Source organism: Agarivorans sp. D1326, from assembly GCF_056958115.1.
Genome location: NZ_JBTWEN010000013.1, coordinates 57,672 through 115,342 on the forward strand (window position 1 = coordinate 57,672; position 57,671 = coordinate 115,342).

Annotated in this window: 51 protein-coding genes and 8 tRNA genes (1 of these 59 only partly in view); 31 read left to right on the top strand and 28 right to left on the bottom strand. The window is 44.7% G+C overall.

Going from position 1 to position 57,671, the window contains the following annotated elements; translation table 11 throughout:
* The first annotated feature begins 15 nt into the window (after nt 1-15).
* Together pnp and tadA are read left to right on the top strand one after the other, a co-directional pair.
* A complete protein-coding gene (pnp, locus tag ACYFDN_RS19525; RefSeq protein WP_016402371.1) occupies nt 16-2,130 on the top strand; it encodes a polyribonucleotide nucleotidyltransferase in 2,115 nt (704 codons plus the stop codon).
* Between the two features lie 137 nt (nt 2,131-2,267).
* Nucleotides 2,268-2,777: a tRNA adenosine(34) deaminase TadA gene (tadA, locus tag ACYFDN_RS19530; protein ID WP_483512406.1), complete on the top strand. Its 510-nt coding sequence runs from the start codon at nt 2,268-2,270 to the stop codon at nt 2,775-2,777.
* On the opposite strand, the gene ACYFDN_RS19535 is transcribed toward tadA, so the two are convergent.
* Nucleotides 2,757-2,891, bottom strand: coding sequence for a hypothetical protein (locus ACYFDN_RS19535; protein ID WP_255494555.1), 135 nt, complete (start codon nt 2,889-2,891; stop codon nt 2,757-2,759). The two genes, tadA and ACYFDN_RS19535, sit on opposite strands and share 21 nt — an antisense overlap.
* 105 nt (nt 2,892-2,996) lie before the next feature.
* Nucleotides 2,997-4,466 carry a membrane-bound lytic murein transglycosylase MltF gene (mltF, locus tag ACYFDN_RS19540; RefSeq protein ID WP_483512407.1) on the bottom strand — a complete coding sequence of 490 codons (1,470 nt, stop codon included), beginning with the start codon at nt 4,464-4,466 and terminating at the stop codon, nt 2,997-2,999.
* 180 nt (nt 4,467-4,646) lie between these two features.
* Between mltF and purL the strand changes: the two genes are divergently transcribed.
* The gene (gene purL, locus ACYFDN_RS19545) at nt 4,647-8,540 is read left to right on the top strand and encodes a phosphoribosylformylglycinamidine synthase (protein ID WP_483512408.1); all 3,894 of its coding nucleotides are present in this window, start codon (nt 4,647-4,649) and stop codon (nt 8,538-8,540) included.
* Between the two features lie 63 nt (nt 8,541-8,603).
* Here the strand turns inward: purL and ACYFDN_RS19550 are convergent, their stop codons facing one another.
* The 3 genes from ACYFDN_RS19550 to ACYFDN_RS19560 form a co-directional block, all read right to left on the bottom strand.
* Nucleotides 8,604-10,265: a methyl-accepting chemotaxis protein gene (locus ACYFDN_RS19550; RefSeq protein WP_406609178.1), complete on the bottom strand. Its 1,662-nt coding sequence runs from the start codon at nt 10,263-10,265 to the stop codon at nt 8,604-8,606.
* 156 nt (nt 10,266-10,421) lie between these two features.
* A complete protein-coding gene (locus tag ACYFDN_RS19555; protein ID WP_152779733.1) occupies nt 10,422-12,083 on the bottom strand; it encodes a methyl-accepting chemotaxis protein in 1,662 nt (553 codons plus the stop codon).
* A gap of 112 nt (nt 12,084-12,195) precedes the next feature.
* Nucleotides 12,196-13,065, bottom strand: coding sequence for a patatin-like phospholipase family protein (locus ACYFDN_RS19560; protein ID WP_152779731.1), 870 nt, complete (start codon nt 13,063-13,065; stop codon nt 12,196-12,198).
* 147 nt (nt 13,066-13,212) lie between these two features.
* On the opposite strand from ACYFDN_RS19560, the gene ACYFDN_RS19565 reads away from it, so the two are divergent.
* A complete protein-coding gene (locus ACYFDN_RS19565; protein ID WP_483512409.1) occupies nt 13,213-14,025 on the top strand; it encodes an endonuclease/exonuclease/phosphatase family protein in 813 nt (270 codons plus the stop codon).
* On the opposite strand, the gene ACYFDN_RS19570 is transcribed toward ACYFDN_RS19565, so the two are convergent.
* Together ACYFDN_RS19570 and gloB are read right to left on the bottom strand one after the other, a co-directional pair.
* A complete protein-coding gene (locus ACYFDN_RS19570; protein ID WP_483512410.1) occupies nt 14,015-15,604 on the bottom strand; it encodes a lytic transglycosylase in 1,590 nt (529 codons plus the stop codon). The two genes, ACYFDN_RS19565 and ACYFDN_RS19570, sit on opposite strands and share 11 nt — an antisense overlap.
* A 62-nt stretch (nt 15,605-15,666) precedes the next feature.
* Nucleotides 15,667-16,437, bottom strand: coding sequence for a hydroxyacylglutathione hydrolase (gene gloB / locus ACYFDN_RS19575; protein WP_483512411.1), 771 nt, complete (start codon nt 16,435-16,437; stop codon nt 15,667-15,669).
* A gap of 71 nt (nt 16,438-16,508) precedes the next feature.
* On the opposite strand from gloB, the gene ACYFDN_RS19580 reads away from it, so the two are divergent.
* Complete coding sequence (locus ACYFDN_RS19580; protein ID WP_016402360.1) at nt 16,509-17,225, top strand: methyltransferase domain-containing protein; 717 nt, start codon at nt 16,509-16,511, stop codon at nt 17,223-17,225.
* Here ACYFDN_RS19580 and rnhA read toward each other — a convergent pair.
* A complete protein-coding gene (rnhA, locus tag ACYFDN_RS19585) occupies nt 17,222-17,692 on the bottom strand; it encodes a ribonuclease HI (protein WP_483512412.1) in 471 nt (156 codons plus the stop codon). The two genes, ACYFDN_RS19580 and rnhA, sit on opposite strands and share 4 nt — an antisense overlap.
* Nucleotides 17,693-17,743: 51 nt before the next feature.
* On the opposite strand from rnhA, the gene dnaQ reads away from it, so the two are divergent.
* The 10 genes from dnaQ (at nt 17,744) to ACYFDN_RS19635 (ending at nt 20,783) form a co-directional block, all read left to right on the top strand.
* On the top strand, nt 17,744-18,520 hold the full coding sequence (gene dnaQ / locus ACYFDN_RS19590; RefSeq protein WP_256471378.1) for a DNA polymerase III subunit epsilon: 777 nt from the start codon (nt 17,744-17,746) through the stop codon (nt 18,518-18,520).
* A 5-nt stretch (nt 18,521-18,525) separates the two neighbouring features.
* Nucleotides 18,526-19,779, top strand: a complete 1,254-nt coding sequence (locus ACYFDN_RS19595) for a TIGR03503 family protein (protein WP_040307326.1) — start codon at nt 18,526-18,528, stop codon at nt 19,777-19,779.
* 146 nt (nt 19,780-19,925) lie between these two features.
* Nucleotides 19,926-20,002, top strand: a tRNA-Asp gene (locus tag ACYFDN_RS19600).
* Between the two features lie 36 nt (nt 20,003-20,038).
* Nucleotides 20,039-20,115: transfer RNA gene (locus tag ACYFDN_RS19605), tRNA-Asp, on the top strand.
* A 36-nt stretch (nt 20,116-20,151) separates the two neighbouring features.
* A tRNA-Asp gene (locus ACYFDN_RS19610) sits at nt 20,152-20,228 on the top strand.
* A 36-nt stretch (nt 20,229-20,264) separates the two neighbouring features.
* Nucleotides 20,265-20,341 (top strand) — tRNA-Asp (locus ACYFDN_RS19615).
* Between the two features lie 36 nt (nt 20,342-20,377).
* Nucleotides 20,378-20,454 (top strand) — tRNA-Asp (locus tag ACYFDN_RS19620).
* 36 nt (nt 20,455-20,490) lie between these two features.
* A tRNA-Asp gene (locus ACYFDN_RS19625) sits at nt 20,491-20,567 on the top strand.
* A 23-nt stretch (nt 20,568-20,590) separates the two neighbouring features.
* Nucleotides 20,591-20,667: transfer RNA gene (locus ACYFDN_RS19630), tRNA-Asp, on the top strand.
* A gap of 39 nt (nt 20,668-20,706) precedes the next feature.
* Nucleotides 20,707-20,783: transfer RNA gene (locus tag ACYFDN_RS19635), tRNA-Asp, on the top strand.
* A 94-nt stretch (nt 20,784-20,877) separates the two neighbouring features.
* Here ACYFDN_RS19635 and ACYFDN_RS19640 read toward each other — a convergent pair.
* On the bottom strand, nt 20,878-22,404 hold the full coding sequence (locus tag ACYFDN_RS19640) for an HD domain-containing phosphohydrolase (RefSeq protein WP_016403662.1): 1,527 nt from the start codon (nt 22,402-22,404) through the stop codon (nt 20,878-20,880).
* Nucleotides 22,405-22,535: 131 nt separating this feature from the next.
* Nucleotides 22,536-25,007 carry an acyl-CoA dehydrogenase FadE gene (gene fadE / locus ACYFDN_RS19645; protein WP_483512413.1) on the bottom strand — a complete coding sequence of 824 codons (2,472 nt, stop codon included), beginning with the start codon at nt 25,005-25,007 and terminating at the stop codon, nt 22,536-22,538.
* A gap of 215 nt (nt 25,008-25,222) precedes the next feature.
* On the opposite strand from fadE, the gene lpcA reads away from it, so the two are divergent.
* Together lpcA and ACYFDN_RS19655 are read left to right on the top strand one after the other, a co-directional pair.
* Nucleotides 25,223-25,798 (top strand): D-sedoheptulose 7-phosphate isomerase, encoded by a 576-nt coding sequence (gene lpcA / locus ACYFDN_RS19650; protein ID WP_152779719.1) that lies wholly within the window; start codon nt 25,223-25,225, stop codon nt 25,796-25,798.
* 37 nt (nt 25,799-25,835) lie between these two features.
* Entirely contained in the window at nt 25,836-26,600 is a 765-nt protein-coding gene (locus ACYFDN_RS19655; RefSeq protein WP_152779717.1) for a class II glutamine amidotransferase, read from the top strand.
* Nucleotides 26,601-26,665: 65 nt separating this feature from the next.
* On the opposite strand, the gene purN is transcribed toward ACYFDN_RS19655, so the two are convergent.
* Together purN and purM are read right to left on the bottom strand one after the other, a co-directional pair.
* Nucleotides 26,666-27,307, bottom strand: coding sequence for a phosphoribosylglycinamide formyltransferase (purN, locus tag ACYFDN_RS19660; RefSeq protein ID WP_483512414.1), 642 nt, complete (start codon nt 27,305-27,307; stop codon nt 26,666-26,668).
* Between the two features lie 8 nt (nt 27,308-27,315).
* Entirely contained in the window at nt 27,316-28,356 is a 1,041-nt protein-coding gene (gene purM, locus ACYFDN_RS19665) for a phosphoribosylformylglycinamidine cyclo-ligase (RefSeq protein WP_483512415.1), read from the bottom strand.
* A gap of 173 nt (nt 28,357-28,529) precedes the next feature.
* Here purM and upp point away from each other — a divergent pair, with 173 nt between their 5' ends.
* From upp to hda, 3 genes are all read left to right on the top strand, one after another.
* Complete coding sequence (gene upp / locus ACYFDN_RS19670) at nt 28,530-29,156, top strand: uracil phosphoribosyltransferase (protein WP_016403656.1); 627 nt, start codon at nt 28,530-28,532, stop codon at nt 29,154-29,156.
* A gap of 38 nt (nt 29,157-29,194) precedes the next feature.
* On the top strand, nt 29,195-30,190 hold the full coding sequence (locus tag ACYFDN_RS19675) for a DUF2066 domain-containing protein (RefSeq protein WP_016403655.1): 996 nt from the start codon (nt 29,195-29,197) through the stop codon (nt 30,188-30,190).
* Nucleotides 30,191-30,260: 70 nt separating this feature from the next.
* A complete protein-coding gene (hda, locus tag ACYFDN_RS19680) occupies nt 30,261-30,965 on the top strand; it encodes a DnaA inactivator Hda (protein ID WP_016403654.1) in 705 nt (234 codons plus the stop codon).
* On the opposite strand, the gene ACYFDN_RS19685 is transcribed toward hda, so the two are convergent.
* The 3 genes from ACYFDN_RS19685 to bepA are packed head-to-tail and all read right to left on the bottom strand — an operon-like array spanning nt 30,962 to nt 33,159.
* The gene (locus ACYFDN_RS19685; protein WP_483512416.1) at nt 30,962-31,357 is read right to left on the bottom strand and encodes a DUF2069 domain-containing protein; all 396 of its coding nucleotides are present in this window, start codon (nt 31,355-31,357) and stop codon (nt 30,962-30,964) included. The two genes, hda and ACYFDN_RS19685, sit on opposite strands and share 4 nt — an antisense overlap.
* Nucleotides 31,350-31,700, bottom strand: a complete 351-nt coding sequence (gene arsC / locus ACYFDN_RS19690) for an arsenate reductase (glutaredoxin) (protein WP_483512417.1) — start codon at nt 31,698-31,700, stop codon at nt 31,350-31,352. Before arsC ends, ACYFDN_RS19685 begins: the two co-directional genes overlap by 8 nt.
* Nucleotides 31,701-31,719: 19 nt before the next feature.
* A complete protein-coding gene (gene bepA / locus ACYFDN_RS19695; RefSeq protein ID WP_016403651.1) occupies nt 31,720-33,159 on the bottom strand; it encodes a beta-barrel assembly-enhancing protease in 1,440 nt (479 codons plus the stop codon).
* 129 nt (nt 33,160-33,288) lie between these two features.
* On the opposite strand from bepA, the gene ACYFDN_RS19700 reads away from it, so the two are divergent.
* Complete coding sequence (locus tag ACYFDN_RS19700) at nt 33,289-33,516, top strand: sulfurtransferase TusA family protein (RefSeq protein ID WP_016403650.1); 228 nt, start codon at nt 33,289-33,291, stop codon at nt 33,514-33,516.
* Between the two features lie 10 nt (nt 33,517-33,526).
* On the top strand, nt 33,527-34,615 hold the full coding sequence (locus tag ACYFDN_RS19705; protein WP_152779707.1) for an AI-2E family transporter: 1,089 nt from the start codon (nt 33,527-33,529) through the stop codon (nt 34,613-34,615).
* On the opposite strand, the gene bcp is transcribed toward ACYFDN_RS19705, so the two are convergent.
* Both bcp and ACYFDN_RS19715 read right to left on the bottom strand, forming a co-directional pair.
* On the bottom strand, nt 34,616-35,080 hold the full coding sequence (gene bcp, locus ACYFDN_RS19710; RefSeq protein ID WP_016403648.1) for a thioredoxin-dependent thiol peroxidase: 465 nt from the start codon (nt 35,078-35,080) through the stop codon (nt 34,616-34,618).
* Nucleotides 35,081-35,104: 24 nt separating this feature from the next.
* Nucleotides 35,105-35,632, bottom strand: a complete 528-nt coding sequence (locus tag ACYFDN_RS19715; RefSeq protein WP_338621882.1) for a glycine cleavage system transcriptional repressor — start codon at nt 35,630-35,632, stop codon at nt 35,105-35,107.
* Between the two features lie 234 nt (nt 35,633-35,866).
* Between ACYFDN_RS19715 and bamC the strand changes: the two genes are divergently transcribed.
* Both bamC and ACYFDN_RS19725 read left to right on the top strand, forming a co-directional pair.
* On the top strand, nt 35,867-37,054 hold the full coding sequence (gene bamC / locus ACYFDN_RS19720) for an outer membrane protein assembly factor BamC (protein ID WP_406609162.1): 1,188 nt from the start codon (nt 35,867-35,869) through the stop codon (nt 37,052-37,054).
* 243 nt (nt 37,055-37,297) lie between these two features.
* A complete protein-coding gene (locus ACYFDN_RS19725; RefSeq protein WP_483512418.1) occupies nt 37,298-37,702 on the top strand; it encodes a hypothetical protein in 405 nt (134 codons plus the stop codon).
* 30 nt (nt 37,703-37,732) lie between these two features.
* Here ACYFDN_RS19725 and ACYFDN_RS19730 read toward each other — a convergent pair whose 3' ends face one another.
* The 9 genes from ACYFDN_RS19730 to cysK all read right to left on the bottom strand — a co-directional run bounded on the left by ACYFDN_RS19730 (nt 37,733) and on the right by cysK (nt 45,131).
* Complete coding sequence (locus ACYFDN_RS19730; protein ID WP_483512419.1) at nt 37,733-37,879, bottom strand: DUF2897 family protein; 147 nt, start codon at nt 37,877-37,879, stop codon at nt 37,733-37,735.
* A gap of 64 nt (nt 37,880-37,943) precedes the next feature.
* Nucleotides 37,944-38,645, bottom strand: coding sequence for a hypothetical protein (locus ACYFDN_RS19735; RefSeq protein WP_483512420.1), 702 nt, complete (start codon nt 38,643-38,645; stop codon nt 37,944-37,946).
* Nucleotides 38,645-39,334 (bottom strand): M15 family metallopeptidase, encoded by a 690-nt coding sequence (locus ACYFDN_RS19740; protein WP_483512421.1) that lies wholly within the window; start codon nt 39,332-39,334, stop codon nt 38,645-38,647. The genes ACYFDN_RS19735 and ACYFDN_RS19740 overlap by 1 nt, the downstream gene beginning before the upstream one ends.
* The gene (gene dapE / locus ACYFDN_RS19745; RefSeq protein ID WP_483512422.1) at nt 39,327-40,469 is read right to left on the bottom strand and encodes a succinyl-diaminopimelate desuccinylase; all 1,143 of its coding nucleotides are present in this window, start codon (nt 40,467-40,469) and stop codon (nt 39,327-39,329) included. The genes ACYFDN_RS19740 and dapE overlap by 8 nt, the downstream gene beginning before the upstream one ends.
* A 4-nt stretch (nt 40,470-40,473) precedes the next feature.
* Complete coding sequence (locus ACYFDN_RS19750) at nt 40,474-40,839, bottom strand: ArsC family reductase (RefSeq protein WP_152779656.1); 366 nt, start codon at nt 40,837-40,839, stop codon at nt 40,474-40,476.
* A 319-nt stretch (nt 40,840-41,158) separates the two neighbouring features.
* Nucleotides 41,159-41,668 (bottom strand): PTS glucose transporter subunit IIA, encoded by a 510-nt coding sequence (crr, locus tag ACYFDN_RS19755; protein WP_016403639.1) that lies wholly within the window; start codon nt 41,666-41,668, stop codon nt 41,159-41,161.
* Between the two features lie 44 nt (nt 41,669-41,712).
* The gene (ptsI, locus tag ACYFDN_RS19760) at nt 41,713-43,440 is read right to left on the bottom strand and encodes a phosphoenolpyruvate-protein phosphotransferase PtsI (RefSeq protein ID WP_483512423.1); all 1,728 of its coding nucleotides are present in this window, start codon (nt 43,438-43,440) and stop codon (nt 41,713-41,715) included.
* Between the two features lie 51 nt (nt 43,441-43,491).
* Entirely contained in the window at nt 43,492-43,749 is a 258-nt protein-coding gene (locus ACYFDN_RS19765) for an HPr family phosphocarrier protein (RefSeq protein WP_016403637.1), read from the bottom strand.
* 413 nt (nt 43,750-44,162) lie between these two features.
* Nucleotides 44,163-45,131 (bottom strand): cysteine synthase A, encoded by a 969-nt coding sequence (gene cysK / locus ACYFDN_RS19770; protein ID WP_016403636.1) that lies wholly within the window; start codon nt 45,129-45,131, stop codon nt 44,163-44,165.
* Between the two features lie 334 nt (nt 45,132-45,465).
* Between cysK and ACYFDN_RS19775 the strand changes: the two genes are divergently transcribed.
* Complete coding sequence (locus ACYFDN_RS19775; RefSeq protein ID WP_483512424.1) at nt 45,466-46,677, top strand: alpha/beta fold hydrolase; 1,212 nt, start codon at nt 45,466-45,468, stop codon at nt 46,675-46,677.
* A 187-nt stretch (nt 46,678-46,864) separates the two neighbouring features.
* Nucleotides 46,865-48,340, top strand: a complete 1,476-nt coding sequence (locus tag ACYFDN_RS19780) for an HD-GYP domain-containing protein (protein ID WP_483512425.1) — start codon at nt 46,865-46,867, stop codon at nt 48,338-48,340.
* Here the strand turns inward: ACYFDN_RS19780 and ACYFDN_RS19785 are convergent.
* Together ACYFDN_RS19785 and cysZ are read right to left on the bottom strand one after the other, a co-directional pair.
* Nucleotides 48,337-48,633 (bottom strand): hypothetical protein, encoded by a 297-nt coding sequence (locus tag ACYFDN_RS19785; protein WP_483512426.1) that lies wholly within the window; start codon nt 48,631-48,633, stop codon nt 48,337-48,339. The two genes, ACYFDN_RS19780 and ACYFDN_RS19785, sit on opposite strands and share 4 nt — an antisense overlap.
* Entirely contained in the window at nt 48,633-49,394 is a 762-nt protein-coding gene (gene cysZ, locus ACYFDN_RS19790; protein ID WP_483512427.1) for a sulfate transporter CysZ, read from the bottom strand. The genes ACYFDN_RS19785 and cysZ overlap by 1 nt, the downstream gene beginning before the upstream one ends.
* Nucleotides 49,395-49,496: 102 nt before the next feature.
* Here cysZ and smc point away from each other — a divergent pair, with 102 nt between their 5' ends.
* From smc to ACYFDN_RS19815, 5 genes are all read left to right on the top strand, one after another.
* Nucleotides 49,497-52,922, top strand: a complete 3,426-nt coding sequence (smc, locus tag ACYFDN_RS19795; protein ID WP_483512428.1) for a chromosome segregation protein SMC — start codon at nt 49,497-49,499, stop codon at nt 52,920-52,922.
* A gap of 20 nt (nt 52,923-52,942) precedes the next feature.
* A complete protein-coding gene (gene zipA / locus ACYFDN_RS19800) occupies nt 52,943-53,929 on the top strand; it encodes a cell division protein ZipA (protein WP_016403631.1) in 987 nt (328 codons plus the stop codon).
* A 71-nt stretch (nt 53,930-54,000) separates the two neighbouring features.
* Entirely contained in the window at nt 54,001-56,010 is a 2,010-nt protein-coding gene (gene ligA, locus ACYFDN_RS19805; protein WP_483512429.1) for an NAD-dependent DNA ligase LigA, read from the top strand.
* A gap of 162 nt (nt 56,011-56,172) precedes the next feature.
* Entirely contained in the window at nt 56,173-57,015 is an 843-nt protein-coding gene (gene focA / locus ACYFDN_RS19810; protein WP_483512430.1) for a formate transporter FocA, read from the top strand.
* A 223-nt stretch (nt 57,016-57,238) separates the two neighbouring features.
* Nucleotides 57,239-57,671, top strand: partial view of a hypothetical protein gene (locus ACYFDN_RS19815; RefSeq protein ID WP_016403628.1) — the 5' portion only. Its footprint extends 878 nt past the window's final position; only the first 433 of its 1,311 coding nucleotides appear in the window; it begins with the start codon at nt 57,239-57,241; its stop codon lies off the right edge, out of view.

Below are 57,671 nucleotides of genomic sequence, written 5' to 3' on the forward strand. Positions count from 1 at the left end.
TTAAAGGAAATTCACGTGAATCCTATCGTAAAAACGTTTAAATACGGTGAGAATACAGTCACCATTGAAACTGGCGCTATCGCTCGTCAAGCTACAGCTGCCGTAATGGTTACTATGGACGATACAACAGTATTTGTATCAGTAGTGGGTAAAAAAACTGCTACACCTGGCCAAGATTTCTTCCCGTTGACTGTGAACTACCAAGAACGTACTTACGCAGCAGGTAAAATTCCTGGTGGTTTCTTCAAGCGCGAAGGTCGTCCTTCGGAAGAAGAAACGTTAATCGCACGTTTGATTGACCGTCCAATCCGTCCATTGTTCCCAGATGGCTTCGTAAACGAAGTACAAGTTGTGGCAACAGTGGTTTCTGTAAATCCACAAGTTCAGCCAGACATCGTGGCGTTAATCGGTACTTCTGCGGCGCTAAGCCTTTCAGGTATTCCATTTAACGGCCCAATCGGTGCTGCTCGTGTTGGTTACATCGATGGTAACTACATCCTTAACCCAACCACTGAAGAGCTACCAGAAAGCAAGCTAGACCTTGTTGTAGCAGGTACCGAAAGTGCCGTTCTTATGGTTGAGTCAGAAGCAGAATTACTTTCAGAAGAAGTAATGCTTGGTGCGGTTGTTTATGGTCATGAGCAATCAAATGCGGTAATTACTGCCATTAACGAACTGTGTGAAGAAGCTGCTAAACCAGCTTGGGAATGGGAAGCGCCAGAAGTTAACGTTGCACTTAAAGATAAAGTAGCAGCATTAGCAGAAGCTAAGTTAACTGAAGCTTACCAAATTACCGACAAAGCAGAGCGTTACGCTGAAGTTGGCGAAATCAAAAAAGCGGTTGTTGAAGCATTAACTGCTGAAGACGAAGCGCTAGACAGCCAAGAAATTGGTGACGAGTTAGGTAAGTTAGAGAAAAATGTAGTTCGTTCACGCATTATCGCTGGTGAGCCACGTATCGATGGTCGCGAACCAGATATGATTCGTGCGCTAGACGTAATGACTGGCGTATTACCACGTACTCACGGTAGCTCTGTATTCACCCGTGGTGAAACTCAGGCTCTTGTAACATGTACACTAGGTACAGAACGTGATGCTCAGATGATTGACTCGCTAGCTGGCTTGCAAACATCTCGCTTCATGCTTCACTACAACTTCCCTCCATACTGTGTTGGCGAAACGGGCTTCATCGGTTCACCTAAGCGTCGTGAAATTGGCCACGGTCGTTTGGCTAAGCGTGGTGTTGCTGCGGTAATGCCAAGTGCTGAAGACTTCCCATACACTGTACGTGTAGTATCTGAAATCACTGAATCAAACGGTTCTAGCTCAATGGCTTCTGTTTGTGGTAGCTCACTAGCACTTATGGATGCGGGTGTACCAATTAAAGCTTCTGTTGCGGGTATCGCAATGGGTCTAGTGAAAGAAGGCGACAAGTTCGTTGTTCTTTCTGACATCTTAGGTGATGAAGATCACTTAGGTGACATGGACTTTAAAGTGGCTGGTTCTTCTGAAGGTATCTCTGCACTGCAGATGGATATTAAGATTGAAGGTATCACTAAAGAAATTATGGAAATTGCCCTACGCCAAGCGCAAGGTGCACGTTTACATATTCTAGGCGTTATGGACCAAGCTATCGGTACTTCTCGTGAAGAGATTTCTGAGTTTGCTCCACGTATCCACACGCTTAAGATCAACCCAGAGAAGATCAAAGACGTAATTGGTAAAGGTGGTGCAACTATTCGTGCACTTACTGATGAAACTGGCACTACTATCGAAATCGAAGATGACGGTACAGTGAAAGTTGCAGCAACTGATAACGCGCAAGCTCAAGAAGCGATTAAGCGTATTGAGCAGCTAACTGCTGAAGTTGAAGCTGGTCAATTCTACGAAGGTAAAGTTGTTCGCCTTGCAGACTTCGGTGCATTTGTTGAAATCTTGCCAGGTAAAGATGGCCTAGTACACATTTCGCAAATCTCTCAAGAGCGTGTTGCTAATGTTTCTGACCACCTAACTGTTGGCGACATCGTGAAAGTTAAAGTACTAGAAGTAGACCGCCAAGGTCGTGTACGTCTAAGTATTAAAGAAGCGGCTGCGCCTAGCGAAGCACCAGCAGAAAAGCCTGCTGAATAAACGTTTCAATAAATAGCTAAGCCGGCCTTGTGCCGGCTTTTTTGTTTTTGTTATTGAGTTGGGGGGCTTGTTGGGGGCTTTAGTCAGGCAGCTTTCAGGTTTACAATGTGGCGAGCAAAACAGGTAAGGATAAGTACTTGGACAATACCGATATTGACTGGATGAAACATGCGCTGCTGTTAGCAGATAAAGCAGAAGCACAAGGAGAGGTGCCAGTTGGAGCAGTGGTTGTTTACCATGGCGAAGTAGTGGGTGAAGGCTGGAATCAAACGATTACTCTTAACGATGCTACTGGCCATGCTGAGATACTAGCACTGCGAGAAGCAGGCAAGAATATCGGCAATTACCGGCTATTAGATACCACGCTTTACGTTACTTTAGAGCCCTGCTCTATGTGTGCGGGAGCCATGGTGCACGCACGCGTGAAACGATTGGTTTATGGTGCTAGCGATCTTAAAACAGGCGCTGCGGGAAGTGTGTTTAATATTATTGATTGTGAGCAGTTAAATCATCGAGCTGAGGTAGAAGCTGGAGTACTAGCGGAACAGTGCAGTGAGAACATTAGTCGTTTTTTTCGCAAGCGTCGTGAACAACACAAGCTGCGAAAAAAACAACAGAGCAGTGGTCTACTCAGCGACGCTGACTAAACCCATTTCAGTCAAAACATAAGAACGTTGTCTTAACAAAACCTTACGGTGCTGACGAGCCAATTGAATTCGGCGACGTGGCGAGTGAAGGGTAACGCGTTTCTTTCTAATCATACTATCCTCTCCATTGCGTAGGCAGGACGCTTTACAGTTTTTAATCTCCATTACAGATTAAGCATAAAACATGACAGTTATGTGACAAATCGTCAAGATTATTCTTTAGTTAATGGTGTCAACTTCTGTTTTATTTGGTTCACTAGCCTCGATGTTGGGATTATTCACTGGATAAGGTGCACGATTCTTCATTAACTCCTGACGGCGTTGTGACTCTTTTTTCTGAGCATCTAGCCACAAAAGGCTTTGATAATACTGCCTAATGTTGTTTACATAGTTGTAGGCTTCTTGCCCGCGAGCGTAACCATAACGAGTTTGTTGGTACCATTTTTTACGCATAAGCAGTGGCAGGTTTTCTTTAACATCTACCCAAGCATCTGGATCGCCGCCACGCATTCGAGTAATTCGCCTAGCATCTAACATATGGCCAAAGCCAATGTTGTAAGACACAAGAGCAAACCATATTTTGTCATCTTCACGGACGCTATCGGGCACTCGGTTTATTAGTTTTTGCAGGTATTCAGCGCCGCCACGAATGCTTTGTTCTGGATCTAAACGATTAGTTACACCTACCGATTTAGCTGTTGGCAGAGTTAACATCATCATACCGCGCACACCGGTGAAAGATTTAGCATGCGGGCGCCAGTGAGATTCTTGATAAGATACTGCTGCAATTAGGCGCCAGTCTAACTTACCTGCGTATTGCTTAAACCAGTCTTCGTATTTGGGGAGCCTAGTACTGGTAGAGCGTAAGAAGGCCCGAGTATCGACATAATCGAAACGTTGAATGTGGCCAAAATAGCGTTCGTACAAACGAGTAATGTCACCATTGCTGTGTTTATCACCAATAAATTCGATTAGCGCGCTGTATAAACTGTCATCACGCAGGCGGTTTACCATCCAAACTACAGACGTAGATTCGCTTAAGGTAAAAGCTTCAGCTAGGTCTGGGTAAAAGCGTTGATGCAAAGCGAGGGTGGTGTCATCCACCAAGGCGAAGCGGATGTCTTCATCAACAATGCTTTTGAGTAATTCGCTACTGTCTAGGCGGTCTGTGGCTTCAATGGCTAATTCTGGGTGTTCTTTGCGGTAGCTCTTAAGCAAAGGTTGATGATAGCTACCTGTGGTTATCCATAATGGAGAATCCACTTGGCTAATATCACGCGGGCGGCGAGTATTTTTTTTATAAACAACCTTGGCGTCTACTTTATATATCTCTGGAGAAAAGCGAAAGTTTTCGCGTAGCGCATTAGTTGGCGATAGCGCTGCAGCCAATAGATCGACCTGATTGTTATGCAAACCTCGATAAAGCTCTGTTTGGTTATATAAAGGCACCATTTGCAACTCAACACCTAAATAGTTAGCAAAGTCTTCCAATAACTCGTATTCCATGCCCGTAGGTTGTTCATGTTGGTCGTAATAGAAGATTTGCTGGCTATACAAGGTGCCCACGCGCAGTTTTCCACGTTGGCGAATTTGCTCTAGCTCTGAGACAAAGGGGTTGGGTTCGCAGCCTTGTAATACAAACAAAGCGAGCAACGCTAGAAGCAGGGTGAAGCGTTGCTGTTTAATCATCAAATCTGGTTTCCACGCTATTATTTTTATTCGATTTTAGGGATATACGCTTGGCTGTCTAGCTTTAAGCGTTGTTTTCCTCGTCAAGCTAACGTTTTGTTTACCATTGTCGCAGTTTTTATCTATAATACGCGCAATTTTCCCCCTCCCACCTCCATCTGGAAAAGCGAGCACATAAATATGTTGGTACTACGTGGTGCACCTGCACTGTCTGAGTTTCGAATTGCGCAATTGTTAAAACGCTGCGCAGAGCAAGACCTTCCTGTTACAGCTATCTACGCTGAGTTTATGCATTTTGCTGATATCTCAAGTGATTTGACTGATGCTGAACAACAAGTATTAGATAAGTTATTGACCTACGGCCCTACTATTGCCGAGCATCAGCCTACTGGCCAGTTGCTATTAGTAGCTCCCCGTCCAGGTACAATTTCTCCTTGGTCTTCTAAGGCAAGTGATATTGCACATAACTGTGGTTTAGCCAATGTAACGCGTTTAGAACGCGGTATTGCTTACTATGTAGATACCAGTAGCGAACTAAACGAGCAACAAAGCAAACAGCTTAAAAGCTTAATTCACGACCGTATGATGGAAGTGGTATTTGCAGAAACCGAACAAGCTAGCGCATTGTTTGAACACGCAAGCCCTGCACCGTTTGAGTCGGTAGACATTCTATCTGGCGGTAAGCAAGCCTTAGAACAAGCTAACCAAGAATTAGGTTTGGCCTTGGCCGATGACGAAATCGACTACCTAGTAGAAAATTTCGAAAAAATGAAGCGCAACCCTAATGACGTAGAGCTAATGATGTTTGCTCAAGCAAACTCAGAGCACTGCCGCCATAAAATCTTTAATGCTGATTGGACAATCGATGGCGTAAAACAGCCAAAATCATTGTTCAAAATGATTAAAAATACCTATGAATTGAACAACGATTACGTATTGTCGGCGTATAAAGATAACGCAGCGGTAATGACAGGTTCAGTGGCTGGCCGCTTCTTCCCAAATGCTGAAACTAAGCAATACAACTACCATCAAGAAGATATTCATATCTTGATGAAAGTAGAAACGCATAACCACCCAACGGCAATTTCTCCTTACCCTGGCGCGGCTACCGGCTCTGGTGGCGAAATTCGTGATGAAGGTGCAACCGGTCGTGGTTCTAAACCTAAAGCTGGCATGGTTGGTTTTACCGTTAGTAACCTACGCATTCCAGGTTTTGAGCAAAGCTGGGAAAGTAACTTTGGTAAGCCAAGCCGTATTGTAGATGCTTTAGAAATAATGATTGAAGCACCGTTAGGCGGCGCAGCGTTTAACAACGAATTTGGTCGCCCTAATATTTTGGGTTACTTCCGTACTTACGAAGAGCAAGTAGAAAGCTTTAATGGTAGTGAAGTACGTGGTTACCACAAACCAATTATGTTGGCGGGTGGCCTAGGTAACATTCGTGAAGATCACGTTGAGAAAGGTGAGATTCCGGTTGGTGCTAAAATCATTGTACTTGGTGGCCCAGCCATGAACATTGGTTTAGGTGGTGGTGCTGCCTCTTCAATGGCTTCTGGTCAATCGAGTGAAGATTTAGATTTTGCTTCAGTACAGCGTGAAAACCCTGAAATGGAGCGTCGCTGTCAGGAAGTTATCGACCGTTGTTGGCAGCTAGGTGATGCTAACCCTATCGCATTCATTCACGATATAGGTGCTGGCGGTCTATCGAACGCTTGTCCTGAACTGGTTGATGACGGCGGCCGTGGTGGTATTTTTGATTTGCGCAGCGTGCCAAATGATGAGCCAGGCATGTCGCCACTAGAGATTTGGTGTAACGAATCTCAAGAGCGTTACATGCTAGCTGTTGCACCTGAGCATTTGGATGTGTTCGACGCGATTTGTAAGCGCGAACGTGCCTTATATGCAGTTATTGGTGTAGCAACAGAAGAGCGTGATTTGATTCTTCACGATTCTCACTTTAACAACGATCCTATTCGCATGCCGCTAGAAGTACTTTTAGGTAAAGCACCTAAAATGCATCGCGACGTTAAAACTGCAACGTTTAATGGCCCGGCCTTTAATAGTGATAAGCTTGATTTAGCAGAAGCCGCAGAACGTTTGTTACGTTTACCTGCCATTGCAGAGAAAACTTTCTTAATCACTATTGGCGACCGCAGTGTTACCGGTTTAGTGGCGCGTGACCAAATGGTTGGCCCTTGGCAGGTTCCGGTAGCTAACTGTGCAGTAACAGCGGCTAGTTACGATACTTATCATGGTGAAGCCATGTCGGTGGGTGAGCGCACGCCTGCAGCACTGATTGACCATGCAGCCTCGGCACGCTTAGCGGTAGCGGAAGCATTAACTAACATTGCAGCCACTAACATTGGTTCGTTAAACAACATTAAGTTGTCGGCTAACTGGATGTCAGCAGCTGGTCACCCAGGCGAAGACGCAGGTTTATACGCTGCGGTTAAAGCAGTAGGTGAAGAGCTTTGTCCAGCATTGGGTCTTACTATTCCGGTAGGTAAAGACTCGATGTCGATGAAGACAGCTTGGCAAGATGAAGGTCAAAACAAAGCGGTGACTTCACCGCTTTCTTTAATTATTAGCGCCTTTGCTAAAGTTGAAGATATTCGCTTAACGGTTACCCCGCAATTACGTAATGACGCTGGCGATACCGACCTAATTCTTATCGACTTAGGCCAAGGTAAAAACCGCTTGGGCGCCTCTTGTTTAGCGCAGGTTTATAAACAACTTGGTAACAAAGTACCGGATGTAGATTCACCTGAACTACTAAAAGGTTTCTTTAACGCGATTCAAGTACTTACTGCTGAGAAGAAACTGCTTGCTTACCACGATCGCAGCGATGGTGGCCTGTTCACAACTATTGCTGAAATGGCATTTGCTGGCCATTGTGGTGTAGATGTAGCGCTAGACTTATTGGCTGGTGATACTTTAGACGTGCTCTTTAGTGAAGAGCTTGGTGCGGTGATTCAGGTTAAAACTGAAGAAAAAGAAGCCGTACTAAACGTTCTCGCTGGACACGGTTTAGCCTCTTGTAGCCATGTTATTGGCTCACTAAACGATGATGACGCGATTCGCTTCACCCGTAACGGTGAAGTTGTACTGGCGAATACGCGCACTCATTACCGCGGTATTTGGGCTGAAACAACTTATCAAATGCAAGCGCTGCGTGATAACCCAGAATGTGCCAAGCAAGAATTTGATGCCAAATTTGATGCCGCAGATCCAGGCCTTAATATCGGGTTAAGTTTCGACATCAACGAAGATGTGGCCGCGCCTTACATTGTTAAGGGACTAAAACCAGAAATGGCTATTTTACGTGAGCAGGGTGTTAACTCGCATCACGAAATGGCAGCCGCCTTTGACCGAGCTGGTTTCGCAGCAGTAGATGTTCATATGAGCGATATTTTGGCTGGCAGAGTGAGCCTAGATAAATTCGCTGGTTTAGTGGCTTGTGGTGGCTTCTCTTACGGTGACGTACTTGGTGCTGGTGAAGGTTGGGCGAAGTCGATTCTGTTTAACAGCCGAGCGCGTGAACAGTTCAGTGCATTCTTCGAGCGTAACGATTCTTTTGCTCTTGGTGTATGTAATGGCTGTCAGATGCTATCGAATCTGAGCGAGCTAATCCCAGGAGCCGATTTATGGCCGCGTTTTGTACGCAACGAATCTGAGCGTTTTGAAGCACGCTTTAGTTTGGTAGAAGTGCAGCAATCACCTTCTATCTTCCTAAATGGTATGGCAGGTTCTCAAATGCCTATCGCCGTTTCTCATGGTGAAGGCCGTGTGGAAGTTCGTGACCAAGCGCATCTAGATGCCTTAGCGAGCAGTGGTACTGTGGCGCTACGTTATGTAGATAACTATGGCGAAGCTACAACTCAATACCCAGCTAACCCTAATGGCTCGCCGCTAGGTATTACTGGCCTTTCTTCAAAAGATGGCCGAGTAACCATTATGATGCCTCACCCAGAGCGTGTATTCCGTACGGTAGCGCACTCTTGGCACCCTGATGACTGGCGCGAAGATAGCCCTTGGATGCGTATGTTCCGTAATGCGCGAGTTAATGTTGGTTAAACAGCACTAAATAAAAAAGCCACCTTAGGGTGGCTTTTTTATTATTAGAAAGATTGTTTGAGCTTACAAAGTAAAGCGTTTTACCAGCTCTTCTAGTTGCTCGGCACGTTCGTTAAGATTGAGGCTGCCTGCGCGGTTTTCTTGAGCGAGACTGGCTGATTGACTCGATTGATCGGCAATTTGTACAATACGCTGAGATATTTCTTGGCCAACGTGGCTTTGCTCTTCGGTAGCGGTGGCAATAAGCGCATTCATATCCATGATGTGTTGAATCGACTCTTTAATCAGCTGCAGCGCATCACTGGCGGCATTGGCACCACTAACGGCTTCGCTACTGCGCTCTTGGCTAGTGTCCATTGCGGTTACCGCTGCGTCAGAGCCACTTTTTAGTCGTTCAATCATTTCATGAATTTCACCGGTGCTTTGTTGAGTGCGGCTGGCTAATTGGCGAACCTCATCAGCAACAACGGCAAACCCTCGGCCTTGTTCTCCAGCGCGTGCAGCTTCAATGGCAGCATTTAGCGCTAAGAGGTTGGTTTGTTCGGCAATGCCTTGAATTACCCCTAAAGCCGAGGAAATATTCTGTACATCGCCTTCTAATTTGCTAATCACTTCACTGGCTTGACCAATCTCATCGGCTAGATGTTGCACAGTGGTAACAGCGCTGCCTACCGTAGTCATAGCTTGACCTGCGTTGTTATCAACTTCTTGTGCCGAGTTGGCTGCTTGATTAGCGTTGTCGGATACGTCATGAGCCGAAGCGGTCATTTCAGTCATCGCGGTGGCCACTTGTTCTGTTTCTTCTCGTTGCTCCACAAGCAGTTGGTCAACGCTGTTGGCGCGATCAGACATCGATGAGGTTTCTTTGGCGACATCAGAAGAGACTTTACCCACCATGCTAATAATGTCGTGAAGAAGCGAGATGAAGGCATTAAAGTTATTGGCTAATTGGCCAAACTCATGAACATAGTCGGTTCGCAGACGAGCACTTAAGTCTGCATCGCCACTGGCGAGCTTTTCGAAGGACTGATTTAAATCTTGTAGCGGCGCCATAATGCTGCGGTTAATAAAGTAACTGATCACCACGGCTAAGCCGAGCAGGGCAATGCCGGTAATAAAGATAAATAGCATTGATGACTCAAGGCTAGCTTGGGCTTCGGCTTCCAGTTTTGCAATTACGGCGTCAACATCATCGGTATAAAAACCAGTGCCAATGAATAAGTCCCATTTATCCAGGTAGATGGCGTAACCTAGTTTTGGTAATGCTTCACTACCACCTGGTTTAGGAAAGTAGTAAGTATAGAATTCACCGTTTTTTGAAGCTTTTAGTAAATCACGGATGATGTATTGGTTGTGTTTATCTTGCAGTGACCAAAAGTTATCGCCAATGCCTTTATCACTAGCGCCAAGTAGCTTTCGCACCCCGGTCTTGTCATAGCCAAATATGTAACCACTCTCGCCATACTTTAACCGTTTAAGCGTTGGCATAGCTTGCTCTAGGCTTCCACCGTTTTCATAAATTTCAGCTATTGAGGAGTAGGCCATATCTAAATAAGCCTTTAGCTCCGCTTTTTTCATCTCCATCATGTTTTCTTGTGTTTCTGATGATTGAGCCTGACTCAGAGCTTTAGTTTCGGAGTAGCTTAAAAAAAGCATACTAGCTGCCAAAATAAGAACCGGCCCTAAGGCCAAAATAAGTAAACGTTGGCGTATAGTAAGAGACATAGTTCGCTCCCTGCGGTTGATGTATTTTAGAGGTATTGTTGAGTTATTATCGGCAGACTAGCACAAGGAATTAAGCTTTTTTGTGAATTGATTCTGCTACTTAGACTTAGGTATAAAAAAGCCCCTTTATTTAAAAGGGGCTTTGCTAAAAACTCTTTATAAAGTGAAGCGTTTCACTAATTCTTCAAGCTGTTCTGCGCGTTCATTGAGGTTAACACTGCCACTGCGATTTTCTTGCGCTAAACCGGCAGATTGACTGGATTGGTCAGCAATATGCACAATGCGCTGGGAGATCTCTTGGCCTACATGGCTTTGCTCTTCAGTTGCCGTTGCGATGAGGGCATTCATGTCCATGATGTGTTGAATAGATTCTTTAATCAGCTGCAGCGCATCACTGGCCGCGTTAGCACCACTTACGGCTTCACCACTGCGCTCTTGGCTACTATTCATGGCTGACACAGCTGCATCGGAACCGCTCTTGAGGCGCTCAATCATGCCATGAATTTCACCAGTGCTTTGTTGAGTACGACTGGCTAATTGACGTACTTCATCGGCTACTACCGCGAAGCCTCGGCCTTGTTCACCAGCTCGGGCCGCTTCAATGGCTGCGTTCAAGGCCAGCAGGTTTGTTTGTTCGGCAATGCCTTGAATCACCCCTAAAGCAGAAGAAATATTTTGCACATCCCCTTCAAGCTTACCTATCACCTCACTCGCTTGGCCTATTTCATCGGCCAGTTGCTGCACCGTTGTTACTGCGGTGCCCACGGTACTCATTGCTTGGCCAGCGTTAGTATCAACTTGTTGGGCAGAGTTTGCCGCTTGGTTAGCATTGTCAGAAACATCGTGAGCAGATGCCGTCATTTCTGTCATTGCAGTAGCCACCTGCTCCGTTTCTTCACGTTGTTCTACCAGCAATTGGTCAACGCTATTGGCGCGGTCTGACATGGAAGAGGTTTCTTTGGCAACGTCGTGGGCAACATTACCCACCATGCTGATGATTTCGTGGAGTAATTCGATGAATGAATTAAAGTTAGTTGCTAGTTGCCCAAACTCATGCACGTAGTTGGTGTCGAGTCGGGCGCTTAAGTCTGCATCGCCACTGGCGAGTTTTTCAAAGGAATTATTTAAGTCTTGTAGCGGCGCCATTATGCTTCGATTAATAAAGTAACCGATGATAAGTGCAAAGCCGAGTAAGACAGCTGCTGTTAGCCCTAGGAACATTAGCGATGATTGCAGGCTGTCTTTTGCATGTTCTTCTAAGCTTGTAATTACCGCTTCTACATCATCGGTGTAAAAACCGGTGCCCATCATTAAATCCCAGCGGTCTAAGTAAATGGCGTAGCTGAGTTTCGGCAAAGCTTCGCTGCCACCAGGTTTAGGGAAATAGTAGGTGTAAAATTCGCCTTTTTTCGAGGCTTTGATCAGGTCTTGAATTAGGTACTGGCCTTGTTTGTCTTGCAGTGACCAAAAATTATCACCAATGCCTTTATCTAATGTGCCCATAAATACCCGAACACCTTTATTGGTATAACCGAACATATATCCGGTTTCGCCATATTCTAGGCGTTGTAATATGGGTAAGGCTTGCTCTAAGGTTCCACCATTTTCATAGATTTCGGCCACCGCAGAGTAGGCTAAACCCATATAGGCTTTTAGCTCATCCTTTTTCATATTAAGCATGTTTTCTCGGGTTTCTTTAGATTGCCCTTGGGTGAGCTTTTGGGTCTCGGAGATGGTCAGGAGCAAAATACTAACGGCCAAAATAAGCACGGGCGCTAGTGATAAAAAGAGTAAGCGTTGGCGAATAGTTAGTGACATAGTCTACGTTCCGAATGGTTTATTTTTTTGGTTTTTTTAAGTGTAGACGGCTATGCGCTTTACAGGCTGTGAAGCGGTTTTAGTAGCTTGAAAACGTGATCAAGCCATTGTTTTAAATATGTTTGTTGTCAGCTTGTGGAGCCGGGTGCTGTTGGTGCCATATTTTAGCCGGCACGATGTTAATGGCAGTTTGATAACCGGTGTCGAATAAACGTAACTTTGCTTCATCGTTGAGGTGAAAATCGACCGGAGAGGTATTGCCAGTATTTACTACGATGGTTCTATGCCAAAACTTCTCATTAACATACTCTCTTGAAATGGTGGTCATGAAAGTTCTAATTAATAATGAGATGTACGCGGCAAGGGGAAAAATTCCATTAGTTTGCAATGGCTTTATGTCATTGTCTCCTCGTAGCCTAAAGCAGATGACAGGGGTGCCATCTTCGGCCCAATCTTGATGAAGAGCATCTTCCGATAATATGCTGCCATCTACCATTAAGTGGTCTTGGTAGGGCTTAAAAGAAAAAATCAGTGGAATAGACATAGAAAAACGCACCGCTCGCGATACTTTTTCGTGAGGGGTGCGAATAGCATCAAATACAACTGGTGAGCCAGAGCGTACATCGGTGGCTACTACATGTAGCTGCATTGGCAGCTGACTAAAGGTAACGCCATTAAGTAAGTCATCGATCCACTCTTCAAACTTGTCGCCTGAACAAAGCCCGCCATTACGTAGCAAGCTGATTAGCGAAAAGCCTTTGAACTGTTCGAAGTCGGTATCTAAGGCAATGGCTTTTATTTGTTCTACATCCATACCGCTAGCAAATAAGGAGCTAATAATACTGCCCCCAGAAACGCCAACAATATGTGAAAAATGAACATTTAGCTCTTTTAAGCCGGCTAGAATCCCAATATGGGCGGGTAGGCGGGTGCCACCGCCAGCAAATATGGGAACTAGTGTCCTTGGCTCTTGAGATTGCATTTGCTTATCCATTATTTGATGATAGCTCAAGTATGTCGCAAATTTGCCAAGCCGCTAGGCTTTGCCAAAATATCTTTCTATTTACGGGCTGTTTTATCCGTTTTGTTTTTGTATCTAAGTTTTGCATGAGGGCTTAATGTGCGAGTGATGCGTTGGTTTTTCCAAGCTCTGTTAATAAGTAGTTCGTTTGTTTTATTAAGCTCTGCCGCTTATGCACAGCTGCCCGTTTGTGAGAATCAAACACTAGATTACCACCCCGCAAATATTCAAAATATTCAAGCCCTGCCAGATACTGCAGACTTTTCTGTTTTGGTTTGGAATAGCTATAAAGGCCAAAATCAAGGCTGGACAGAACAGCTAGAACAGTTCTCACAACAAGCCGATTTTATGCTGCTTCAAGAAGCCAGCAGAGAGCGCATGTTGGCTTGGTCTGAAGGACCTCAATGGCACCAATATCAAGCTATCGCCTTTGAGTGGCTTGGTGATGGCCTAGGAGTGATGAACTTGGCCAAGTTTGCTAGTGAGGAAAACTGTTTGGCCTTAAGTACTGAGCCGTGGATAAGAGTACCGAAATCAGCGTTACTGCAGTTATACCAATGGCAACAGCAGCAATTATTGCTGATCAATATGCATAGTATTAATTTCACTCTCAGTGAAGAAGATTATTTACGGCAACTTCAGCAGCTTGGTCCGTGGCTGGCGGGGTACCATGGTGCTGTGATTTTAGCCGGTGATTTTAATACTTGGAGCAGCGGGCGTTTAGCAGTGCTAGAGCAGTTTATTACTGCGCACCAATTAAAAACGGTGAGGTTTAAACCAGATAGGCGAACCCGATTTTTTGGAAAAGCTTTAGATCATGTGTTTTATCGTGGATTACGGGTGAATCAGAGCGAGAGCATTGTGACCGAGAGTTCCGATCACAATGCCTTGTTGGTGCACTTTCGTTTTGCTAAGCGCTAACTTCAGCCACGTTAATATACAGTTTTAACTTCTGACCTGGCTGTAAATAGTGATTTTTGTTTAGGTCATTCCACTTCAATAAATCGGTCACTGACACTTTAAATTTTTGGGCAATGCGAGACAGTGAATCTCCGTTGCGTACTTTATAGGTAACGGTTTGAATGTGGTTTTTATTGGCTTGAGATTTTTGCCAAATCACCAGCTTTTTACCCGGTTTTAAAGTGTCGGTTGGCGCCATGCTATTCCATTTTGCAATGTTGCGGTGCGACACCTTATATTTCTGCGCAATGCTCCAAAAACTATCCCCTGACTTCACCGTGTAATTTAGCTTAATGTCCCCACGAGGTTTGTTTTGTTGGCTAGCCAAACGTTGGCTCTGGCTAAGGGTGTAAGCATTCTGATTACGCGAAGATACTGGTACCAACAAATGTTGACCAATACGAATAGTATTGCTGCTTAGCTGGTTAAGCTCTCGGATCTGTTTGCTGGTAGTGTTATAACGCTTGGCGATGACACTAAGGCTGTCACCTGACTTCACTTTATAACGCGCCCATTGCATGCGCTCTTGTTTAGACAAAGAGGCCAGAGCTACTTCAAAATTAGGCACATTCTTCTTTGGCACTAACAAGTAGTGTGGGCCATTAGGTGCGGTAGCCCAACGGTTAAAACCTGGGTTCAGTTTATGTAATTGATCAAGTTTAATATTGGCTAAATCCGCCGCTAGCGCTAAGTCGATTTGGCTATAAGTATCAACTTTTTCAAAATGCGCTTTGTTGGCAATTTCAGGGATATTTAGCTGGTACTCTTCGCGATGTTGTAACATTTGGCTTAGTGCCAATAGTTTAGGCACATAAGCGCGGGTTTCTCTAGGCAGGTTTAGCGACCAAAAATCAGTAGCTTTGCCAGCGTTAGCGTTGGCGCGAATAGCACGTCGAACGCGACCTTCGCCAGAGTTATAGGCAGCAAGAGCATGTAACCAATCGCCATCAAAGTATTTATGTAGATACTCAAGGTAATCGAGTGCGGCATGAGTAGAGGCATATACATCGCGGCGTCCGTCGTACCACCAATTTTGCTCAAGACCAAAGCGTTTACCTGTACCAGGGATTATTTGCCAGATACCCGCTGCACGCCCATGGGAGTATGCAAAGGGTTGAAAAGCACTTTCTACGATGGGTAAAAGCGCTAGCTCCAAAGGCATTTGGCGGCGTTCAATTTCTTCAACAATAAAAAACAAGTAAGGGTCGGCTCTAACTGATACACGGCGCATGTAGTCGGGGTGTTTTAAAAACCAGTTAAGTTGAGCTTGTAGGCGTTTGTTGTTCTCTGGCAGAGGAATGGCCAGTTGGTCCTCAATTCTAACCCAAACGTCGTGATAAACCGGAGCTTGAGGCTCTGGCTCTGCTTCAGGTTGTACCTGAACCTTCGCTTCTTCAACTTCCTTTACTTGTTCTGCTTTAGTTTGCTGCTCGCTAGCGTCTACAGCATTAGCATCTACTAATTGTTCAGTAACTTGAGGATTAGTGAGTTGGCAAGCGCCCAATAATAAAGAAAAAAGGCCAACAATGAGCGCTTTCATGATTTATCCATTTACGTTAAATTCAGTGCTCAATGGTATTGAGCTAAAGCTAGTTTGGCAAGTCAGAAGCGGTCTTTCCATGATCTTAGGCCAGCGAATACTGCTATCTCATTGTTTAATGGTTGTAATTCAGCCAACTCAACCGCTGCCTTAATATTTTCATTATTGCAGCGTAAAAAGGGATTTATCGCCAATTGCTGATTTAAGCTAGTAGGCAGGCTAGGTAGGCCCATTTGGCGCAGCTTACTTACTTGTTGCTGATAACTCAGTAACTCTGCATTATCTGGTTCTACACTAAGTGCAAATTGTAAGTTGGCTTGAGTGTATTCATGCGCTGCATAAATTAGGGTGTCGTTTGGTAAGTCCTTAATTTTTTCTAAAGACTGGTGCATTTGTTGGGCGCTGCCTTCAAATAACCTTCCACAACCCGCCGAAAATAAAGTATCGCCAATAAACAAGTGACCTTTGCTTAGGTAGGCAATATGGTCAAGGGTGTGACCTGGCACTTCAAGCACCGAGAAAGGCTGGTTTAAACCTTCGGGAGTGAAGCTATCTGATTGTTTTACTGTTTGATGTTTAAACGTGTATTTAGCGTTTTTTGGGGCATAAACCTTAGCCTGCGGATAACTGGCTAATAACCTTTCAACACCACCAATATGATCGGCATGATGATGAGTGATAAGTATGGCGCTTAACTGGCCGCCAATATCTTTAAGTCGCTGCTCTACTGGCGCAGCGTCTCCTGGGTCAACCACAACACAATCGTTTGAATTTTCCTCTTTTATTAACCAGATATAGTTATCATTAAAGGCGGGTATATGGATGATTTGCATTATGATATCTCTGTCGTTAAAGTCGATGACACATTATTGCCTTAACTGCAGTAGATTGGTACGGGGAATTGATGAAGCCGGCGAAAATTCGTGAAGTAATTGCAAGCCCTGACTTCTGGCAAGATCTGCCATTAGGCGATTGGTTAATGGAGCAGCAGCAAAGCTTGCTTGACCAGCACCTGCCTGTGGCCTTTGGTTATCACATGTTAAAACTGGGTAATTTAAGTGCTCAGTTAAACTGCCATGCCTCGATGATACGTCACCAATTAAATGTGGCAAAGCAAGGGCACTTAATTGGCTTACGTGCTCACCCGGAGCAACTACCTTTTCAAGAAAGCAGTATTGATTTATGCCTGCTAGCCCATAGTTTGGATTTTTCGAAAGATCCCCATCAGATATTGCGTGAGGTGGAGCGAGTACTCACAGCCGATGGTTACCTGATTATCAGCGGTTTTAATCCATTTAGCTTGTTGGGCATGCGTCGTTATTTTCCCTTCAGAAAACGTGGAATGCCTTGGTCGTGTCGCATGTTTACCCCTGCGCGGGTGAAGGATTGGTTAAACCTATTAGGTTTTGAAGTGCTTAATGATGAGCGTTTTGCTTATACCTCGTTTGTTAATAGCCGGCCCGCGCCGCAATGGTTTGAGCGTTGGGGCAAGCGTTATTTTCGCGCTACGGCATCGGCGTATTTTATAGTGGCCCGTAAACGCCGCGCACCGCTAACCCCGGTCAAAAAGGCCTGGAGAGTGAAACAACGCATTCCGGTGCCTTCGTCAATTAGTGGTTAGGTTTGTTGCTCGTACACTTCGTCGATTAAGCTGGCGTTGTTTGTCGCAGCTTCGCGGGCGAGGTCGTCTACTCGTTCATTTTCTGGGTGTCCAGTGTGGCCTTTTACCCAGTGCCATTCAACTTGATGGCGTTGGCAGGCTGCATCTAAGCGCTTCCATAAATCGGCATTTTTTACCTCGGCTTTTGCAGCGGTTTTCCAATCACGCTTTTTCCAGTTGTGGATCCATTGGGTAATACCTTGGCGAACGTATTGACTATCGGTAGTTAACACCACCTTGCAGGCTTGGGTTAGGCTTTCTAGGCCAATAATGGCCGCTAGCATTTCCATTCGGTTGTTGGTGGTGAGTCGGTAGCCTTGGCTAAGCTCTTTGCGATGAGCTTGGTAAACTAGCAATGCTCCATATCCTCCAGGACCTGGGTTACCTAAACATGAGCCATCGGTAAACAAGTGGACTTCTTTTGCCATATTTTTGTTAAACTTGCAGGATTATCTGCTTAGTGTCGCATAGGAGTTGTTGTGAACCAATCCAAGAGCCATCGCTTAATTGTATTTGATACTGAAACCACCGGTATGAATGATAGTGGCGGACCTATCTATCAAGGACACCGCGTTATTGAAATTGGTTGTGTGGAAGTTATCGACCGAAAGCTAACCGGTAATACCTTTCATGTGTATATCAACCCTGAGCAGTTGATTGATGAAGAGGCAATTCAAGTTCACGGTATTACCGATGAATTTGTCGCAGATAAGCCTTTATTTAGAGATGTTGCCCATGATTTTGTTGAGTTTATTCGTGGCGGCGAGTTGGTGGCACATAACGCAAACTTCGATATTAGCTTCCTAGATCACGAGTTTGAGATGATGTCGCGAACCTTGGCTCAAGCGATGCCCAAATGTGCCGATATCTGTACTATCACCGATTCATTATTGGTGGCGCGGCGTGGTGAATACAATAAACGTGAAGTACAAATGGCGGGCAATAAGCCTTTACCTTCACGTAAAAACTTAGACTCCTTAAGTGATTACTATGGTGTAGATCGCACATCACGGACTTACCACGGCGCATTACTGGATGCCGAATTGCTGGCCGACGTTTTCTTAAAAATGACCGGTGGCCAAAATAAGTTAAATTTAAAGCAAAAAGGCAGTGGGGATGGAGTTGGCGTTCGTTTGATTGATTCTAATCGTGCCCCTCTAAAAGTAGTATTTGCAACAGAACAAGAGCTCAGCGAGCACCAGGAGCGCTTAGACCTTGTCGAGAAAAAGGGAGGCCAGTGTCGCTGGCGCAACTAAACTTGATGATAAAAAAACTTTTGTGGCTGTTGTTGTGTATTGTGATTCCTGTACAAGCATCAACCATTTTCGAAAATCGAGATATTCCTTTAATCGATAATCGTTTTCGCCTCGATCAAACTATTGATAAGGCGACCTTTCTTTTATATCGCTCCCCCGGTTCTCCTGCCGCTATTTTGGTGCGCCCCGATGGCAGCAAAATTTATGCTTGGGATGTGCCGAAAAATGTCAGTTGGTTAGAAACCGATGAACTCGACATTGTAACCATTGAAAAACCGATGCGAGGCCCTTGGCAGGCGGTGGCTGAAAACAAAGGCCGTAACCGCATTCGTATTCTCAGTGATATCGACTTAACAGTTGATCCTATCCCTCACCAACTCTATCAAGGAGAGCGTTTGCGTGTAACGGCGCGCCTAAGCAGTAAAGGCGAGCGGATTGACTTAGAAGTTATGCTACAAGAAGCACTAATGAATGTTGCATTAATGCGTCAGCAACTGCTCGAAGACCAAACTGTAGAAGTGCGTCGCGACGAGTTAGGTAAGTTTTTTGACGATGGCAAAGATTATGATGAATATGCCGACGATGGCGTGTTCACCACTTTTATCAAGTTAGAAGCTCGCCCCGGCAAGTACGAAATGATCGTTAGCACCTTAAACCAGATTTTTACTCGTGCTCAAATCTCTCCGGTGCTGATATATCCCAATCCTGTAGAAATAAAGGTCATGTCTCCAAAAGACGAAGAGCGTCAAGCGCGGATGGCCTTGGTGATAGATACCGACGAAATTAGGCCCGAGTCGGTAGTGATTAGCGGTAAGGTTTATAACAATGTAGGTTGGGAGCAAGACTTCCAAACTTATGCTGAAAGTGATGAGTTTACCGTAGACCTTCCCACACCCACCGAGCAAGGGCGCTATCGTGTTATGGGCACCTTATTGGCGACCACTATTCAAAATCGCGAGATAGTTATCGACTTGCCAGAGGAAGACTTTGTGATCCTTCCTCCGCCGCCACCGCCTCCAGAACCAGTGGTAATAGAAGAGGTGGTAGTTCCAGAGCCAGAAATGTCGCTGTGGCTAGTTATTTTACTTTATGTCTTTGGATTTTTGCTGTTAGCAGGCGCTGCTTTTGGTTTTATATGGTGGCGAAAACGTAAGGCCTTTGAGGCGGCATTAAAAGGTGCTAGAGAAGCTCCCGCAGCAGAGCCAAGCGCAGAACCCAAAATGGATGAAGCCAGTAGCTTAAAGATGCCATCGGAGTGATTTATAAGCTGGTTTGGCTAAAAGCTCGACGCTTTGGCTAAAACATCAGCGCTTGAACGAATTTTTAAAGAAATAAGACAATTCTTTGTTGACTCGTAATAGGCATAACCGTATTATCTGCGCCGCACCAGACGAGATGGTTCTGCGGAGTGGTAGTTCAGTTGGTTAGAATACCGGCCTGTCACGCCGGGGGTCGCGGGTTCGAGTCCCGTCCACTCCGCCAAGTCTGTTTAGTCTGTGTGTAATGTTTCGATGTAGCGGAGTGGTAGTTCAGTTGGTTAGAATACCGGCCTGTCACGCCGGGGGTCGCGGGTTCGAGTCCCGTCCACTCCGCCAAGTCTGTTTAGTCTGTGTGTAATGTTTCGATGTAGCGGAGTGGTAGTTCAGTTGGTTAGAATACCGGCCTGTCACGCCGGGGGTCGCGGGTTCGAGTCCCGTCCACTCCGCCAAGTCTGTTTAGTCTGTGTGTAATGTTTCGATGTAGCGGAGTGGTAGTTCAGTTGGTTAGAATACCGGCCTGTCACGCCGGGGGTCGCGGGTTCGAGTCCCGTCCACTCCGCCAAGTCTGTTTAGTCTGTGTGTAATGTTTCGATGTAGCGGAGTGGTAGTTCAGTTGGTTAGAATACCGGCCTGTCACGCCGGGGGTCGCGGGTTCGAGTCCCGTCCACTCCGCCAAGTCTGTTTAGTCTGTGTGTAATGTTTCGATGTAGCGGAGTGGTAGTTCAGTTGGTTAGAATACCGGCCTGTCACGCCGGGGGTCGCGGGTTCGAGTCCCGTCCACTCCGCCAACGACGAAACAATTTAATGCGTAGGAGTGGTAGTTCAGTTGGTTAGAATACCGGCCTGTCACGCCGGGGGTCGCGGGTTCGAGTCCCGTCCACTCCGCCAGCATTAAAGTAGTAATACAATCGTGACGTTAGTATATGCGGAGTGGTAGTTCAGTTGGTTAGAATACCGGCCTGTCACGCCGGGGGTCGCGGGTTCGAGTCCCGTCCACTCCGCCACTACTAAACAAGAGCCTCGTTAAGCGAGGTTTTTTTGTGCCTGAAATTCGAGGGATTAGGCTTTAAGGTTTACTCAAAGCCTTAATTAGTAGGCTTAGTCTTGATACTTATCTCTAATTTTTACAAATCGCGCAAAGTTGTTGAGCAGCGCATCCACAAGCTGCGGATCAAACTGTTTACCGCGTTGTTGTTCTAAATACTCAATAATCTCTTGGTCATTCCAGGCATTTTTATAACAGCGTATGCTTCCTAGGGCATCAAACACGTCAGCAATGGCGGTTAAACGCCCGCTAATTGGGATCTCTTCACCTTTTAAGCCTCTTGGATAACCACTACCATCCCATTTCTCATGGTGCGAGCCAGCGATTTCTGAAGCAAGTTGCATTACTTCAATATTTGAGTCTTTAAGCATGTTTTCGCCAATGGCCGCATGGGTTTGCATTACTTCCCATTCCTCGGGGGTAAGCTTGCCCGGTTTGTGCAATATTGCATCGGGAATGGCCACTTTGCCTACATCATGTAAGGGGGATGCCAGCTTTAACTGTTCAACTTTCATGGCTGGTAAATCAAGTAACTCGGCGAGTAAAGCAGTAAAAAGGGCAACTCGGCGAACGTGCATGCCCGATTCTTTTGAGCGAGTTTCAACTATTTCCCCGAGGCGATACAGTACTTCTTTTTGGTTGGTGCTAATCACTTCGTTAAGTCGAATGTTTTCTAAAGCAACCACGATGTTTTCACTAAGCAAGTTAATGAAATGCTGATCTGCTTGGTTAAACGGCGTATTCCTAGTGATATAAAACAATAAATTGTAAGCGCTGTTTTCACAGTAAATCGCCAAGGCATTATCTTGGAAAACATTGGTTTTTTGATCTATTGCTTGGCTGAATATTTGCTGTTGATTACTGGGGAATTCCGATAAATGTTGATGCGCTTTACTAGGGCGTTGTTGCCCTTGATAAGCTAATAACTGCAATTGAGTAGAGTTAACTTTATAAGCATATTGTTCTACTTGATAGATACAGCTGTCTTCTAAATTTAGTATTACAGCCAGTTGTTCTAAGGCGCCTTCTACAAAAGTAAACAAGGCATTTTTTTCGAATATGCCGCGCGAGGCCTTAACGACTTTTTCTAGGCCCAGTTTATGTTTCTCAAGCGAACAAATATCTCGGTAAGAGCGCAAGCTTGCTCTAATAAGGGTACGTAGTTTTTGCGAGGTGAGCTCGGTTTTGTCTTTGTAGTCGTTAATGTCGTAGTTTTCTACCACTTCATCTTCGGGAGCTTGCCCTGGCTGGCCGGTGCGTAATACGATTCGAACGCTTTGGTTATCCAGATCTTGGCGAATATGACGAACTAAACATAAGCCTGCATCGTCGGTTTCCATAACAACATCTAATAGGATTAAGGCGATGTCGTTGTGTTCGGCCAATATAAGTTTGGCTTCTTGGGCTGAGTTGGCATGTAGAAACAATATCGATTTGTTGTCAAAAACAAACTGTGACAACGTCATGCTAGTGATGTGGTGAACTTCCGGCTCATCGTCAACAACCAATAGTTTCCATTGATCCTGTTGCTCTTGAGTTTCGGTGGCTGTGTCATCTAGTAAAAAGATGTCGTCGCTCATTCGCTATCCATTGCTTATGTTTTTCTTTTAGTTAAGTGTATTTTAGACTCAAATTCAATGCCTTGCTTCTGATACTGATAAAAAAAGCGAGCTATTGTTGCTCGCTTATTTTTGATTGATGAATTTTTGTATTAAGCGACGGAGTCTAAATCTGCTGCGCTTGTTTTGGCTAGGTTAGGGCGATTCTCTAACTGCTCATGGTCAAAGTCATCTACGTTAATTGCAGCCAACCGGCCTTGCTCTGTTCGGCGCATTAAGGCGGCTTCTTCAGCGTTAATTACACCAAGTTTTATACCTTCGTCGGCAAGTTTATCTAGCTGGGTGAAGGGGCGTTTCTCGCCTAGTGCTTTACATACTTTGTCGTATAGCGCTTCGCAAGCCAGTACATCTTCTAAAGTTTGCTCTAACTCACCATAAACATTGCCTTCTACTCGGCTATCAAAGCGGCCCTGTCCTACGCGATTACGGGTTTCACTTGGCTCTTGTAGAATACGTGCAAGTTTATGGTCTAACACATCACTTGGTGCATGGAAGGGCTTACCTAGCGGGAACATCACTAAGCGCATTACTTTACCTACCCATTTATTCGGGAAGTTAAGCAGTAACTCATCTAAGGCATTCTGTAATTGAAACAGAGAGTCTTGCATGCTCCAGTGCAATAAGGGCAAATCTTCTTGTTTGCGGCCGTCATCGTCAAAACGTTTTAAAGTGGCCGAGCACAAGTAAAGCTGGCTTAACATGTCGCCTAGGCGAGCTGATACTCGTTCTTTACGTTTTAAGTTACCGCCTAGTGTTCCCATAGCTACATCAGACAACAGCGCTAAATTGCTACTAAAACGAGTTAGTTGTTTGTAGTAGGTAGCCGTTTGGTCGGAGTAGGGAGTGCTAATTAAACTGTTGCTAGTTAGGCCAAACCAAAAACTGCGAACAAAGTTGCTGGTGGCAAAACCAAGGTGGCTAAATAGTGCTTTATCAAACTGTTGTAAGCCTTGGTTAAAATCGGGGTGTTGAGTAGCTTCCATTTCTGCAAGCACGTATGGATGACAACGAATGGCGCCTTGCCCATAAATAATCATACTACGAGTTAGAATGTTTGCGCCTTCAACGGTAATGGCAATTGGTGCACCTTGGTACGAGCGAGCCAAAAAGTTTTTAGGACCTAAGCAAATTCCTTTACCGCCGACTACATCCATTGCATCAATGCTAGCACGCTGGCCTCGGTGGGTTAGGTGGTATTTTACTATGGCAGAAATAACCGATGGTTTTTCGCCAAGGTCGATGGCGGTTACGGTTAAGTCAGAAGCCGCTCCCATCATATAAGCGTTACCTGCTAGTCGAGCTAAAGGCTCTTCCACACCTTCCATTTTTCCAATGGGTAATTTGAATTGGCGACGGATACGGGCGTAAGCACCAGTAGCTAAAGCCGCATTTTTAATGCCACCAGTTGCACTGGAAGGCAGGGTAATTCCGCGGCCAACCGACAAACATTCCACAAGCATGCGCCAACCTTGGCCCGCCATTTCTTTACCACCAATGATAAAGTCGATAGGCACAAATAGGTCGTTAGCGCGGGTAGGGCCGTTCATGAAAGGAACGTTAAGCGGGAAGTGACGACGACCTACTTCAACCCCTTCAATGTCGGTTGGAATAAGTGCGCAGGTAATGCCAAGCTCTTCTTGCTCGCCAATTAGTTTGTCGGGATCTGATAATTTGAATGCTAGGCCTAAAATAGTGGCCACCGGCGCTAAGGTGATATAGCGTTTATTCCAAGTAATTCGCATACCCAGCACTTGCTCACCTTGCCATTCACCCATACAAACCACACCTGCATCAGGAATAGACCCGGCATCTGAGCCAGCTTCTGGGCTGGTTAATGCAAAACAAGGAATTTCTTTACCCTCTGCTAAGCGGGGTAGGTAGTGGTCTTGTTGTTCTTTTGTTCCGTAGTGTTGCAATAATTCGCCTGGACCAAGCGAGTTAGGCACACCTACCGTGCTAGATAGTACTGCTGAAATACTGGCGAGTTTTTGTAGCACACAAGATTGCGCGTAGGCAGAGAACTCTAGGCCACCGTATTTCTTTTTGATGATCATGGCGAAGAATTTATGCTCTTTCAAAAAGTCCCAAATTTCTTCGGGTAAGTCTGCTAGTTCATGGGTTATTTCCCAGTCTCTAGTCATCGCACATACTTGCTCAACCGGACCATCTAAAAAGGCTTGTTCTTCTGCACTTAGGCGTGGCGCCGGGTAGCTATGAAGCTTTTTCCAGTCAGGCGCTCCGCGAAATAGCTCGCCTTCCCACCATGTGGTACCTGCCTCGATGGCTTCTTTTTCGGTACGCGACATTTCGGGCATGATTTTTTTGAAGGTTTTGAACAGCGGTTTAGAGATCAGTTGTTGACGCAAAGGCTTAAAATTCAACCCACCAACAATTAACAAATAGGCTAGCCAGAACAGCTCGCTAAATGGCGAGACAAAACTGTAAGCAGCCAGTGAGGCGGTTAGCACTAGGCTAAATGCCAGTAACGACGCTCTAAAATAAGCGAGCCCGCCCATTAATAATAGGCCACCAATGGCAGCAAAAAGGGGTAAGTAACTTTGCATCAATCTCTCCTTGGACTTGTAAGAGGTCTGACCTCTTTGGGTATTTGTAACGCAGTGGTTAACAAACTTCAAGTCTTTTACAAAATATCAACATAAGTTTAGTTGTATTTTTTAGTTAACAAATTGAGATATGCGCTGAATAGAACGCTGATCCTTACTAAAAAAAAAAGTTATAGTGTGCAGCTAATAAGCCTTGCCCAGATAAGGGAACCTAGATGAAAAATTTGATAGTTGAAGAGTTACAAGAAGCAGTAACTGTTCTAAATGCTTTTATTGCCGATGAGAAAAACATTGATGCGATTGAACAAGCGGCTCGTTTGTTAGCCGACAGCTTTAAGCAACAAGGCAAAGTATTATCTTGTGGTAATGGTGGTTCTCATTGTGATGCCATGCATTTTGCCGAAGAGTTAACCGGCCGCTATCGTGAAAACCGCCCTGCTTACCCTGCGATTGCTATCTCTGATCCTAGCCACTTATCTTGCGTGAGCAATGATTATGGCTACGAGTATGTATTCTCGCGCTATATTGAAGGTTTAGGTCAAGCTGGTGATGTTCTCTTTGGCATTAGTACTAGTGGTAACTCAGGTAATATCATCAAGGCGATAGAAGCGGCTAAAGCCAAAGGCATGAAAGTGATTATTTTGTCTGGCAAAGATGGTGGCAAAATGGCTGGCCAAGCGGATGTAGAGATTAGAGTTCCGCACTTTGGTTTTGCTGACCGCATTCAAGAAATCCACATTAAAGTGATTCATATTTTGATTCAGTTAATCGAGAAATACATGGCTGAGTAAGCCTATTATTTCCGTAATGTAAGTAGCGAGTAGTTGTATGTGTGAGTTACTAGGAATGAGTGCTAATGTTCCTACCGATATTTGCTTTTCCTTTACCGGCTTGGTTCAGCGCGGCGGCGTTACTGGACCGCATGTAGACGGCTGGGGTATTACTTTTTATGAAGGTAAGGGCTGTCGCAGTTTTAAAGACCCCGCACCAAGTTGTAAGTCTAAAATTGCAGAGTTGGTTCAGGCTTTTCCGATTAAAAGCCAGGCAGTAGTAGGACATATTCGCCAAGCTAACCGCGGGTGTGTCTCTCTAGAGAACACCCATCCTTTTACCCGTGAGTTATGGGGACAAAACTGGACCTATGCTCACAATGGGCAACTAAAAGGATACAAGCAGCTTGATACTGGCTTCTTTAGGCCAATTGGCGCAACCGATAGCGAGCGTGCTTTTTGTTGGATCCTCGAACAGCTGCGTATTAAGTACCCACGTAAACCCGCTAACATGAAAGCTATGTTTAAATTTGTGGCGAGCCTAGCCGATCAGCTGCGTGCAAAAGGCGTATTTAATATGCTGCTGAGCAATGGCGAGTTTGTGATGGCTTATTGTTCAACAAATTTACATTGGATTACTCGCCGTGCTCCTTTCGGGGAGGCTCAGCTGGCCGATGCCGATGTTACTATCGACTTTTATAAAGAAACTACGCCAAATGATGTAGTGACAATGATTGCAACTCAGCCTTTAACCAATAATGAACAATGGCAAAAAATTGCTAGCGGCGCTTATGTATTGTTTAAAGACGGTGAAGTGCAATAAAGCTTTTTAAGCTAACTAAGCTTTAAGCTAAAACAAATAGAAAAAAAGCGCCTTTAGGCGCTTTTTTATGAGTTAGCGTAGCCGCTACTTGGGAGTACATTGCCGTCGAGTAGGGCGCTGTCATTTTCCATGCTCAAGCGTCCTTCAACAAACCAATTAACGACCAATGGGTATATGGCATGTTCTTGCACTTGTACCCTTGCTGCTAGTGTTTCGGCATCATCATCGCTAAATACGGGAACTTTGGCCTGTAAAATTACTGGGCCTCCGTCTAACTCGGGTGTGACGAAGTGAATGCTGCAACCGTGTTCTTGGTCTCGGGCATCAATGGCGCGCTGATGGGTATTTAAACCTTGGTACTTGGGTAGCAAAGAGGGGTGAATGTTTAGCATCTTGCCGCTAAAACGTTCCACAAATGCTTGGCTAAGAATACGCATGAAGCCAGCCATCACTATTAAGTCAGCATTATGCTGCTCAATCACCTCGGCCAAGGCCATGTCATAGCTTTCGCGATCGCTATACTCTTTAGGGTTTACAACTACCGTGTTAATGGCTGCCTGCTTAGCGCGCTCAAGGCCATAAGCGTCGGCCTTGTTGCTTACTACAGCAGAAATAGAGGCGTTGATATGCCCCTCTTTACAGGCATCAATAATGGCTTGCAGGTTAGTCCCTGAACCTGAAATCAATACAACAATGTTGCGTGCCATTATTTACCCTATTTAAATTCTACTTGGCCTTCGCCTTCAGCTACATCTTCAATGTGGCCAATTTTCCAAGCTGTTTCGCCGTGTTCTGCTAGTAAGGCTAGAGCAGTATCTACTTCAGCTTCTGGCAGAGCGATAACCATGCCTACACCACAGTTGAAGGTGCGGTACATTTCTTCACGAGCCACGTTGCCGTTCTCTTGCAACCAGTTGAATACTTCTGGCCATTGCCAGCTATTTTCATCAACCACAGCTTTTGCGCCAGCTGGCAATACGCGAGGAATGTTCTCCCAGAAACCACCACCAGTGATATGCGATAAAGCATGTACTTCACATTGCTTAAGCAAGGCTAATACAGACTTAACGTAGATTTTTGTTGGGGTTAATAGGGTTTCACCTAGCGTGCTATCACCTAAAACTTGTTTGGGATCGGCATTAGATACCTCTAGGATCTTGCGAATTAGCGAGTAACCGTTTGAGTGAGGGCCACTTGATGCTAAAGCGATTAAAGCGTCACCGCTTGCTACTTTAGTGCCGTCGATAATTTCTGACTTTTCAACAACACCCACACAGAAACCTGCGATGTCGTAGTCGTCGCCATGGTACATGCCAGGCATTTCTGCAGTTTCACCACCAATTAAGGCACAGCCAGATTGCTCACAACCTTGACCAATCCCTTTAACTACGTCTGCTGCAGTATCAACTTCAAGCTTACCAGTTGCGTAGTAGTCCAAGAAAAATAGCGGTTCAGCACCTTGTACAATAAGGTCGTTTACACACATTGCTACCAAGTCGATACCAACAGTGTCGTGTTTTTCCAAATCTAACGCTAAGCGTAATTTAGTACCTACACCATCGGTGCCAGCAACTAATACAGGCTCTTTGTAACCAGTTGGCAATTGACACAATGCACCAAAGCCTCCTAGTCCACCCATTACTTCTGGGCGCTGGGTACGTTTACTAACACTTTTGATACGTTCTACTAATGCATTACCAGCTTCGATATCAACGCCAGCATCTTTATAACTCAGAGGGGTGTTTTGTTTGGTCACGGGATTACCTTGCAACGAACATGGAAAAAAATTTCGCGATATTTTAGCAGTGTTAGCTGTCCGGTAACAGTAATAAACGATAACTAAGACATTTTGTTGATATTTGCTAACATATCTCCATTGAGCCTGATTTAAACTAGCGGCTCACAATTCGGTAAATCAAAGGAATAGAGATGAAAGTTGTTGAAGTAAAGCATCCTTTAGTTCGTCATAAAATTGGCCTAATGCGCGAAGCAGACATTAGCACAAAGCGCTTTCGCGAATTAGCACGTGAAGTATCTGCATTACTTACCTACGAAGCGACAGCCAACTTAGAAATTGAAGAAGTGACTATTGCCGGTTGGAATGGCCCAGTAAAGGTTGAACAAATTAAAGGTAAAAAGGCTACGGTTGTGCCTATTTTGCGCGCGGGCCTTGGCATGATGGACGGTGTGTTAGAGCATATGCCTTCAGCAAAAACCAGCGTGGTGGGGATTTATCGTGATGAAGAGACTCTAGAGCCGGTTCCATACTTTCACAAGCTAGTGAGCCAAATTGATGAGCGTTTGGCTCTTGTGGTAGACCCTATGCTAGCTACTGGTGGCTCAATGATTGCCACCATCGACCTACTTAAAGAGCAAGGCTGTAAAGACATTGTAGTATTAGTATTAGTTGCTGCTCCCGAAGGTTTAAAAGCTTTGGAGGCTGCACACCCCGATTTGGTCTTGTATACTGCGTCAATTGATGAAAAGCTAAATGAGCAAGGTTACATCCTTCCTGGTTTGGGTGATGCCGGCGATAAGATTTTTGGTACTAAATAGTACGCAAAAATAGTTAATTGAATCTCTAGGAGAGCGCAGTGATTAGAAAGTGGTTGTTGGTACTTAGTTTGGCAGTTGTGATGTTGCCGGTTCAAGCCTCTCTGCAAGAGGAACTTTACCGAGTTGAAGCACAAGCCACTGGCGATACCCAACAAGATCAGCAACAAGCTTTTGAGTTATTGGTACTGCGCTTAACTGGGGAGCAAGCTAGCAATGCAAACCCGTTAGTCGCTAAAGCAAGAGCCAATATTAACCCGTATATTCAACAGTTTGCTTATCGCGACGATGCGATTTCGGTGCTGTTTAACGAAGCAAAAGTAAATCAACTGTTGATGCAAGCTCAATTGCGTTTATGGGGAAAGCAACGTCCAGACATCGTATTGTGGTATGCCAACGAGCAGAATTTTAATCGAGAATTGTTAGCCGATAGTGCTCAACAAGATTGGTTAGAGGCTGGCCGCCAACAGGCGCAGCTACTAGGCTTGCCTGTTCGTCTCCCTGTTATGGATTTAGAAGATAGCATGGCGGTAAGTGTAAATGATGTATGGGGCGGTTTTGATGGCCCATTGTATGCAGCTAGTGAGCGTTACTCTGTGCCACTTATCCTGAGCTTTCGCCAATATCCACAAGGTCAAAATTGGCAGATCCAATGGCGATTGTTAGACAGTGCAAGCCAGGTTCAACTTGATAGCGGCCAAGTACAAGCGCCACTAGCAGACGTTAGCGCAGCCGCTATGAGTGCGGTAAGTGCTAGTTTGGCCGAGCGTTATGGCGTGATACTAGGTGAGAATGCTGATGAAGCGATGTTAGTTAGTTTTGCTAACATAACCAGCATGAACAAATATGTTGAGTTGGAGCGCTTTCTTAACCAGCAACCTAGTGTGGCAAGAGTGACCTTACACAATGTAAAACAAGATACCTTTACTTTTGAGGTGCAACTGCTTAGCCCTTGGGAAGACCTTAAATCTTCACTTGATATCGCTCCGCGCCTGCAAGCGGATGAAACGCGAACAAAGTACTACTATTACCAGTAGCAAAAATTTTTCATCTTAATAACGAGCTGGTACAATGCCTCTAGACTTGTATCAGCTTTGATTTATCACTTTGAGTTTTTCCCCGCAATTATCACTTCCTGTACTGCTACCTGACGATGAAACCTTGGTAAGTTTTTACCCGGGCGACAATCAACAGTTACTAAGTGCACTGCGCAATCTTGCTTTAGATAAAGGCGAGAGGATGCTTTATTTATGGGGCAGTGAGGGATCGGGTAGAACCCATTTGTTGCATGCCAGCTGCACCGAAATGGCTGATGTGGGCGCGGCAAGTGCTTACTTACCGCTAGAAATGCACGCAGCAATGTCTCCTAAAATGCTCGAGGGTCTTGAGAGCATGGCCTTAGTTTGTTTGGACAACATTGATGCGATTGTGGGCATTTCGGCTTGGGAAGAGGCGATTTTTGATTTTTATAATCGCCGTAAAGAATTAGCGTCTACCACCCGTTTAATTGTTACCGCCAATGCGCCAGCTCCTCAGTTGTCTTTTGCCTTGGCTGACTTACAGTCTCGCTTAAATTGGGGCGTTACCTATAAGTTGCACGAGCTAGATGATGAGCAAAAGCTAAGTGCTTTGCAATTACGCGCGGAACTACGTGGTTTGAAAATGCCGTTAGAAGTTGCCAGATTTTTATTGAAACGATTATCTCGTGATATGCCTACTTTGTTGAACAAGCTTGATCTGCTCGACCAAGCCTCAATCACTGCTCAACGTAAGCTAACCGTACCCTTTGTTAAAGAGATCTTAGAGCTTTAGTCTTTAGATTTATCTTTTAGCTTTTTTAAGCCTATCCCCAGCTCTTTACCGCGAAACTTCGCGTACTGCAATCCAAACCAAAACGCATTGAGTACTAATACTAGCTCTACTGCCGCTAACCAGCGTTCGGTGTCGGATACTACTAACAGTGTGGTGCTGTGAAGCACGTATAACAGCAGCACAAAACAACTCCAAGCATAGGTATAAGGTTTACCGGCCAAAATGCCTTTTAGCGGGAACAGCAATGGCACAACCCAAAAGGTCAACATTAAACCTAAGCTAATATCAACCGGTGGTGATAGCCATAAATGCCATAACAGCACCCAAGCAAGAAGCGCCAAGTAACTACTCTTGGCAATTAGCAATAGTTGAGATGTGCTTAGCTTAGACAATCTCTAACACCTGCTCTGGTGGTCGGCCAATGCGTGCTTTATCTTGATTAATCACAATTGGGCGCTCAATCAGTTTAGGGTTTGCGTGCATAGCGGCTACCAGTTGAGCAGGAGTGAGCGACGCATCGCCTAAATTCAATTCTTTGTAGAGCGCCTCTTTAGTGCGCATTAACTGGCGAGGCTCAAGTTGCATCATGTCGAGCATCTTGCTGATATCCGCTTCGCTTGGCGGAGTTTCTAGATAAAGCACGATCTCTGGCTCGATGCCTTTTTCTTGAAGAAGCTGCAAGGTTTGGCGACTTTTAGAGCAGCGCGGATTATGAAGGATCTTAATAGTAGACATGCTTATTCCTTGTATACATCTAGTTGAGCGACTCGAGCTCTTGCTCAGCAGCTTTAAATTGTTCAATTCTAGCTTGGATGCGCGCTTGCTCAAGATTGTTTTCTGTTAGGTTGTAGGCGCTATGTAGTTCGTCAATGGCGCGGCGATAATCCGAATGCAATGAAAGGTACTCGGCTCGCGCAGTATGGCTAGCAGCCATATTTTTGAGGCGTCGTTGGCTGCGGCTAAGTTCTCCCCAGGCCAGAGCGTCGTTGGGGCGCTCGCGTAGGTAACGATCAAGCAGTTTGGCACCTTCTTCAAATTGGCCATTTTCGCTAAATGCGTGAGCCAAGTTGAGCACAATTACTTGGTTATTGGGGTAGCGAGTCTGCGCCACTTGCAAACGTTTAATTGCAGGTTGGTAGTTTTTCATTGCTAAATCGATGTCAGTTTGGGTATCGATTACAAAAAGGTTGTCGGGATGGCGTGTGGCAAGACCATCAACGATTGTTTTCGACTCTTTGTATTTACCCATACCAAACAGTGCTAAGGCTTTACCATAGAGGGCTGCATCTTCAATCCGGTATTCTTTGCGCTTGATTACTCGGTTGTAGTGCTCTAAAGCTTCGGAAGGAGAAAGGGTGCCATGACGCACAATAATCCGTGATTTGGCAAACTGGAACGAAAGGGAAGGCGCAACGTAACGATTAGGGTATTGATTTGCCCGAGCGCGCGCTTCACTAACCCGCGTTTCAGGCAATGGGTGAGTGATTAGCATTTGTGGAGGTTTGCTAGCGTAACGGTATTTCTCGGACAGTTTGCCAAAAAAGTTACCCATTCCTATTGGGTCATAACCAGCATTGGCCAAGGTGCGAAGGCCAATTCGGTCTGCTTCAAATTCGTTGGCACGGGTGTAGTTAATTGAGTTTTGCACACCTGCCGCCATGGTAGCTTGTAACGCTGCGATACCTGCAACCGGGTTGGCGATGCCTAGCAACAAAGAACCTAGCATACCTGCCATAGACAGGTTTTGTGCTGCCGCTTGGTTTTCAATGCTTCGAGCAATATGACGTTGAGTAACGTGAGCAATTTCGTGAGCAATTACAGAAGCGAATTCACTTTCTGTATCGGCGTATAAAAATAAGCCAGTATGAATTTTTACGTAGCCACCGAGAAACGCCGCAGCATTAATTTCATTATCGGTCACTAAAAAAAAGTTAAAGGGAGTACGCACTAAATCAGCTTTGGCAACCAGGTGGTTGCCAAGCTCGGTGACATATTCAGATAACACTGGGTCATTGGTCATACGGCTACTAGCGCGAATAATTCGCATATAGGCATTACCGTATATAATTTCTTTGTCGATGGATAAAGCCGACGCACCGGCGGTACCTATTTCAGGTAATTGATTATTGGCAGACATAAGAGGGGCGTAGCCAAACAGCAGGCCTGCTAAAACAAAATGTGCGAAACGCGTCATTGAAATCCGATAACTTTCCATTTGTATCGCGAGAATACCCCGATTTTGTTTGTTATTCAAAAGCTATAAATTGAGTCCTGATCAATAGCCTGTAATAATGTCATGGTTATTTTATGGTAATTATTACAAATGCTTTGCCTCGATTTACAAAAACACAACTGTCCTTACCCATTATTGGAAAGTAAGCTTTGGCTAAAACAAGCTAAAGTAGGTGATCAAATTCAGTTGCTGTTAGGGGACAGCGGATCACGTAGTGATATCCCCAAGTACTTTCGCCGATTAGGGCATGGCGTAAGTATAGAGCAAGGCGCCCGTGGTTTTTGCGTCACCATAACTGTCCACCCGCTAAAGGATTAAAGCTGTAACTATGTTTAAAGTCTTATCAAATTGGTACCGCCGCATGTTTTCTGATCCGGAAGCGGTGGCTATGGCTCTTGTGTTGGTTATTGGTTTTGTGCTGCTGTATTTCTTTGGCAATTTACTCGCACCATTACTTATTGCTTTAGTACTTGCTTACTTGTTGGATTGGCCAGTGAGCTTTTTAGCCAATCATGGGTTTCGCCGGGGCTTTGCTAGCGCCTTAGTGCTACTCATATTTTTCCTGATTGCCACATTTACTGTGTTACGCATTTTGCCCACCGTGTGGGGGCAGGGGATGAACTTACTCAGTGAATACCCGGTGATGCTCAATAGCACTCAGCAATGGCTTGAGTCCCTGCCACAACAATACCCGGAGTTTATCGACGGTGCCTTAGTAGAAAGTGTGGTAGACAATGTTCGAACTCGCTTAATGGGCGTGGGAGAGCAATTGTTGCAGTCTTCACTTTCGTCAATTATTAACTTAGCCACGGTGTTGGTGTATAGCGTGTTAGTGCCTTTGATGGTTTTCTTCATGCTTAGTGATAAACAAGTGTTATTAAATAGCGTGTCGCGCTTTTTGCCTAACGATCGTCGTTTGTTAACTCAAGTATGGTCAGAAATGAATGGCCAAGTGATTAATTATATTCGCGGCAAAGCGATTGAAATACTGCTCGTGGGCGGTGCTAGTTATATTGTGTTCGCAATTATGGATCTGCGTTACTCGGCATTACTTGGCGTGTTAGTGGGTTTGTCGGTACTTATTCCCTTCATTGGTGCCTTTGCAGTAACCCTACCGGTTGCTATGGTTGGCCTATTCCAGTGGGGGTTAAGCCCTCAATTTGGTTACCTTATCCTGGCTTACGGCATAATACAGGTGATTGATGGCAACGTATTGGTGCCCATTTTGTTCTCAGAAGCGGTTAACCTTCACCCCTTGGCAATTATTGTCGCGGTGTTGGTGTTTGGAGGTTTGTGGGGATTCTGGGGAGTATTCTTTGCAATCCCACTAGCCACTTTGGTGAAAGCGGTAATGAATGCCTGGCCGCACCATATAGAAAAGGTTGAGGACAGCGAGCCCTCAACCTCTGCTGAATAGTTATTGGTTTAAGTAATCGAGCACTACTTGGTGGTGCTCTTTAGTTTTAAACTTGTTAAACACATGCTCAATTTGGCCTTGCTCGTCGATCAAAAAGCTAATGCGGTGAATACCATCATATTCTTTACCCATAAACTTCTTTAAACCCCAAACTCCAAATTGGTCGGCAACTGCATGATCTTCGTCAGACAGTAAATCAAAGTTAAGCTGATGTTTTTCTATAAATTTAGGTAGGCGTTTTACTGGATCTGGGCTTACCCCAAATACTACAGTGTTTGCATCTTTGAGCTGTTCAATGCTGTCACGCAAGCCACAAGCTTGGGTAGTACAGCCCGGTGTTAAGGCTTTTGGGTAAAAATACACCAATACTTTTTTACCTGCGTAGTCGCTAAGTTTAATGCGTTTTTCATCTTGGTTTGGCAAATCAAATTGCGGAGCAGCAGCTCCGGCCGTCAATGTGTTCATTAAAGGTGTCCTTTATAGTGGTACTTAATTTGACAAAATTTGTAAATCGAACTGCTCGCTGCCTAACTCTTGGCATAGTTGTGCAAACGCCTGTTCAATTTGTTCTGGTTGATGGGTTTGGTTAAGCTTCACGTCAAATTCAGCGTGTAACATCTCAATATTATTCTTGGTGAACAGATTCGATTTTAAACTCACCATATTCATTTGATGGTCGCTGATAAATTGAGTCACTTTGCTAATCACCCCAGTTGCATCAGGCAAAGTCAATTGCAAAACGGCGGCATGTGAGTAATCGATCAATTCGTGGCGCGAGGTTTTTTTCATTACCGTTAATAGTTGTAATTCTTGCGCGGTTGCGGGTAATCGAGTCTCGATTTGAATAATGGCATTATGAGTACCGGCCACTAGCATGATTAAGGTAAACTCAGAACCAAAGAGTGCCATTCGGCTATCTACAATGTTACAGCCGCAGCTAGAAACCAGTTGAGTTAATTGATTGACGATGCCTGGCCGATTACTGCCAACAGCGGTGACCACAAGATGTTGACTCATATTCCGTTTTACATATTTAGCTAGATTTAGTGTGTCAGGATACTTGCTTAAAGCTGGGAATTCTAGCGCATATAAATTTAGCAGAAAGTAAAAGGTGAGTTTGTATCAAGCCCTGAATGTTTTCGCCTTGTGTTTATGAAAGTGGCTAAGTAGTATAGCGCCCTTACTCTGGATTGTTTTCGTATGACGAAATCGCTTACCAGTAAATATTTTTGTTTGTAGATGTAGTGGGATATGCAACTAGTTTCTTTTCCAACGATGAAAGTCGTGTTTTTTGGCAGCCTAGTAGCGACTCTGGCAGCATGCTCTAGTAGCGGTGAGAAACACCGTCAGGCTGAGCGAGGCTTTGAGTATTTAGAAGCTACTCAAGTAGAGCCTTTAGTGATCCCAGAAGGGATAACACCACCTGAGCAAAGTAGTGAATTTGTTATTCCAACACCGCAAGCTAAAGAGGAAGTTTTAGTCGGGTCGGCGGTAGATGTTCGCGCACCTGTGCAAATTATACCGCTCATTGCGGGAAGCCGTATCGAAAATACCGAAGACGGTCTGATTTTTTGGTTTGATATTCTACAAGCCCAAACCGCTACCGAAACTACTGCTACGATGATGCAAACCATTAGTGACTATATTGCCTATCGTAACTCTTCTATCGCTCGCCGTGATGACCAGCAAGCTATAATCGAATCAAATTGGTTAGTTGATGCCGAAACAGTAGAAGGTAGTTGGTGGTTTTTCTCCAGCGACACGGTAATGGAGCAACGCCAAAAATTTACCTATCAGCTAGATGTTAAACCTCATGGTCGAACCGCAGGTCTAAAAGTAAGCTTTATCGACGGTGAGATTTATCGCGATGGTGGAGACTTAGCGATCGATTTAGATGAGTTCGACAAGCAGCGCCTTGCAGTGGTAGAGCTTAATCGCTTAATTGGTTACATAAGTGACCGACGTGAAGAGCTAGAGCAGCAGCTTGCGGCGCAACGTGAAGAAGCGCGTTTGGCGGCCATGAGTGAAGCCGAGAAAGAGCAACTTTACGATGAGACGGTTAACTTAGTGTTAGTAAACGACAGCGGTGCTGCTTACTACAAGGCGCGTGCTAACATGGAAAAAACCATGAAGCGTTTGCGTTTAGTATTACCTCTAGCGGGTTTCACTATTACTGATTACATTGCTAACTCTGGCAGCCTGTACTTAACCTACGAGCGTCCACCTGAGCAAGTTCTTGAAAACTATGGCTTAAGCACCATGGAGTTTGAAGAAAAAGACTACATCTTTACGGTGGGCTCAAATGGCAATGTTACTCAAATTACCTTAAGTGATAATGAAGGTGTTGTGCTTAAGCCTAGTGAAGTAAAAGCGCTGTATCCGTACTTAGCCATTCTGATGAAGATGGGCTTAGATACAAGCGATAGCTTGTCTCGATAATACTCGCTCGCATTAAGCTAGATTTATAAGGCCTCTTTAAGAGGCCTTTTTTATTAGCCTTTTATGTTTTTTCTTGCATCTTTGCCCTATAGGCAATTGACTATTACAGTGTGAAAAGCCATTTGTTTTTAGTTGAGAGTTCTTCCCCAGCTTAAAGTGGGCTTATCTACTCTCTCTTAGCTAAACTTATTTTGGCTTGTATTCGTATTAAATAAGTAACTGATAGACTAAAAGGAAGATGTTATGAGATTTATACTAATTATTGGTGCTGTATTCGTTCTAAGTGCATGCAGTAGCCAAAATGTGGATACAGCTGAAAATAGCTCTACAGCAGTTGAACCCAGTCATTCTAGTGTGGAAAGTGTAGGCGCTAATTCTACAGAAACAACTGCTCTCACTGTTGCTGGGGAAGCAAGTAACTCTAGCGTAGATACTATTGGCGCAAATGAGGCGACAAGCGAAACGACAACGCCGGTCATTGATCCAGAGGTAGACGCAATGTTTGGGCAGCTAATTCGACAGTCTATCGCGAACGGAAATGAACAACAGGCCTTAAAGCTTGTAGAAGATGCCGAGCAAGCTGGTTCACTCAAGGCTAGAGATGTTTATTTGCAGGCTTTAGAAAAGCAAAAGGAACAGCAGCAGTAAAGCTTGGGGAGTTTACTATTAATGGGCGATTTAACGTTGCTCTGAGTCACCCGACTTTTTTGATTTAGGCAATTTTGTCTTGATGCTAAATCGGTCCATGTGCCTGAGCAGCATCAAATTGCCAAGGATAAACCCCAGTACCAGAGCAATGATAAGAATAACGTATCCGATGGCCATGGTAAGTCTCCAAATCCTGCTATGTGGGCATTCAAACTAGCTGTGCCAAAGCTAGTTTAGCTTGTTAAACGTTGAGTGCTTGAAGCTTAAGGCTAGAAATAAAGCTGATAAACGCCACGGCCAATAACAAAGGGGCAGGTGGGGCTGTTTTCTTTAGTTGCGGGAATAACCACAACAGAGTCGCTAGCAATAACAAGCTGCTCATTACTACAAAGTGCTTAACTGTATCGGCTTGGTCCAAGAGAGCTTGGTTCAAAACGAGATAAATACACACTGCCACAAGGCTACACATTGCCGCAGCAAGCCCAGCAAATGGCAGCAGTTTATCAAAGCTTGTTAAGCGGTGTTTAGCCTTAACCATTAGCCAGTGAGCAATGGCCGCCGCACAAGCAATAAAGCTAAAGATCCCAATACTATGTTGCAGCAAAACAACCGTAGCGGCTATTAACAGTGGCATACCCATTAACCACCAAAGGTTAATATTTAGGCTGCGTTTGTGCTTAAGCTTGTTGATTTTGAAAGTAAGCACCCAACCGATTAAGGCACTGGCGAAGACCAAGCCTACTAACCAAGTCGCTTGTTGGCTTTCAAATCCACTTAAACCTGCCAAGGTTATAAAGCTAACAAGTGTGCTTAATTGGCGTTGAATTCTGCCTGTTTGCCCAGGGCATAACTCTCCCTTATGTAGAACCAGCATCAATACAAGAAAGGCCAGTGCAGAACAACTAACAAGGCTAACAAACAAGGTGGCATACAAGCTTGGCATTAGGTCTCCGGTAAACAGATATTGGTAACGTATTGGCTAAAAATTTGTTCGATGTGCTGTTCAATACAAGCGAAGCCTGCTACCTGGTTATTTCTTAAGTGTTCTAGGGTTTGGCTAGCGTCGAGTTTGCTCATCATTGTTTGGCTGGTGGCTAGGTGGCTCAAGTGCCATGGTTCAAACTCTACGCCGCCCTTAAAGCGCTGATAAGGGTAGAAAAAACCAAAATCTTGAGCATATTCATTTAACCATAGCGATAAGGCGTGCTGGCAACCTTGCTCAGCATACTCTTGGGGGATGAGTTCTAAACGAGTTCCTGATGGTAGTAGTTTGGGGTCGTAAAAATCAAAATCGGTGCCCCAATGATGGCGGCTGGTGCCAGGTAAAGCAGACCAACGCAAAATAGCATGCAGCTTGTGCTCATCGCTTAGGCTTGAGATATCCAGTGGCCGACTATTGGCATCAAGAATTGGACGCAGACCATTCCATTTGTTATTCCAGATCGCCAGTTGGCGGTGAAAATCCCGATAACCACTAAAAATGCTTAGGTTAAACCCAGCCTGCGCAGCCGCTTTGATAAGCTTTTTGAGATCAGATAAAACTGAGCGATGAACCCAAGCAAGCTCGGTGTCATCAATTAGTTCGCTCTTGTCTAGCCCATAAAGGGCTAGAGAGTTGGCAAGTTTACTCATCGCCGCCAAGAACGTTTACTAACAGCTCGTAGTACATATCTGTTAACTGTTCTAAATCTGCCACTTTAACGCACTCATTCACTTTATGAATAGTAGCGTTAACTGGGCCAAGCTCGACCACCTGTGTCCCCATTTTTGCAATAAAGCGACCGTCAGACGTGCCTCCAGTAGTGAGTAACTCAGGAGCTTTCTTGGTTACCTTGCTGACCGCGTTGCTCACCGCAGACAAGAAGTCGCCTTCCTCAGTTAAAAATGGTTGGCCATTGTAGGTCCAATCTAACTGGTAATCCAAACCGTGGCTATCAAAGATATTGTGTACCCGTTTTACAATCTCGCTATCGGTTAGCTCAGTTGAGTAGCGGAAGTTAAACTGAACATCTAACTCACCAGGAATCACATTCGAAGCACCTGTACCAGCGTGAATATTGGCAATTTGAAAGCTTGTTGGTGGGAAGAATTGATTACCGTTATCCCAATGCATTGCCGCAAGTTCTGCAAGAGCTGGTGCTGCATCATGAATAGGGTTTTTAGCTAGGTGGGGGTAAGCCACATGGCCTTGCACACCTTTTACTGTTAAATCTCCAGTTAATGAGCCGCGGCGACCATTTTTAACTACATCACCCACGTGATGAGTAGAGGATGGCTCACCCACCAAGCACATATCAATCAGTTCGTTACGTGCCATTAAGGTATCGACCACGCGGGTTGTACCATTAATAAAAGGACCTTCTTCATCAGAGGTGATTAAGTACGAGATAGAACCTTTGTGATTAGGGTAATCAGCCAAAAATCGCTCAGTAGCTACGACCATGGCAGCTAAAGAGCCTTTCATGTCAGCCGCTCCGCGCCCATGTAGAATGCCATCAATAACAGTGGGCTCAAAGGGTGGGGTATGCCATTTTTCTGCAGGCCCAGGAGGTACTACATCGGTATGTCCAGCAAAACAAAACAGTGGGCCGGTATCACCTTTACGCGCCCACATATTGGTGGTGTCTTCAAATACCATTTTTTCAATGTTAAAACCAACAGCAGTTAGTCGGTCGGCCATTAGTTTTTGGCAATCGCAGTCTTCTGGGGTCACCGACGGACGGCTGATAAGATCTTTTGCTAAGTGTAAAACGGGGCTATCTGACATGGATTTATGCTTCCGGAGAAAAGAGTTGTTGGTATTGGTCGGCTTTAAAACCAAGCGTGAAAGACTGGTCAACTTGAAGTAATGGGCGCTTAATCATTGCTGGGTGCTCGGCCAGCAGTTGAATGGCTGTATCTTTATTTAGGTCAGCTTTTTGTTGGTCGCTTAGCTGGCGATAGGTGGTTCCACGTTTGTTCAAAACGGCTTCCCAACCCAGCTGTTCACACCAATGGCTAATTTGTTCAACACTAACACCATCTTTACGATAGTCGTGGAAGCTAAATTCAATGTTGTGTTCGTTTAACCAACGGCGGGCTTTTTTAATAGTGTCGCAGTTGGGGATCCCGAACATTACTATGTTTGTTGCAGACATGTATGTTCCCTTTTTTATTTTGGCTAAGAATACCAGAGCTGAAGGCAAAGCTCATCGACCAATTTAGCTGGTAAGGGATTTATACCAATCGTACTATGTAACTGTTCATTTTATCTGGTTAAAATACTCGATAACTGCGTTAGAATTTTTGACTGTAGAATAACTACTTATCGAAAAATCCTGCCTTATTCTCGAGTATTTTTCCTGCGTTATTTCTGATCACTTACTTAGTGTGATTGGTATTAAGGCTTTGAGTGAATTTAAGGCAAAAAAAACCACGCTAAGTAGCGTGGTTTAATCACTTAGGCAAAAGCCCAATTTATTTAATAATGGTTAGTACCGGCGTTTCGCTAATGGTTACAGAACCTGATTTTTTCACTAATTCTTTAATCTCGTCCATGTTAGAGATAACCACGGGCGTTAGCGTTGATTTTGCTTTTTCTTCTAGCACGGCTAGATCAAACTCAATAATCACATCACCTTGTTTCACTTCTTGGCCTTCAGCCGCGATACGAGTGAAACCTTCACCTTTTAGCTCAACGGTATCAATACCGAAGTGAACAAACAGTTCTACGCCGTCGGTAGATTCTAGTGAAAACGCGTGGTTAGTTTCAAAAATCTTACCAATGGTACCGTCACATGGCGCTACCATTTTGTTACCGCTTGGCTTAATCGCGATACCATCGCCCACGATTTTCTCAGCAAATACTACATCAGGCACTTCTTCAATAGGAACGATTTCACCTGATAGTGGGGCGATAATATCGATCCCGCCTTTGCTTGAACTATCATCTGAAACCATTTTCTTGAATTTGTCGAATAGACCCATTATGGCGCTCCTAAATTCTTATGTATTGTGCAGTTGTAACTATCTTAACAGACGGAATTTTGTTTAACAAAAGTGTCAACTAACGTTTCAATTTCAGCGGCTGTTGGTAACGCTAAAGCTTGATCGGCTAATTTCTTCACATCAGCATAGTTTGAATTACGGATCAGTTTTTTGATCCTTGGTATAGAAATAGCACTCATTGAAAATTCATCTAAGCCCATTCCCATCAATAACAAGGTAGCAGTTTCATCACCAGCCAACTCACCACACATACCTGTCCACTTACCTTCAGCATGTGAAGCATCAATAACTTGCTTGATTAAAGTAAGGACAGCGGGTGACATTGGGTTATAGAGTGAAGAAATAAGCTCGTTGCCACGATCTACTGCTAGAGTGTACTGAGTTAAGTCGTTGGTTCCAATACTAAAGAAGTCTACTTCTTTAATTAAATGGTGAGCAATAGCCGCCGCTGCAGGTGTTTCTACCATTACGCCAACTTCAACTTCTTCATCAAAGGCGATGTCTTCAGCACGTAATTCGGCTTTTAGTGAATCTAACACACCATTTAACTTGCGAATCTCTTCAACCGAAACAATCATCGGGAACATGATGCGCACTTTACCAAAAGCAGACGCACGTAATAGCGCACGAAGTTGAGCATTCATAATTTCTTCGCGGTCGAAGAAGATACGAATTGCACGCCAACCCAAGAATGGGTTCATCTCTTTTGGCAAATCTAAGTAAGGTAGGTCTTTATCGCCACCGATATCCATAGTGCGGATAATCACTGGGTGGCCTTGCATCGCTTCTACTACAGCTTTGTAGGCTTCGAACTGCTCGTCTTCGCTAGGTAGTGAGTCACGATCCATGAACAAAAACTCGGTACGGTATAAACCAACACCTTCTGAGCCGTTGCGATGAGCGCCATCTACATCTTTAATGGTGCCAATGTTGGCACATACTTCAATTTGATGGCCATCTAAAGAAACCGCAGGTAGGTCTTTTAACTTGGCAAGTTCAGCTTTTTCTTCGATGTAGCTTTGTTGGCGCTGTTTATAAGTGGCTAGTTGCTCATCGCTTGGGTTAATAACAACTTCATTGTTTAGTGCATCTAACGCAATGATATCGCCATTTTTAACCTGTTGGGTTACGTCGTTGGTACCAACAACAGCTGGTAGCTCTAAAGAGCGAGCCATAATAGAAGTGTGAGAAGTACGACCGCCGATATCAGTAACAAAACCTAGTACTTTATCTAAGTTAATTTGAGCTGTTTCTGAAGGGGTTAAATCGTTGGCGACTAAAATTACTTCTTCAGTAATGGTACTTAAAGAAACAATCTCGATGCCTAGAATGTTTTTAACTAAACGAGAACCTATGTCGCGAAAGTCCGTTGCGCGTTCTTTTAGGTAAGGGTCGTCTAACTCGGCTAGCATCTGCGCGTTTTGCTCGATAATGGTATGAGCTGCATTGTCGGCGCTAAGCAAGTTATCTTTGATGCAGGCTAGAATTTCCTCTTCAAGCTCTTCATCTTCTAACAGCATGATATGTCCTTCGAAGATAGCTTCTTTCTCTTCACCGAAGGTTTTACCTGCCATTATTTTAATTTCTTCGAGCTGTGCAGAAGTTTTATTACGTCCATCGAAAAAGCGTTGTACTTCGCTTTCTACCTGCGCTGCGTCGATATTTGTTTGGTTAATCACTACTTCTTGTTCCGCAAGTAGCAGTGCTTTACCAATTGAAATTCCTGGAGATGCCAGAATACCTGAAATCATAACCTACACCTATTTAGTTGAACTGATTAACGGACTTATAAAAATGCTGACTTATTCAAGTTCATCCATTAACGCAACTAGTTTTTCTACTGCAGCAGTTTCGTCTTCGCCTTCAGCGCGAATTACCACACTAGTGCCTTTAGTTAGGCCAAGAGTTTGCAGTTTAAAAAGGCTTTTGGCACTGGCAGATTTGCCATTGCTCTCAACAGTGATATCGCTAGAAAATGCTTTTGCTTCTTTTACAAATTGTGCCGCTGGGCGAGTATGAAGACCATTTTCGGCGGTGATAACAACACTTTTCTCAAACATACAATCATTCCTCAAGTTAAATTATGTCGCCTATAGCTTGATATAAGCTTAGACGCTTATTAGTAAAACGTTTTCGAGAAAAAAATAACGTAAAAGCCTTTGGTAAAGTTTAATCTACGTCAAATTTTCCTATTTAGTTGTACAGTGTTACTTAATATTACATAGGGGTTTTGTGTGTAACTCTATGTAATTTAATAAATAATACTAATTTATCGAAGTGAACAATGTGTCAATTTTGATACCTTTTGTTACAAAGTGATACATTGTGAAGCGCATTATTTAGCGGTTTGGAGTATAGTTTTTGCAGTTTTGTTGCACAAGTCTTAATGGTTAATTTCCTTTGGAAATAAAGTCTTTGTCGCAAAAAAAAGCAACCTTCACAGGTTGCTTATTGATTACTTGCTTAAATTTACTTATTGAACGTTTTCTTGTTCAGTGAAAATGTTAGCAAATAAAGCACTTGATAAGTAACGCTCACCTGAGCTTGGCAGTATCACAACAATCGTTTTATCTGCAAATTCTGGCTTTTCAGCGATACGGTTCGCAGCTACAACAGCGGCGCCTGAAGAGATACCCGCTAAAATACCTTCTTCTTCCATTAAACGTTGAGCCATAGCTATAGCGTCTTCGTTAGTTACTTGCTCAACCGCGTCAACCATTTCTAAATCTAGGTTGCCAGGGATGAAGCCTGCACCAATACCTTGGATTTTGTGTGGACCAGGAGTTAGATCTTCACCCGCTTTAGCTTGAGCAATAACTGGAGAATCAACTGGCTCTACTGCAACAGAAGTGATGCTTTTGCCTTGTTCCAGTTTAATGTAACGGCTAACACCTGTAATTGTACCACCGGTACCCACACCCGCTACAAACACATCAATTTCACCGTCTGTATCTTCCCAAATCTCTGGGCCAGTTGTTTTCTCGTGAATTTCTGGGTTAGCTGGGTTATCAAATTGACCTAGTAATACGTATTTCTCTGGGTTGCCATCACGAATTTCTTCAGCTTTACCGATAGCGCCTTTCATGCCTTTAGCGCCTTCAGTTAGCACTAAGTTAGCACCCAATGCTTTAAGCAATTTACGACGCTCTAAGCTCATGGTATTTGGCATGGTAAGGGTGATAGGGTAACCGCGAGATGCTGCAACAAATGCTAAAGCAATACCGGTATTACCACTGGTAGGTTCAATGATTTCTTTACCTGGACCCAATAAGCCTTTCTTTTCTGCATCCCATACTAAGTTTGCACCAATACGACATTTAACACTGAAGCTTGGGTTACGGCTTTCTACTTTAGCCAGTACGTTACCTTTGCTTACGCGGTTAAGGCGAACTAGCGGAGTGCGACCGATAGTCAGGGAATTGTCTTCGTAAATCTTACTCATTGAAACGTCCTTTTTAAGGTTAATAGGCGTGCTACAATCAGTGGTTATTGGCACTTAGCAGCATTACTGTGTTACTAGCATAACGCGCTATTTGGTAAGGGGAAGTAACGTTTATTTATAACGTTATGTAATTAAGAGATAAATTGATATGCCATTAGGCGTAGTGTTGTTGGAAATTTGTGAAGAAGCATTGCTACAACAAGGTTTACTTCAACTAAGCTAAAGTTGATTAACTAATCCTTTGGTCACTAGTAGCGAGGACGCTATGTTTATGTGCGATTGTGTATTGCGATATAGCTCAAAAATTGTCTTTTTTATGCTGCTGGTTTTCGCATTGCTGGCGTGCAAGGATGTCGAACAAAGTTCAGATTTATTAAATAACTTTGAGCCAGAATTTGTTGCCCAGTGGCAAACTGTCGTTGAGGCCAGTGAGCCTCCTGCGGAATTCTCATTACAAGCTGCATGTATCCCTCAGGTAATTGAAGCGAATCCTCAGCAAGCCTTAAAAGGCACCATAATTATCGTGCACGGCTTTACCGCATGTAACCAACAATTTTTTGATTGGGGCTTGCAGTTGGCGGCTGCCGGTTATCATGTTGTGTTGCCAGCTCTTCCTGGCCATGGTCTTGAGGCAGAACAACAAGATTTGCTGTTGGAAGCTAGCGGTTTAGCCAATAATGCCCAAGTGTATTCAGATTTTGCTGACCAATTGGTATTGCTAGGGCAGCTGTCTCCGGGGCCTTCAAAAATCATTGCAGGTCTAAGTGTTGGCGGAGCTGTGGCGGCTGCAGTTGCAATACGCGGAGAACAGACCTTTGATAAAGCTTTGCTAATGGCTCCTTTTTTGGCAATTCCAATGACTTACTCTACAGAACCGGGGCCGCAGCTAGCACCGCTTAGCCCACAAGAAGAGCTCGACTTACTGGATTTGCTCAATGCTGAAACTGATAATTCCGAGCAACTAGAGCAGATCTGGCAACAGTTTGCTCAGTTACTGGAGCAATTTCGCACCGGGGTGGCGCAATCCTTATTAGCACTTCTAAAACTTAGCACCTTTATTCCCCAATTGGATTATAGCTGGGGCCCTGCCTGTGAAGATGAACGAGCCGCTGGCCGAGCTGGGATATGTAATTTTAAAATAAGCAATTTGTTTGCGGTAGACAGTTTTGGTCGAGAAACCCTAGTAGCTTATCAGCAAGCTGAGAGTCTTGCTGTGCAAGTTCAATTGGTGGCAGTTGAAAATGATAGTGGTGCAGACCCACTGGCTATTCAAACACTGGCGGAACGCTTAAACAGCTTAATTGGAGAGCAAGCTTTAGGTTACTGTTTGTATGACGGTGAGATTGTGCCGCACTCCTTCATATCAAAATATGACAACATCGTATTGGCAGACGCAGGCGCTACTGACGTACTCAGTTCTGCTTTAGCTAATATGGAAGCGCTTTGGCTAAGCCGGTTTTATAGCGAAGCCTTAGAGTTTATTTATTCCGATACACCTAACTTTTTTGAGAATGAACAGGGCTTTTGTATACAGCAACCCAAGTAGCTTACAATTTGCTATCGCTAGGTAAAATTAATGTCTAGTGGCTTGCTATTAATTTTGTGGCTTGCACATTGAGTTTAACGCACATCACTAATACCACTTTGATGACTTTACTTATTTCAGTTTCATTGATTATTGTTTAGCAGTTTAAAATTACTAACAAACTGAGCCTTAACAACGGGAGAGCCTAATGGAAAAAGTTGCGCGTTTAGCAAGTAAGCACTGGCTAATTGCCATGGTGTTGTTTTCTATTTATGGCGTTCAAGTTTGCCCATTTTTGGAAGCTCAAACGCCTCTTCAATTATTACTCCCTATCATTATTAGCTTTCTTGTCACCTTGTTGGCGAGGCGCTTTGCCTGTTTGGCAATAGAAAGGAAGTCAAAGGAACAGCAAGTAAGCGCCCAGTTCACTCTCGATTTTTCACAGTTTTTAATCATGGCCTTAAGCATCGTTAGTTATAATTTAATGATGTTTGAGCCACCTTGGGAGTCAAACTTAAAGGTTATTTTAGGTTTGGCTGCTTTGGGCTTTTATGTCGCGGCAGATTTAGCCTTGTTTAAGGAATGGCAAATTGCTCAAGACTTAGAGAGTGCTGGCCAACACTTACAGATTAAGCCGCAACCTTATTCTGTTAGTCAAAAGTTTTCAGCCTTCGCAGCGGCCAGCGCTTTCGTGCTAGCAGGTGTTATCTTTTTGGTGATTAATAAGGATTTAGATTGGTTGGTAAATGTTGGTTCAGATCTCTACCCGATTGAAGTGGCTCAGCGTTATATTGTTATCGAACTAAGCTTTGTATTGCTGGTGGTATTGGCCTACGTGCTAAGAGTAATAAGCAGTTACTCACGCAACCTAAAGCGTTTGCTAGAAAACGAAAATCATAGCTTGGCTAAGGTACAAGCCGGCCAATTAGATACTCAGGTCACCATTAGTAGTAGTGATGAATTTGGCTTGATAGCACAGCGCACTAACTCCATGATTGCTAGCTTGCAGCGTAGTACTTTGTCGCTTCAGCAAACGCGAGATATCGCCATTCACAGTTTGGCGACACTAGCAGAAACCCGTGACAATGAAACCGGCGCGCATATTCTACGTACCCAGTACTACGTTAAAGCCTTGGCTGAGGCGCTGCAAAATGAGCAAGGTTTTAGCAATTTATTAAGTCCTCAGATTATTGATTTAATCTATAAGTCAGCCCCCTTACATGACATAGGGAAAGTGGGGATCCCCGACGCTATTTTACTTAAGCCCGGTCAACTTGATGACGAGCAGTGGCAGATCATGCGCCAGCATCCTGAAATAGGAGCCGATGCCTTAGCCGAAGCTGAACGCCAGTTTGGCAGTGAGGATGCGGCCTTCCTGCAATACGCTAAAGAAATCGCTTTATCTCATCACGAGAAATGGGATGGAAGTGGCTATCCCGAAGGGTTAGCTGGGAGTGAGATTCCCTTAAGCGCGCGCTTAATGGCCTTGGCAGATGTTTATGATGCGCTCATTTCTAAGCGGGTATACAAACCTGCTTTTTCTCACGACAAAGCTAAGCAGATTATTTTAGAAGGGAAGGGCTCGCATTTTGACCCTGCCGTGGTTGAGGCATTTTGCCGATGTGAGCAGCAATTTGTCGAGATTGCTGCTCAATACAGTGATAAACCAGAGTGTGCAGCTTAGTTGCTGTAAACCACAATGGATACGCGGTAGCGATCTCTTTTCGGGCTGCGCTCTACGGTATAAACCGAGTAGTGGCTGGCGTTTTGGGTACTGGCCCATTCCACAGCTTCTTTTTCGGCTATGTCTAAATCTAAGTTGCTCAAAAAGGTTTTTTGGGCCACTTTGGTTAAGTTCATTTCCTGGGCTTCGCCGTAGTTTATCTTTTGTAGTGTACTGGCTGCTGCCATCACAGAGCCCGCACTCAGTAAGCTGACACTTAGTACTAAGCCCGACAATAGATGTTTGGTTTTCATTACTGCTTCTCCTCGACCAGCTTGTCTCGATAACTATCGACCCAAATTGCTGTGGCACCACATACCGCTACCGGCATGATAATTAAGTTTAGTAGGGGTACGGTACTAAAAAATAAAACGATCGCCCCAAAGCCACTGTTGCGAATGCGATCTTGCTTAAGTTGATCGCGCATAGTAGCAAATGGAATGCGATGATTGTCAAAAGGGTAATCAATGTACTGAATGCACATCATCCAAGCACAGAATAAAAACCACAGTACAGGCGCAATAGTTTGGCCAATGGCAGGGATTAAAAACAGCAGTAATAAGCCCAAAGCTTTGGGTAGCCAGTACCACAGCTTTTGCAGTTCGCGAGAGAAAATGCGTGGTAAATCTTTGATGAGTTCGCCTATCGACATGTCATCGACTTTTTTACCGCTAAGGTGCATTTCTACTTTTTCGGCTAATAAGCCGTTAAAAGGCGCTGCAATCCAATTTCCAATAATGCTAAAGGTAAAACCAAACACCATCAGAATAGCGATTATCGCCGTTGGCCAAATTAACCAGCTTAGCCAATCTAACCAGCTTGGTAGGTAATCAATAATTTGCTGAACCCAAGTGCCTAACTGTTGGTATAAAAAGAAGAATGCCGCACCAAATAACAAGATGTTAGCGATTAGAGGAATCATCACAAAAAGCCGAAGACCAGGTTGAGTAATTAAGCTAAAACCCTGGGCGATGTAAGAAATTCCGCTGCGAGAAGCAAGCGAATGCTGCGTCATTGTTGTGATCCCTCGTTTGTTTATGGACTCATATATTACAAAGCGTTGATAGCTCTGGTAAAGTCTTGCTTAACAATAGCAACAAATTAAGCAAAATCATTTATGCGCTTGAAACAAATCCGCCTCGCCGGGTTTAAATCTTTCGTTGACCGAACCACCATCCCTTTTCCCACCGATATGACAGCCATAGTAGGGCCAAACGGTTGTGGCAAGTCAAACGTGATCGACGCTGTTCGCTGGGTATTAGGTGAGAGCAATGCCCGCCATTTGCGCGGTGGCTCTATGACCGATGTTATTTTTAATGGTTCAACCAAGCGCGCCGCTGTATCGAAAGCCATGGTGGAATTGATTTTCGATAACCAGCAAGGGCGAATTGGCGGAGAGTTTGCTAGTTACGCCGAGATCGCCGTTCGCCGAGAGGTTAGTCGAGATGGTCAAAACAACTATCTGCTAAATGGTGCTAAATGCCGTAAACGCGATATTACCGATTTGTTTTTAGGAACTGGCCTTGGTCCGCGCAGTTACGCGATTATTGAACAAGGCATGATTAGCCGTTTAATCGAGTCGAAGCCACAAGAGCTGCGGGTGTTTATCGAAGAAGCAGCTGGCGTGTCTAAGTATAAAGAACGCCGACGCGAAACTGAGTTACGCATTAAACACACCGATGAAAATATTCTGCGTCTGCGAGATATCGAATCAGAGCTTGCGCAACAAGTCAGTAAGCTTAAAACCCAAGCGCAAGCGGCTAAGCGTTATCGCCAGTATCGAGAACGTCATCGTGAACTAAAGGCGCTTATTTGCCTTCAAGAGTTGCGCCAGTTGGACGCGAGCATTGATAAGGGCAATCAGGGGAATGATCAAGCCGAACAGCAGCAAAGGCACGAAGAACACCTGATAACTCAAACGGAAAACCAGCTTAGCTTGCTTAACCATCAAATTGCAGAGCAGCAAGAACAGATTCAAAATCTGCAGCAGCAACGTTACCAACTTAAAACTGAGTTGGCGAAACTTGAGCAGCAACAATTACATACCAAGCAACAACAAAGTCAGTCGCAACAAAGTCGCGACCGCAACTTAACTCAGCAAGCTGAAATTAAGGCAAGCTTAGAGGTGCTAAGTGAGCAGTTAGCGCTGGAGCAAGAAGCCATCGCAGAACTAGAGTTGCAACAAGAAATGCAGCAACAAGTGTTGTTAGAGTTAGAGCCACAGCTGGAAGACGCCGAGCACCAGCATGCCGATGCCCTAGCTGAGAGTAATGCCTTTTTAGCTGCGAGCCAACAGGCGCGTCATGCTGTGCAGCAGTGCGAAGCCCAATTGCGCCATTGTGAGCAAATGCAGCAGCGCCATAAGCAGCAAATTGCTCAATTGGAGCAAAGCTTAAGTCACACCACCGATGGTGATGAAGCTGCTCTGCAGCGTTTAACTCAGCAGCTCGACGAAAGCGAACCCAAGCAACAAGAGCTTGAGATGCAGTTGGCACAGGCCGAGGACTCTAAGCAGCACTTAGCCGACAAACTAGCGGCCTGCCAACAACAATTGCAACAAACACAATTACAACAAACTGCTGAAGAAACCCGCCTGCAGGGTGTAGACAAATTGCTTGGGCAAGTTGAGCAGACTGCTCAGCAGCCACTGCTTGATGTTTTGGGCGTGAAGGCTGGATGGGAGCAGGCAGCAGATGTGGTTTTAGGTACATGGCTACAAGCGGAGTGGTGTGAGCAACTAGACGCCCAGTTTCCCTTAGCATTAAGCGCAGTTGCGCCTGAACTAAGTCATCAGCTCGCCCCTCAGTTAGCAACGTTGAGCAGCTTAGCCGAACAGTTAGAGAATGTTGAGCTTGGATACTTATGTGGCCAAGTGCTAGTGGTCGATAATCTTGAGCAAGCGATAAGCTTGCGAGAGCATCTAAGTCATGAACAATCATTGATAACCGCCAAGGGCGAGTGGGTAGGAAAATACTGGCAGCAGTTGAGCCCACCGAACTACCAACATTCTTTGTTAAGTCTGCAACAAGAGCGCCAGCAGCTACAAGAATTATTGGCTCAGTTGGAGGAAAACGCTACTCAGCTAAAGCTTGAACAACAAGACCTGCAGCAGCAATCTCAGCAACAGGCTGAACAGATAAAATGGCTAAGCCAAAACTTAGCGACAGTGAAGGCCGAGCTTGCCGACTGGCGCAGCCGCTTAGCCTTATTAGAGCAACAGCAAGCCTTTGCCAGGCAACAAACCGAGCAAATACAGCAGCAAATCGCCGAACTGCAGATTACGCTGGAGCAAGATCAAGAATCGCAGTTATTGCTTGAAGAGCAACTTGAACAGCATCAGGCTGAACTAAACCAGCAAAGCGAAAAGCAAAAATACTTACAACAACAAACTGCACTGGCGACAGATGCTCTAAAACAGCAACGCTTGAGCTTGCAGCAACAGCAACAAGCTAGTCATCAGCAGCAATTGTTATTACAGCAACAGCAAGCAAAACATCAAGCCCAACTGCAGCAGCAAAGCTATCAGCAGCAAAAGTTGGCCGAACTTGAACAGCAGATACAGGCGCAGCCTGAAGAGCACGATGAGCAACTAACCCTGCTTGGTGAGCAAATAGAACAGTTGCTAGAGCAACACTTAGAATTGGAAGAGCAGCAAACAGGCGCTAGCGAAGCACACCATAAAAGTGTTGAACAACAGCAAGCTTTGGCTCAGCAGTTAAAAGATGCGCAGCTACGTTTAAAAGAATTGATTGAGCAAGGTACGCAACAACGAATTGAACAGCAAAGTTTGTTAGCGCGTCGAACCGTATTGTTAGAGCAACTAGCGGAGCAAGGTGAAAACTTAAAACACCTTGAGTTGTCGTTGCCCGAAGCCAGCTTAGAAGACGATTATGCCAGTGAACTAAGCCAAGTAGATGCGCGCTTGAAGCGATTAGGCGCGGTCAACTTAGCTGCGGAAGAAGAATTTGAACAGCAGAATGCACGTTATCAAGAGTTAAGCACGCAACTTACTGATTTAGAAGCCGCTATTGAAGTGCTGCAAACAGCAATCGCCAAAATAGACCGTCAAACTCGTTCTAAATTTAGTGAAACTTTTGCTAAAGTAGATGCAGACTTACAGCAGCTTTTCCCCAAGGTTTTTGGTGGGGGTAAGGCTTGGCTTGAACTGTCTTCCGACGACTTACTCGAAACTGGTGTAACTATAATGGCGCGACCTCCGGGTAAAAAGAATGCTAGCATTAGTTTATTGTCGGGCGGAGAAAAAGCGCTGACTGCCTTGGCCTTGGTTTTTGCTATATTTCGCTTAAATCCTGCGCCATTTTGTATGCTTGATGAGGTAGATGCACCGCTAGATGAAGTAAATGTGGGACGTTTTGCCGATTTAGTGCATAGTATGTCTGATACGGTTCAATTTATATTTATCAGTCACAATAAAGTGACAATGGAAAAGGCCTCGCAACTTGCCGGGGTAACAATGCAGGAGCCAGGCGTATCACGCTTGGTAGCAGTGGATATCGCAGAAGCGATAGCCATGGTGGAATAATAGCTTTAGAGAACAGTTAAATGCAGGAATTACGCATCGTACTTATCGTTGTTGGAATCATTTTAATTATTGCTTTGCTCGCTCATGGTTTTTGGAGTAGTCGCAAACAACGACCTGAAAAACTGGTTAGTCCCAAAAAATCTTTAGGGGCTCAAGAATCTTCAGCAACACGTGATGAACAAGGTTTTGATGATCTGGGTGTAGGCCAAGCTCGGGTTATTGGTGACCCTATTGAAGATGCTATTACTCAGCAAGAAGTAGCTCCAGCCGCAAAACCTGCGGCTAAATCAGCCGAAGTAAAAGCAAGCCCAGATTTTGCCGCAGAGCCAAGCACGCCAGTGCAGCGCAAAGAGCCTGAATTTAGCTTTTCTGCGGTAGATGAAGCGCCAAGTATTAGTGATAGCCAAGGTTTAGAGGGCTTAGAACCTAAGGCCAATCCAGAGGCTGTGAGTGTTGAACCTGAGCCAAGTACTTTGTCTAGCGAACCAGAGTTTGCCTTTGATATGGATGAAGTAAAAGAAGAACTTGTAGAGCCTGTTGTGGAAGAACCACAAGAGCCGGTTAAAGATCCTAATGCACCCGATGATGTGTTTATCTTAAATGTTATGGCTCAGAGTGGCCGTTACTTAAAAGGTGCTGCGCTGTTAGCAAGCTTAGACAAAATAGGTTTGCGCCATGGTGACATGGATATTTTTCATCGTCACTTAGATAACAGCGGCACGGGTCCGGTGATATTTAGTTTGGCGAATATGGTTAACCCTGGCACTTTTGATATTGATGCCATGGACCAGTTGGAAACCCGTGGTGTGAGCATTTTCATGACCGTGCCATGTAAGGGCGAACCAACTAAAAACTTTGCCTTAATGTATAACGCAGCAATGACCTTGGCTAAAGATTTAGACGCGATAATGTTAGATGACCAGCGTAATCCTTTGACCAAGCAAACCGTTAATCACTATGAGCAACGGGTGCGTGAATACGAGCGTAAGCAACTGCTCGTAAACTAATAAATTGTGTGTATTTTTAAGCCTTTCCAATACATGTATTTGGGAAGGCTTTTTTATTTGAAAGGTCTCTCATGGACAAGCCAGAACAACAAATTGAGCAGCTAAGAACTCAACTCGAGCAATATAACTATCAATATTACGTATTGGATGAGCCTTCGGTTCCTGATGCTGAATATGACCGCTTATTTCGAGAATTACAGAGCTTAGAAAAGCAGCATCCAGACTTATTGCGAAGTGACTCGCCTACCCAGCGTGTTAGCGGAACGCCGCTATCAGCCTTCGATCAAATTCAGCACGAAATGCCAATGTTGTCCTTAGACAACGTATTCAGTGAAGAAGAGTTAAGCGCTTTTAATAAACGTTTGCAAGAGCGATTGGTGACAGCTGATGCAATTACCTATTGCGTCGAACCCAAGCTTGATGGCTTAGCCGTGAGCATTTTGTATGTTGATGGTGTGCTACAGCAAGCTGCAACACGTGGAGATGGCAGCACCGGTGAAAATGTTACCGAGAATGTGAAAACCATTCGCTCTATTCCTCTGCGTTTACGGGGCAATAACTGGCCCGCCAGATTGGAAGTGCGCGGTGAAATATTTATGCCTAAGGCGGGTTTTGAAAAACTTAACCAGCAAGCAATCGAAAAGGGTGAAAAAGGCTTTGCCAACCCACGCAATGCAGCAGCAGGAAGTTTGCGACAGTTAGACTCGCAAATCACTGCTACGCGTCCTTTGGCATTTTATGCCTACTCCTTGGGCGTGGTGAGCGAAAGCTTAAGTCAAAGTCATTATCAGAACTTACAAAGCTTAAAAGACTATGGTTTACCGGTGTGTCCTGAAGTGCGCACTGTTAGCGGCAGTGAGGCGTGTTTTGCCTATTACCAAGAAATTGGTGAGCGCCGCAATAGCCTCGCCTATGAAATTGATGGCGTTGTTTACAAAGTAGATAGTTTGGAACTGCAGCAACAATTGGGTTTTGTTGCGCGAGCACCTCGCTGGGCAACCGCCCATAAATATCCGGCTCAAGAAGAAATCACAATATTGCGAGATGTAGAATTTCAGGTTGGGCGAACCGGAGCGATAACTCCCGTGGCCCGTTTAGAGCCGGTTTTTGTTGGTGGCGTTACGGTGAGTAATGCCACCTTGCACAACGCTGATGAAATTGAACGTTTAGCGGTGCGTATTGGCGATAGCGTGATTGTACGCAGAGCGGGTGATGTGATTCCACAGGTCGCCGGAGTCATCCTTGAGCGTCGCCCAGAAGATGCAAAAGAGATAGTTTTTCCTGAAAGCTGCCCGGTGTGTGATAGCGCCATCGAGCGCATCGAAGGTGAGGCTGTTGCGCGTTGTGTAGCAGGTCTGCGTTGTGGTGCGCAGCGTAAAGAGGCACTAAAACATTTTGTTGCCCGTAAAGCTTTAGATATAGACGGTATTGGTGACAAGTTGGTAGAGCAGTTAGTCGAAGCTGAGTTACTGCAAACCCCCTTAGATTTGTTTCACCTTGCGCAGCAACGAGACGCCTTGTTGGGCTTGGAGCGCATGGGCGAGAAGTCTGTCGATAAGTTGCTAGCAGGTATAGAAGCAGCACGAGAGACCACTTTGGCGCGCTTTATTTATTCCTTAGGGATCCGTGAAGTAGGTGAGGCGACAGCTGGCAACCTTGCTCAACATTTTAAAAGCTTACCCGCAATAGCCGATGCCAGCCTTGAGCAACTACAAGATGTGCCGGATGTAGGTGAAATTGTTGCTAAGCACCTGCGTTTCTTCTTCACTCAAGAGCAAAATGCAGAACTCGTGAATGCGCTGGCCGAACAACTCTCTTGGCCTGCGATAGAAGATAAGGCGGAAGAAGACTTGGCCATGAACGGCAAGGTAATTGTACTTACCGGCACACTAAGTCAACTTGGCAGAAGCGAAGCTAAACAAGCGCTGCAAGCCTTAGGTGCTAAAGTAACCGGCAGTGTATCAAAGAAAACCGACATTGTGATTGCCGGTGATGCGGCAGGTTCTAAACTCACTAAAGCCCAAGATTTGGGCATTGAAGTATGGAATGAACAACAATTAGTTGATTTGCTGCAAAGCTAAGTGAAAGCTCTCTCACTATCACTACCATAAAGGCCCGCTAGTTTGCTAGCGGGCCTTTTTGTTGAATAGTCACTAATAACCACTTTGATTGCTTGGCTTAAATGGCTTGTTGTATGTCGATTCAGCTACGCTTAATTAACCACCACCAATAAAGTGTTCCCTATGAGTCAATTCGATTCCTTGCTTCCACCCCAAATGGCTGAACGGGCTGCCGACGTTGGAGTAAGTAAAGCCACCAAAGATCCGCTTAAAGCATTTCTACTGGCCCTTACTGCTGGCGCACATATCGGCATAGCCTTTGTTTTTTATACCACTGTAACCACTGGTGCGGGAGATTTTCCTTGGGGTTTTACCCGTTTAATCGGCGGTATAGCATTTAGCTTAGGCCTGATTTTTGTGATTATTACCGGTGGTGAATTGTTTACCAGCTCTGTATTGACGCTGGTGGCAAGAGCCAGCGGTAAAATCTCATGGAAAAGCTTATGTGTTAACTGGTCATTGGTTTATTTAGGTAATTTGGCTGGCGCTTTTGTCTTAGTCTCGCTAATGCTAATGACCAAGCAATATACCTTTGCCGAAGGAGAGGTAGGTATCAATACCATGCGTATTGCCCAGCACAAGCTGCATCATGATTTTTTTCAGGCAGTTGCCTTGGGCATTATGTGTAATGTTTTAGTATGTATCGCAGTATGGATGACGTTTAGCGCCCGCAGTTTAACTGACAAGGTAATGGTGATGATTCTGCCGGTAGCAATGTTTGTCTCGGCGGGCTTTGAGCACTGTATTGCCAATATGTTCCAAGTACCTATGGCCATTGGCATTAAAAATCTCGCAGGCCCCGAGTTTTGGCAAGCTACTGGCTTAAGCCCAGCTGACTTTGCCGATCTCACTTTTGGCAACTTCTTCATCAATAATTTAATTCCGGTCACTCTCGGTAACATCATTGGCGGAGGGGTATTTGTGGGACTAGGCTATTGGCTTATTTATTTACGAAAGCCCGATTAACCGCGTTTGTTGCATCGTTTGGGTGCGATTGTTGAGCGCTTAACTAAGCCTGCGACTAGCTAGTATTTACTGCGATTAACTTAGCCGTAGCTTGGTTTTGCTGAGCATTGCGGTAAGGACATAGCGCAAATAGTGATTCCTCTGAATTATTACCTCTTTTGGTGTATATTTTGCTTCGTTAATTCTTGAGTTTAGTTGTTGTTCTTGGTGATTTAGGTAGTTTATGTCGGTTCTTTCTCCAAATAGTGTTTTTACTTCGCTTCAGCAAGATGGCCCCTTTGCGGTAAGCCGTGATGCCTTTGTGGCGCACCCATTTTCTACTGGCGTTCGCAGCTGGGTAAAACGCTTGCAGCAAGATAGTAATAATGTGTCTAAATACCGGGCGCTGCGAAGCCAGATATTTGAGTTTTTGGGCATTGACAGCTTCTCACAAATTCAGAACTTGATTGACGACGTGAGCTTGCGTAAACAGCGCAGCGAACGAGCATTATCTCTATTGGGCAATATGTTTGGTATTGATGGCAACTTGAACGAAATTGAAAGCCGAGTTGATGAATATGCGCGTACTGCAGATGCGGTCATTCACTCAATTAAGGGGAAAATTCTTTCTCCTTATGCTTCGCATATTGAAAATACCAACGAAATTGAAGTGACCA

Coding starts and splice junctions, on each gene's coding strand:
- ACYFDN_RS19785 (WP_483512426.1), bottom strand. CDS start 48,633: ATGAAAACCAAACATCTATTGTCGGGCTTAGTACTAAGTGTCAGCTTA.
- ACYFDN_RS19560 (WP_152779731.1), bottom strand. CDS start 13,065: ATGCAATCTCAAGAGCCAAGGACACTAGTTCCCATATTTGCTGGCGGT.
- mltF (WP_483512407.1), bottom strand. CDS start 4,466: ATGATTAAACAGCAACGCTTCACCCTGCTTCTAGCGTTGCTCGCTTTG.
- bepA (WP_016403651.1), bottom strand. CDS start 33,159: ATGACGCGTTTCGCACATTTTGTTTTAGCAGGCCTGCTGTTTGGCTAC.
- ACYFDN_RS19640 (WP_016403662.1), bottom strand. CDS start 22,404: ATGAGCGACGACATCTTTTTACTAGATGACACAGCCACCGAAACTCAA.
- ACYFDN_RS19750 (WP_152779656.1), bottom strand. CDS start 40,839: ATGTCTGCAACAAACATAGTAATGTTCGGGATCCCCAACTGCGACACT.
- ACYFDN_RS19565 (WP_483512409.1), top strand. CDS start 13,213: ATGCGTTGGTTTTTCCAAGCTCTGTTAATAAGTAGTTCGTTTGTTTTA.
- focA (WP_483512430.1), top strand. CDS start 56,173: ATGAGTCAATTCGATTCCTTGCTTCCACCCCAAATGGCTGAACGGGCT.
- dapE (WP_483512422.1), bottom strand. CDS start 40,469: ATGTCAGATAGCCCCGTTTTACACTTAGCAAAAGATCTTATCAGCCGT.
- bcp (WP_016403648.1), bottom strand. CDS start 35,080: ATGAACACATTGACGGCCGGAGCTGCTGCTCCGCAATTTGATTTGCCA.
- ACYFDN_RS19570 (WP_483512410.1), bottom strand. CDS start 15,604: ATGAAAGCGCTCATTGTTGGCCTTTTTTCTTTATTATTGGGCGCTTGC.
- cysZ (WP_483512427.1), bottom strand. CDS start 49,394: ATGACGCAGCATTCGCTTGCTTCTCGCAGCGGAATTTCTTACATCGCC.
- ACYFDN_RS19705 (WP_152779707.1), top strand. CDS start 33,527: ATGTTTAAAGTCTTATCAAATTGGTACCGCCGCATGTTTTCTGATCCG.
- zipA (WP_016403631.1), top strand. CDS start 52,943: ATGCAGGAATTACGCATCGTACTTATCGTTGTTGGAATCATTTTAATT.
- ACYFDN_RS19715 (WP_338621882.1), bottom strand. CDS start 35,632: ATGAGTCAACATCTTGTGGTCACCGCTGTTGGCAGTAATCGGCCAGGC.
- cysK (WP_016403636.1), bottom strand. CDS start 45,131: ATGAGTAAGATTTACGAAGACAATTCCCTGACTATCGGTCGCACTCCG.
- ACYFDN_RS19765 (WP_016403637.1), bottom strand. CDS start 43,749: ATGTTTGAGAAAAGTGTTGTTATCACCGCCGAAAATGGTCTTCATACT.
- gloB (WP_483512411.1), bottom strand. CDS start 16,437: ATGCAAATCATCCATATACCCGCCTTTAATGATAACTATATCTGGTTA.
- ACYFDN_RS19535 (WP_255494555.1), bottom strand. CDS start 2,891: ATGATTAGAAAGAAACGCGTTACCCTTCACTCGCCACGTCGCCGAATT.
- ACYFDN_RS19725 (WP_483512418.1), top strand. CDS start 37,298: ATGAGATTTATACTAATTATTGGTGCTGTATTCGTTCTAAGTGCATGC.
- ligA (WP_483512429.1), top strand. CDS start 54,001: ATGGACAAGCCAGAACAACAAATTGAGCAGCTAAGAACTCAACTCGAG.
- ACYFDN_RS19550 (WP_406609178.1), bottom strand. CDS start 10,265: ATGTCTCTTACTATACGCCAACGTTTACTTATTTTGGCCTTAGGGCCG.
- ACYFDN_RS19655 (WP_152779717.1), top strand. CDS start 25,836: ATGTGTGAGTTACTAGGAATGAGTGCTAATGTTCCTACCGATATTTGC.
- smc (WP_483512428.1), top strand. CDS start 49,497: ATGCGCTTGAAACAAATCCGCCTCGCCGGGTTTAAATCTTTCGTTGAC.
- ACYFDN_RS19580 (WP_016402360.1), top strand. CDS start 16,509: ATGAAGCCGGCGAAAATTCGTGAAGTAATTGCAAGCCCTGACTTCTGG.
- ACYFDN_RS19700 (WP_016403650.1), top strand. CDS start 33,289: ATGCTTTGCCTCGATTTACAAAAACACAACTGTCCTTACCCATTATTG.
- arsC (WP_483512417.1), bottom strand. CDS start 31,700: ATGTCTACTATTAAGATCCTTCATAATCCGCGCTGCTCTAAAAGTCGC.
- ACYFDN_RS19780 (WP_483512425.1), top strand. CDS start 46,865: ATGGAAAAAGTTGCGCGTTTAGCAAGTAAGCACTGGCTAATTGCCATG.
- upp (WP_016403656.1), top strand. CDS start 28,530: ATGAAAGTTGTTGAAGTAAAGCATCCTTTAGTTCGTCATAAAATTGGC.
- bamC (WP_406609162.1), top strand. CDS start 35,867: ATGCAACTAGTTTCTTTTCCAACGATGAAAGTCGTGTTTTTTGGCAGC.
- ptsI (WP_483512423.1), bottom strand. CDS start 43,440: ATGATTTCAGGTATTCTGGCATCTCCAGGAATTTCAATTGGTAAAGCA.
- ACYFDN_RS19555 (WP_152779733.1), bottom strand. CDS start 12,083: ATGTCACTAACTATTCGCCAACGCTTACTCTTTTTATCACTAGCGCCC.
- ACYFDN_RS19735 (WP_483512420.1), bottom strand. CDS start 38,645: ATGCCAAGCTTGTATGCCACCTTGTTTGTTAGCCTTGTTAGTTGTTCT.
- crr (WP_016403639.1), bottom strand. CDS start 41,668: ATGGGTCTATTCGACAAATTCAAGAAAATGGTTTCAGATGATAGTTCA.
- lpcA (WP_152779719.1), top strand. CDS start 25,223: ATGAAAAATTTGATAGTTGAAGAGTTACAAGAAGCAGTAACTGTTCTA.
- ACYFDN_RS19740 (WP_483512421.1), bottom strand. CDS start 39,334: ATGAGTAAACTTGCCAACTCTCTAGCCCTTTATGGGCTAGACAAGAGC.
- purL (WP_483512408.1), top strand. CDS start 4,647: ATGTTGGTACTACGTGGTGCACCTGCACTGTCTGAGTTTCGAATTGCG.
- ACYFDN_RS19595 (WP_040307326.1), top strand. CDS start 18,526: ATGATAAAAAAACTTTTGTGGCTGTTGTTGTGTATTGTGATTCCTGTA.
- fadE (WP_483512413.1), bottom strand. CDS start 25,007: ATGCAAAGTTACTTACCCCTTTTTGCTGCCATTGGTGGCCTATTATTA.
- purN (WP_483512414.1), bottom strand. CDS start 27,307: ATGGCACGCAACATTGTTGTATTGATTTCAGGTTCAGGGACTAACCTG.
- ACYFDN_RS19730 (WP_483512419.1), bottom strand. CDS start 37,879: ATGGCCATCGGATACGTTATTCTTATCATTGCTCTGGTACTGGGGTTT.
- rnhA (WP_483512412.1), bottom strand. CDS start 17,692: ATGGCAAAAGAAGTCCACTTGTTTACCGATGGCTCATGTTTAGGTAAC.